At 34.9% G+C, this 57,671-nt stretch carries 40 protein-coding genes and 3 pseudogenes (2 of these 43 running past the window's edge); 24 read left to right on the forward strand and 19 right to left on the reverse strand.

Annotated features, from left to right (window positions below):
• The 8 genes from BGC7_RS15375 to BGC7_RS15410 form a co-directional block, all read right to left on the reverse strand.
• Positions 1 to 1,051: the 5' portion of a glycoside hydrolase family 76 protein gene (locus BGC7_RS15375; protein WP_242034397.1), read on the reverse strand. It extends 80 nt beyond the left edge of the window; 1,051 of the gene's 1,131 nt are visible here — the first part of the coding sequence; its start codon is at positions 1,049 to 1,051; its stop codon lies beyond the left edge, outside the window.
• 32 nt (positions 1,052 to 1,083) lie between these two features.
• Positions 1,084 to 4,653 carry a glycoside hydrolase family 2 TIM barrel-domain containing protein gene (locus BGC7_RS15380; RefSeq protein ID WP_050702488.1) on the reverse strand — a complete coding sequence of 1,190 codons (3,570 nt, stop codon included), beginning with the start codon at positions 4,651 to 4,653 and terminating at the stop codon, positions 1,084 to 1,086.
• 255 nt (positions 4,654 to 4,908) lie between these two features.
• A complete protein-coding gene (locus tag BGC7_RS15385; RefSeq protein ID WP_082206799.1) occupies positions 4,909 to 6,459 on the reverse strand; it encodes a glycoside hydrolase family 76 protein in 1,551 nt (516 codons plus the stop codon).
• 20 nt (positions 6,460 to 6,479) lie between these two features.
• Positions 6,480 to 7,817 (reverse strand): BT_3987 domain-containing protein, encoded by a 1,338-nt coding sequence (locus BGC7_RS15390; protein WP_082206800.1) that lies wholly within the window; start codon positions 7,815 to 7,817, stop codon positions 6,480 to 6,482.
• Between the two features lie 18 nt (positions 7,818 to 7,835).
• Positions 7,836 to 9,761: a RagB/SusD family nutrient uptake outer membrane protein gene (locus BGC7_RS15395; protein WP_050702491.1), complete on the reverse strand. Its 1,926-nt coding sequence runs from the start codon at positions 9,759 to 9,761 to the stop codon at positions 7,836 to 7,838.
• Between the two features lie 14 nt (positions 9,762 to 9,775).
• Positions 9,776 to 12,943, reverse strand: coding sequence for a SusC/RagA family TonB-linked outer membrane protein (locus tag BGC7_RS15400; RefSeq protein WP_050702492.1), 3,168 nt, complete (start codon positions 12,941 to 12,943; stop codon positions 9,776 to 9,778).
• A 368-nt stretch (positions 12,944 to 13,311) separates the two neighbouring features.
• Positions 13,312 to 17,364, reverse strand: coding sequence for a hybrid sensor histidine kinase/response regulator transcription factor (locus BGC7_RS15405; protein WP_050702493.1), 4,053 nt, complete (start codon positions 17,362 to 17,364; stop codon positions 13,312 to 13,314).
• A 1,254-nt stretch (positions 17,365 to 18,618) separates the two neighbouring features.
• On the reverse strand, positions 18,619 to 19,206 hold the full coding sequence (locus tag BGC7_RS15410; protein WP_185112991.1) for a Mu transposase domain-containing protein: 588 nt from the start codon (positions 19,204 to 19,206) through the stop codon (positions 18,619 to 18,621).
• Between the two features lie 291 nt (positions 19,207 to 19,497).
• Between BGC7_RS15410 and BGC7_RS15415 the strand changes: the two genes are divergently transcribed.
• The 14 genes and pseudogenes from BGC7_RS15415 to BGC7_RS15480 all read left to right on the forward strand — a co-directional run bounded on the left by BGC7_RS15415 (position 19,498) and on the right by BGC7_RS15480 (position 33,980).
• Positions 19,498 to 20,313 carry a helix-turn-helix domain-containing protein gene (locus BGC7_RS15415; protein WP_026625637.1) on the forward strand — a complete coding sequence of 272 codons (816 nt, stop codon included), beginning with the start codon at positions 19,498 to 19,500 and terminating at the stop codon, positions 20,311 to 20,313.
• A gap of 83 nt (positions 20,314 to 20,396) precedes the next feature.
• Positions 20,397 to 22,841: a TonB-dependent receptor gene (locus BGC7_RS15420; protein WP_050702494.1), complete on the forward strand. Its 2,445-nt coding sequence runs from the start codon at positions 20,397 to 20,399 to the stop codon at positions 22,839 to 22,841.
• Positions 22,842 to 22,896: 55 nt separating this feature from the next.
• Positions 22,897 to 23,676, forward strand: coding sequence for a class I SAM-dependent methyltransferase (locus tag BGC7_RS15425; RefSeq protein ID WP_050702495.1), 780 nt, complete (start codon positions 22,897 to 22,899; stop codon positions 23,674 to 23,676).
• 8 nt (positions 23,677 to 23,684) lie between these two features.
• The gene (locus BGC7_RS15430) at positions 23,685 to 24,257 is read left to right on the forward strand and encodes a hypothetical protein (protein ID WP_157258752.1); all 573 of its coding nucleotides are present in this window, start codon (positions 23,685 to 23,687) and stop codon (positions 24,255 to 24,257) included.
• An 18-nt stretch (positions 24,258 to 24,275) separates the two neighbouring features.
• Positions 24,276 to 24,872: a hypothetical protein gene (locus tag BGC7_RS15435; protein WP_050702497.1), complete on the forward strand. Its 597-nt coding sequence runs from the start codon at positions 24,276 to 24,278 to the stop codon at positions 24,870 to 24,872.
• 11 nt (positions 24,873 to 24,883) lie between these two features.
• Positions 24,884 to 27,319, forward strand: coding sequence for a TonB-dependent hemoglobin/transferrin/lactoferrin family receptor (locus tag BGC7_RS15440; RefSeq protein WP_050702498.1), 2,436 nt, complete (start codon positions 24,884 to 24,886; stop codon positions 27,317 to 27,319).
• Between the two features lie 23 nt (positions 27,320 to 27,342).
• Positions 27,343 to 28,335 carry a hypothetical protein gene (locus BGC7_RS15445; RefSeq protein WP_157258753.1) on the forward strand — a complete coding sequence of 331 codons (993 nt, stop codon included), beginning with the start codon at positions 27,343 to 27,345 and terminating at the stop codon, positions 28,333 to 28,335.
• Between the two features lie 25 nt (positions 28,336 to 28,360).
• Positions 28,361 to 29,506 (forward strand): hypothetical protein, encoded by a 1,146-nt coding sequence (locus BGC7_RS15450; RefSeq protein WP_050702500.1) that lies wholly within the window; start codon positions 28,361 to 28,363, stop codon positions 29,504 to 29,506.
• A gap of 16 nt (positions 29,507 to 29,522) precedes the next feature.
• A complete protein-coding gene (locus BGC7_RS15455; RefSeq protein WP_157258754.1) occupies positions 29,523 to 31,175 on the forward strand; it encodes a hypothetical protein in 1,653 nt (550 codons plus the stop codon).
• Positions 31,176 to 31,187: 12 nt separating this feature from the next.
• Positions 31,188 to 31,928 (forward strand): Ig-like domain-containing protein, encoded by a 741-nt coding sequence (locus BGC7_RS15460; protein ID WP_157258755.1) that lies wholly within the window; start codon positions 31,188 to 31,190, stop codon positions 31,926 to 31,928.
• Positions 31,929 to 31,930: 2 nt separating this feature from the next.
• Entirely contained in the window at positions 31,931 to 32,500 is a 570-nt protein-coding gene (locus BGC7_RS15465; RefSeq protein WP_050702503.1) for a hypothetical protein, read from the forward strand.
• 28 nt (positions 32,501 to 32,528) lie between these two features.
• On the forward strand, positions 32,529 to 32,864 hold the full coding sequence (locus BGC7_RS15470; protein WP_050702504.1) for a cupin domain-containing protein: 336 nt from the start codon (positions 32,529 to 32,531) through the stop codon (positions 32,862 to 32,864).
• Between the two features lie 643 nt (positions 32,865 to 33,507).
• Positions 33,508 to 33,675: pseudogene (locus BGC7_RS15475) on the forward strand (helix-turn-helix domain-containing protein); the annotation flags it as partial.
• 4 nt (positions 33,676 to 33,679) lie between these two features.
• Positions 33,680 to 33,980: pseudogene (locus BGC7_RS15480) on the forward strand (helix-turn-helix domain-containing protein).
• 342 nt (positions 33,981 to 34,322) lie between these two features.
• On the opposite strand, the gene BGC7_RS15485 reads toward BGC7_RS15480, so the two are convergent.
• Complete coding sequence (locus tag BGC7_RS15485) at positions 34,323 to 35,669, reverse strand: site-specific integrase (RefSeq protein ID WP_082206801.1); 1,347 nt, start codon at positions 35,667 to 35,669, stop codon at positions 34,323 to 34,325.
• Between the two features lie 242 nt (positions 35,670 to 35,911).
• Positions 35,912 to 36,928, reverse strand: a complete 1,017-nt coding sequence (locus BGC7_RS15490) for a site-specific integrase (RefSeq protein ID WP_050702506.1) — start codon at positions 36,926 to 36,928, stop codon at positions 35,912 to 35,914.
• A gap of 406 nt (positions 36,929 to 37,334) precedes the next feature.
• Between BGC7_RS15490 and BGC7_RS15495 the strand changes: the two are divergent.
• The 3 genes and pseudogenes from BGC7_RS15495 (at position 37,335) to BGC7_RS15505 (ending at position 40,628) form a co-directional block, all read left to right on the forward strand.
• A pseudogene (locus tag BGC7_RS15495) lies at positions 37,335 to 38,619 on the forward strand (tyrosine-type recombinase/integrase).
• Positions 38,620 to 38,663: 44 nt separating this feature from the next.
• Positions 38,664 to 39,794, forward strand: coding sequence for a PDDEXK nuclease domain-containing protein (locus BGC7_RS15500; RefSeq protein ID WP_050702508.1), 1,131 nt, complete (start codon positions 38,664 to 38,666; stop codon positions 39,792 to 39,794).
• Between the two features lie 69 nt (positions 39,795 to 39,863).
• Entirely contained in the window at positions 39,864 to 40,628 is a 765-nt protein-coding gene (locus tag BGC7_RS15505; protein WP_050702509.1) for a DUF2971 domain-containing protein, read from the forward strand.
• A gap of 59 nt (positions 40,629 to 40,687) precedes the next feature.
• Here the strand turns inward: BGC7_RS15505 and BGC7_RS15510 are convergent, their stop codons facing one another.
• The 9 genes from BGC7_RS15510 to BGC7_RS15550 form a co-directional block, all read right to left on the reverse strand.
• On the reverse strand, positions 40,688 to 41,449 hold the full coding sequence (locus BGC7_RS15510) for a hypothetical protein (RefSeq protein WP_050702510.1): 762 nt from the start codon (positions 41,447 to 41,449) through the stop codon (positions 40,688 to 40,690).
• Between the two features lies 1 nt (position 41,450).
• Complete coding sequence (locus BGC7_RS15515) at positions 41,451 to 42,794, reverse strand: hypothetical protein (protein WP_050702511.1); 1,344 nt, start codon at positions 42,792 to 42,794, stop codon at positions 41,451 to 41,453.
• A gap of 23 nt (positions 42,795 to 42,817) precedes the next feature.
• Positions 42,818 to 43,483, reverse strand: coding sequence for a hypothetical protein (locus tag BGC7_RS15520; protein WP_050702512.1), 666 nt, complete (start codon positions 43,481 to 43,483; stop codon positions 42,818 to 42,820).
• 15 nt (positions 43,484 to 43,498) lie between these two features.
• Positions 43,499 to 44,185 (reverse strand): hypothetical protein, encoded by a 687-nt coding sequence (locus tag BGC7_RS15525; RefSeq protein WP_050702513.1) that lies wholly within the window; start codon positions 44,183 to 44,185, stop codon positions 43,499 to 43,501.
• Positions 44,186 to 44,487: 302 nt separating this feature from the next.
• Positions 44,488 to 45,906, reverse strand: coding sequence for a MobV family relaxase (gene mobV, locus BGC7_RS15530; protein WP_050702514.1), 1,419 nt, complete (start codon positions 45,904 to 45,906; stop codon positions 44,488 to 44,490).
• A 258-nt stretch (positions 45,907 to 46,164) separates the two neighbouring features.
• The gene (locus tag BGC7_RS15535) at positions 46,165 to 47,130 is read right to left on the reverse strand and encodes a toprim domain-containing protein (protein WP_050702515.1); all 966 of its coding nucleotides are present in this window, start codon (positions 47,128 to 47,130) and stop codon (positions 46,165 to 46,167) included.
• Between the two features lie 246 nt (positions 47,131 to 47,376).
• Complete coding sequence (locus tag BGC7_RS15540; RefSeq protein ID WP_050702516.1) at positions 47,377 to 48,585, reverse strand: VapE domain-containing protein; 1,209 nt, start codon at positions 48,583 to 48,585, stop codon at positions 47,377 to 47,379.
• A gap of 4 nt (positions 48,586 to 48,589) precedes the next feature.
• Positions 48,590 to 48,874 carry a MerR family transcriptional regulator gene (locus tag BGC7_RS15545; protein WP_050702517.1) on the reverse strand — a complete coding sequence of 95 codons (285 nt, stop codon included), beginning with the start codon at positions 48,872 to 48,874 and terminating at the stop codon, positions 48,590 to 48,592.
• A 170-nt stretch (positions 48,875 to 49,044) separates the two neighbouring features.
• A complete protein-coding gene (locus BGC7_RS15550) occupies positions 49,045 to 49,761 on the reverse strand; it encodes a hypothetical protein (RefSeq protein ID WP_050702518.1) in 717 nt (238 codons plus the stop codon).
• A gap of 116 nt (positions 49,762 to 49,877) precedes the next feature.
• Here BGC7_RS15550 and BGC7_RS15555 point away from each other — a divergent pair, with 116 nt between their 5' ends.
• The 7 genes from BGC7_RS15555 to BGC7_RS15585 form a co-directional block, all read left to right on the forward strand.
• On the forward strand, positions 49,878 to 50,735 hold the full coding sequence (locus BGC7_RS15555) for a toll/interleukin-1 receptor domain-containing protein (RefSeq protein ID WP_050702519.1): 858 nt from the start codon (positions 49,878 to 49,880) through the stop codon (positions 50,733 to 50,735).
• Positions 50,736 to 50,741: 6 nt separating this feature from the next.
• Positions 50,742 to 51,755 (forward strand): hypothetical protein, encoded by a 1,014-nt coding sequence (locus BGC7_RS15560; RefSeq protein WP_050702520.1) that lies wholly within the window; start codon positions 50,742 to 50,744, stop codon positions 51,753 to 51,755.
• A gap of 1,055 nt (positions 51,756 to 52,810) precedes the next feature.
• Entirely contained in the window at positions 52,811 to 53,446 is a 636-nt protein-coding gene (locus tag BGC7_RS15565) for a hypothetical protein (protein WP_050702521.1), read from the forward strand.
• Positions 53,447 to 53,522: 76 nt separating this feature from the next.
• Positions 53,523 to 54,293 (forward strand): hypothetical protein, encoded by a 771-nt coding sequence (locus BGC7_RS15570; protein ID WP_157258756.1) that lies wholly within the window; start codon positions 53,523 to 53,525, stop codon positions 54,291 to 54,293.
• Positions 54,294 to 54,510: 217 nt separating this feature from the next.
• Positions 54,511 to 55,833, forward strand: a complete 1,323-nt coding sequence (locus BGC7_RS15575; RefSeq protein ID WP_050702523.1) for a hypothetical protein — start codon at positions 54,511 to 54,513, stop codon at positions 55,831 to 55,833.
• Complete coding sequence (locus BGC7_RS15580; protein WP_050702524.1) at positions 55,803 to 56,483, forward strand: condensin complex protein MksE; 681 nt, start codon at positions 55,803 to 55,805, stop codon at positions 56,481 to 56,483. Before BGC7_RS15575 ends, BGC7_RS15580 begins: the two co-directional genes overlap by 31 nt.
• Positions 56,473 to 57,671, forward strand: partial view of a hypothetical protein gene (locus BGC7_RS15585; protein WP_050702525.1) — the 5' portion only. 2,083 nt of this gene lie beyond the right edge of the window; the window shows 1,199 of its 3,282 coding nt (coding positions 1-1,199); it begins with the start codon at positions 56,473 to 56,475; its stop codon lies off the right edge, out of view. The genes BGC7_RS15580 and BGC7_RS15585 overlap by 11 nt, the downstream gene beginning before the upstream one ends.

Genomic DNA, 57,671 nt, shown 5'->3' on the forward strand with positions numbered 1-57,671 from the left:
TCCCGCTAAGATCAACATTGAACAATCCATTATTGTCTCTGGAGTGTAGCCAAGCATAATCTAAGCTTTTATCAAATGCATCAATGTAGGTTCTATTATTGTCTATCTTGTATAGTTCTATAAAGCCTCTCAACATAACAGCCGTAAACCACACGTTACCTTTTTTTATCATGTGAAATTTATCTCCCTGATCTGTAGTAAAATCAGTAAAAAAATGATCATAACAGGCCTTTGCTATATTCTGTGCTTCTGTCAAATAAATAGAATCTTGAGTTAATTTATACTGTAGAGCTGCAGATTGTAACATTTGCCCACTATTATAAGCATACTTTGCTTTGTTTACTTTGCCTTCTAAGTTAATATTATCAAAGTATAGAAAATCAGCATCTTGTAAGTTCAATTTTGTCCATTCGTATAATTCTTTGCCTTTGTAAAAATAAGTACTATCTTCAGTGGTCTGAAAAAGCTTAAAAGCAAGTACCGATCCGGGCGCATTTGAACATGTATTCTTTGATTCTTTTTTTTGTTCGCACCAATATATGCCGCCTCCCAGTTTGTCATCAGTTCCACTTACAATGAATTCCCAAATGAGTTTCGCTTTATCCAGATATTTCGGATTTTTAGTAATCTGATATATGTCTGCAAAGTCAATCCCAAGCCAAACATTATCATCGTAGAAACGATCGGACATTGCAGCAGTGTTGATATATGAAGCGTAGGCAGATGGAGGTCTGTTTGTATCGAAATATTTTTCTAAACCGACTAAGACACATCCATTCAATAATTGAGTAGATTTTTCATCATTCTTTGATTCTAGTATAGCATTTATAGCCGATAGAGTTCCTGAATATGGCCACAAATAAGCATATTGGCTATGATTCTCTGTGTTTTGTGCCAAATATCCTGCTTTATAATCGTTGTCGTAAGGAAATGTTTCATATAACAAGCAATTATTCTGATCTTGATAATGATTATATAAAGAATCGAGGGTAATATATGCTTTGTCTATCCTCGATAGTTTTATTATGGTTTCCTTGTTACAGGAAACCATAATAGGTATTAATATTAAAAATAAGAGTTTTTTCATTTTATAGATTCTATTCTGAAAGAATAACTTAGAGGTTGATTCTCAGGGATCATATACTTGTCTAAAGGTCGTGGTCCGCAACTAGCATTACCTAAACCTTGCTGGATACAATCGAGATTCAGGTATATCTCAGGTTTTCGGATCTCGCGAAGTTTGAAATCATGCTTTGCTTCCCAAGCTTGAGTATCTGTAAAATGAAGAGCACTAAAATTAAGATTATTTTTAGATGTAATCTTTAGTCCTGTATTATCATCATTGGTCATACTGATCCATCTTATGCCTTCTCTGTTTCCCATACTTTGGGCACGAACATAATGTTCTTCCTCCATATCTTTGACAGTAGTATTATAAAGCCCAATAAAGCTAGATGTTTTTCTATCCGAATAATTTTCGTGGGGGCCATGACCATAGTAATGAACATTTTCGTAACCTTGGGATAAAGCCATTTGCAACCCGAGACGATGAATAATATCTCCATTTTCAGGTAGTGTAAACGAAGCATCCACATCAATAGTTCCATTACTATATACTACATATTTTATCTGTAAAGGAACATTTAACATTCTGTCATTTTTTATTACTGCTGTTGCATTATATATCAGCGTTACAGATTTTTTATCTGCTTGAGCGTAATAATTGAAAAAAGAGTTTTCATAAGCTGTATCATAATAATTCTGATCGGTATACTTGTCATTATTGACCGACCTGTACCAATTGAACTGCAATCCTGACTGATTATGAATCATCTCTTTCCCTTCGTATTTGAGAGAAGTCATTACACCTGTATTCTTATCAAAAGAGGCATTAAAAGTATTTCCTGTAATAATAATATCTTTCTGCGATTCTTTAACTGATAGGTCTTGTAAATTCTGTCTATTTATCGTTTGTGGATGAACACGGTTGGTCAATGCCATCTGTTCGGACGCAATAACATAGCCTTTCTTCGCCCATGAAACATCCTCTTTCAATACGAGATATACATTTAAGAAATATTCATTTCCCGGCTCTAAATTTCGGTTAAATGGAATGATTAATGACATTTTCTCTGAGGGGGCTAAGCTTAACGAGTTTAACGTTCCTTCCTCATGTCTAATACCATTTTTTATTACTTCCCATTTCAAATCGAAATTAGATAGATTTGTAAAATTATATCTGTTATCAATTTCAATCTTACCACTGACAAGGGCCATGGGATTAAATTTTACATATTGATATACTTTCTTCACCTCCAGAAGCTTAGCTGTTATTCTTCTGTCAGGGGTTGTAAGCCCGTTGCATGCAAAATCACCATCGTTAGGTTTATCCCCAAAGTCTCCTCCATAATAATACCTATCGTCTGGTTCCCCGTATTTATTAAGTCCTTGGTCTACCCAATCCCATACACAACCCCCAATCGTACGTTGCGATTTGTTTTCAATAAAATCCCAATATTCGGCAAGATTACCCATTGCATTACCCATCGAATGGACATATTCGCAAATAAAGTATGGTTTGTCAGAATTCTCATTGTCTATTCGGGTCATGTCATCTATTGAAGAGTACATTGCAGAACGAATATCTGCAATACTGTTCTTCCCTTCGTAATGTATTGGACGAATTGGATCTAATTCTTTTGCTCGTTTGTACATAGCATCGAAGTTTTGTCCGCTTCCACCTTCATTGCCAAGCGACCAGAATATTACAGAAGCATGATTTCTGTCTCTTAACACTACACGTTCTATTCTATCTACAAAAGCAGGTATCCAGCTTGGGCGATCTGAAATACTATGATTGCCATGGTTTTCCAGATCAGCCTCATCCATTATGTACAGGCCATAATAGTCATATAAAGCATACATTTTAGGGTCGTTCGGATAGTGGCTTGTTCGTACTGTATTAATATTATGCTGCTTCATCAACAAGATATCTTGTTCCATTGATTCTACATTTACAGCTTTACCTAACCGTGGATGAATATCGTGTCTATTTACGCCTTTAAAAAAGGTAGGTTGATTGTTTATATATACCCGCTTATTTTTTATTTCAATTTTCCTAAATCCGAATTTAGATGCCATAGCTTCAGTTTCTCTCCCTTTTTCATCTTTCATCGAAACAATTACTGTATAAAGATTCGGGATTTCGGCTGACCAGAGTTGAGGATTGTTTACTTTCGTTTTCAAATCTACATCAATGCTAGACATTCCATTTACATCGATTGTTTTATAAATCCTAGTCACTTCTTTGCCGGCAGGATCGAGCAATGTTACTATTAAGCTTTGTTTCTTTGAAGTCTTTTTATTATAACTCCTAATATTTGCTTTTACCTTAAATATGCTTGAAGAGAAATCATTTCCATTAAACTCCGATTGTAAATGATAATCAAACGTATGAACTTTTGGTATAGCGTATAAATATACATCACGATGTATACCGCTCAAACGAAACATATCCTGATCTTCGATATAGCTTGCATCTGTCCACCTGTATACTTCGGCAGCAATTGTATTTTGACCTTTTTTTATGTAATTGGTAATATTAAATTCTGCGTCATTATTAGCTCCTTCGCTATATCCTACTTTTTGACCATTTATCCATACATAAATTCCACTATATACACCATTAAAATGAAGAATGACTTCTTTTCCATCCCAATCTTCTGGTATCGAAAACTTTCTTACGTATGATCCTACAGGATTGGGTTCTTTTTCGTTGGTATAGCCTTTCTGAGGCTGAATTAACGGTGGACGATTAAGAAAAGGGTAAGTAACGTTTGTATAGATAGGAGTGCCATAGCCCAGCATCTCCCAGTTAGATGGAACTTTAATTTCTTTCCAAGAGGAAATATCGTAATTGTCTTTATAAAAGTCCACCGGTCTTTCAGAAGGCTGTTTGACCCAATTAAATTTCCAGTTGCCATTCAACGATAGAAAGAAAGGAGATTGAGGTTGTAACCAAAGTTTTTCAAAATATTTATCCTTTTTCAAGCTTTCGGTCGAAGGATAAGGTATATAAGTTGTATGTCCTTTCTCTTTATTTACTTCAAACACTCTTTCATCTTCCCATTCATGATCTCCTCTCACAGCATAATCGGTAGGTATCCCTTGAGATGTTTCTACTAACCTCCAGACTTGGGATGATTTTGGAATTTGAAAAATGACAGATCCCACTCTTTCTTCTCCTGAATATGCTAAAGACATCCCTGTTACCTTTTGTGTGATTTGGTATGCACCCGTGCCTGTCACCTGGACTTTCCAATGTTGGTTATCATTAGAGATACTTTCTCCCCATTGTAATATAGGATTTCCGTTGCCTTCGTGCATATTGCCGTTATCAAGACTTTTCTCACTGTAAGGGTTTGTGATAACATAATAACCGTTGTCTAGTTTTCTAATTTTCCACAGTTGTCCTTTGTTATCCTTGACCTCTTTACTTAAGTATATTTTAGCATTGTCTTCGTAGCTGTCTCGATTATCAATTACCAGACCTGAGGGGCTTACTATTTTGTATAATACGCTTTGATTTATCTCTTGCGACATACATGGTATCGCTAAGAGGAGAAATAAAATTGTTTTTAATATCTTGTTCATTTCTTTTTTTGAAAAATTATAAGATTCTATATAGTGATTAATACTGTTCTAACTCTTAAAGTATAATTATTTTTACTTTCTCCTTATTTTTCCGGATTCTAAAGATTGGCCAAGCCAACTGCTAATGAAGTATTTCCACAATTATATACTTCGTATTTCTAGATAACAAAGAGAAAGTAAAAATAAAAAGTCTGGATGAATTCTTTTTTATTCAGTAATAGAGTTGTAACCTCGTAACTTCACAAATAACTTTCTCTATTCTCTGAACATCCAACGTTCATTGTCGCTATGCTCTTCTTTTATTAAAGTCAATATCGAATTTTGATATGCTAAGCATTTCAATGGGGCTTTTTTAGGTTTTAGCTTATGGCACTCTCTATTGTCAAAGATAAGTTTCCACAATTGGTTATCATTATCGGGTTCCGATTTCTTATATATTATATTCGTTCCATCTATAGTTAAGACCATTCCACTAGAAGTTGTCGATTCTAATTGGTAATATCCATAACCTTTCACTACTATTTTAAATCTCTCAACATTTCCTCCATTTTCTTTTACCAGAATTATCTTACTATCAGATTTACCGATAATTTGTGATGAATCAGCTTTCAGCTTGATTTGATATTCTTTCCCAGCCTCAAGCAGAGGATTCTTAAGAGGCATTATTTGTTGAACCACTACACCTCCTAGTGCTTCTAATGGTTTCATCTCGTTGTCATTAGGGTCTGTTGGATTTCGCCAGTCATTCCATGTGAGATTCAAATCTGTACGACGTTTGCTCCATGCTGCATCGGCATTCTTCCGCAACCAGCTATAATATACATCCCAAAGGTTGTTTTCTCTGATAAAATTACCAACCCCACGAAGATATTCCGACTGCCATGTTCCATTATACCGATGAGAGGCTATGATTCCATTAGTAGTTCTATAATCTTTTACAAAATCGGAGGCTTTTTGAGCAGCGTCATAATATTTGTTGTCGCCTGTTATTTTATGCATATAGGCCATGGCTTCCACAAAAGCTCCGTTTGTATACACATTGCCGTAATCAGATAGTACACCGGTTGCTTTTATATTTTCATACACACCGCCATCTTGATTTCTATACAACGTCTTTAATAACCACTCTGATATTTTTGTCGATTTTATCAAATAATCGTTATTTTCGGTGAATTCATACAAATAACAGCCTAATATAACAGCTGGACTATTGCTAAGAGCCGATTTAGATCTTTCATCTTCATTAATGGGAAGCTGCCTCCACCAAATTCCTCCTCCTAACTCAGTATCCCAGCCTCTGTCGTACATTAAGTTGAATGCATATTCTGCTTTTTGGCGAAATAATTCTTCGTTTGTAATCTGATAACCTCTTGCAAAAGCTAATCCTGCCCAGAGAATATCATCATTGAAATCGTTCCAGCCCCACTCTCCGGGAGGAGTTGTACCTACATTTTGTTTGATAAAAGTATTCAACAAATTTTTAATTAATATAGCTTGGCTAGGATTCTTTGTCCTCCAATATACATCTTCTGCCATTTGGATGTCTAAAGCCTGTCCCCAGAAATAATCCTTCTCATTGCTAATTAATGTTTCTCGATAATATTGTAACCCTTTCTCTGAGACCAGATAGGCTTTGTTGAAAGCATCAAAAGCCTCGTCTGCAATTTTATTGTCAGATTCTTGTTCCGGATCTTTGGGCTTTAAGTGGTACTCAGGTGCTTCAATATCGTCGTCACCCACACAAGAGTTAAAGCAAAAAACACCGACAAATAATAAGATAAATACGTATATAGTTTTTCTTTTCATATTATTTATTTTACTTGTTATTAATAGCCTCGGGCTGTAATTTCACCTATACTTGCCACCTGATTATTGAAATAACTTTCGGTAATAAGTACTTTCAAGTACCGTCCTTTAGCCTTTTTTACAGGATAAGACAACAAATTGTGTGTTTTAGGTGCCTCGAAATTAGCTAGTTTTTTCCAATTTATGTTGTCTTCACTAATCAGAAACTGGCCTGCTTTAGTTTGTACTTCAGCAATACTAGTCTGTCTTTGGTACATATCAATTTGTGTGATTGTCATACTTTTCTTCATGTCTATTGTGATATAGTGAGGAAGTGTTGCCATTGCTCCTTGCCACTGCGAATGCCAGAATGTGTTCTTGTTTCCGTCGATAAGGTAGATCGCTTTTCCATTCGCACCACCACTTTCGCCTGTTGCTTCTTCAGAACTGAAATCTGCTATAGTCCAATCTTTCTTTGACAATTCATCAGCTAACACATTTAATTTCACGACATAATATTCGTCTTTATTGACACCAAATTTCGAACTGCTTTTCAAACGTATTGGAAGCATATAGTTTCCAGTTAAATATTGTTGGAATATCTTTAGGTTAAAGGCTAATTCGGTCTTGCCTGCCTTTAATATTTTTTTAGTTTCCAATGTGTATTTATTGGCTTCAGGAACGGTATAATCTTCCTCATTATCGAGATTGTATTTTGTCACATAATCGCGATCTATCTCTATTTCCAGTTCAATATCAGAGTCATTTTCGTCAATATCAAGTTGTGTTACAATATCGAGTTCTGGTACACTTTGCTCTCCTTTAGTATAACTAATTGTATTAGTGCCAAGAGTAGTTAAAGAAAAGTTAGGTGTATGTGATTGAGGGTAGATAATACAAATAGATTTTTCTTTATTTATATCTACTGAGGCACTTACAATTTTCAATGGTAACACTTTATACGTATTGTCCGGAGCCAATTTAGACGGATCGAAATTGATAATTATAGTTTGATTTACATCCTTTCTGTCGCTGGAGAATGAAACCTCATTCTTTTCCAGACTGTATACATCTGGAGCTAATAATTCAAAATTTGTTCCATTAGTTGTATTGTATGCAACTAACTCATCGGCAGACATTATTCCTACACGAACCGAACTGCTGTTTTCTATGGCTCCTGATTTATACAAATCCAGACTATATGCGTAGATTGTATTATTCCCCTTGTCGTACATCTTTAAATTCTGGACTCCATCGTGCACAAAATAAACCATAGTAGCACTAAGGTTATCTTCCTTTGTGTCATCATTGCACGACAATAGAGATATTGATAAGCTTATCAATACGATGCAGCTATATATTAGTTTAATCTTATTCATAATTCTTATTTTTTTATTTTACCATCCCGGATTTTGAACCATTGATCTGTTCCTGTCCATTTCATTTTGCGAAATTGGGAATAAGTACATCTTTTTAGTAAATACTCTTGTTTCAAATGGCGTACGTGTATAAAAATCGGTAGAATTAAAATCGGCACCAGCCATAATATTCATACCATATATAGGTCCTGCATCACCATACATTCTTCTCGCCTCTGGACGTTTAGTATCAATCTTATCGGACAAGAGACGACGACGAGTAGTGAAGTAGCGATCACTTTCAAAACATAGTTCGACTTGTCGCTCTCTGACTATATACTCACGTTGCTTATCTTTGTCTCCTTTTATTGTTGGATAAGTAGAAAATATGCTTGGCAGACCTGCACGATTTCTGAGCATATTCCAATATTTTTCTATATCAGAGTTTCCCGGATCATATTCATTAAGAGATTCTATATAATTTAGGTATATTTCGGCCAAACGTATATATGTATGTTGTCGCCAGGCACTGAATTGATTTCGGTAAGGGTTACTGTTAGGATTTATAAACTTAAGCAATAGATAACCTGTATTTGTATGATCTGATGCCCCTGAACCTGATAATCCTGTGGCATATAATTCTGTACGCCCCCAGCCATTTTTGTTTTTACTGCTCGAATACATATCTCTATCTTCTTTCGATACTTGTGGCAAAGGGCGTCCGTTATATAGTATGCTTGCATAGAATCTTGCTTCTCTATTGGCATACATATTCCATTCTCCAATGCGATGTCCCCATGAATTTCCTGACTGAATTTCATCAATATTATCATTTTCCCATTTAGGGTGAGCCACACTCGCAAATCCCACTTCTTGATAACCGCTTGTAGGATCATCTATTGTTTTACCATTAGCCATATAAAATGCATCTACAATACGCTGAGTTGGTCCTACTCCATTCCAACCTCCTGGACGTGGAGTTACATGTTTCTCCAATCCATCAATATCTCCTTTTGTTGTGGCCCACAGAACTTCGCTATTCCATTTTACCAGATGGAGATCTCTTACCGATTTATATGGATTGAAAGTTGGATCACCATTCTCATTATTCATGTAAAGTTTTATACTATGCCCTTTTGGAGCCGATTCGGCTGCGGTTATTACTGCTTTGGCTGCATCAGCTGCATCTCTCCATTTATTTTCATCGTATGTTGTATTAGCTAATGGTGTTCCATCATGGTTCTTGAATGATATATAATCCTGATTTCCATTCCATTGAGGGCTAGCGGCCATAAGCAGTACTTGCGATTTGACAGCCAGACATGCCATTTGATCTGCCTTACCTAGCCATTTCTGATCGACTTTCCATGTTAATGGTAATGCTCCACTATCTTTAGCTTCATCCATCATACGGCATATATATGCGACGCATGTTTCGTAGGGTGTGCGAGGAAATTTGTTCCAATCTTCGTCAAATTTTGTTTCTTCTTCTATCAACACGAATGGACCATATTGCTGGAGTAGGCGCCAATAATAGTATCCCCGTAAAAATTTCACTTCTGCTTTATATTGTTTTTTTAATGCATCCGTCAATTCAAAGCATTTATCTACATTGTTTTCAAATACGAATGATGATCTTATTGCTTGATAATAATCACTCCAAGGATCGTAAAGAACGTTTGCCGGACTCCAGTTTCCTACATTTATACTTGCTGTCATATAACGCTCCCATACTATATCCATTTCATCGGATGCTCCAATCCATGGAACCGCATTCCATATTGCGTGCTCATTTGGGAGCTTTGCATATACATTATACAAATAAGCTTCTGTTTCCTTTCTGCTTTTCCAAACCATATCCATGGTCTTTTGATCATCAGGCATCTTATCTAAAAAATCGGAACACGAGGCCAATGGTAATAGGCAAAATGCGAAATATATATATATTGCTATTTTAGTTTTCATATTATTTTTTAGTTTTAAAAGTTAACTCTCAAACCTAGATTCATCTTTCGTTGTAACGGATAGGCATCTCCTCTTCCTTTACCAACCTCCGGATCCCACATTTTGAATTTGGAAAACAAGGCCATGTTGCTACCATGGAAGTAAATCCTTAGACCTTTCATCTGAATAGATGATAACAGCTTTCTAGGAAAATTGTATCCAACTTCTACATCGGCTAAACGGAGAAAGCTCCCATCACATAACCATTTTGTGGAGTTTCTGTAATTATTTTCGGAATTTCCAATACTAAGTCGAGGATAAAAAGCATCTTCTCGTGGGTTGTCTATTGTCCATCTGTTTAAAGCTTCTTTAAATAGATTTCCTCTGTCTCCTCCTTCTTTGAATGGAACGAAACCTTCACCTCCCAGCATATAAGATACACGGCTCTGGCCTCTGAAAAATAATGCCACATCAAAACCTTCATACTCTACCTGAAATCCGAATCCGTAAATTAATTCCGGAATATTAGAATGACCGATGGCAACTTCATCGTAAGAGTCTATTTTTCCGTCACCATTTACATCCAGATATTTAATATCTCCCGGACGTACAACCCCAAATGTTTGTTGAGGGCTAGCGTCTATTTCTGCTTGGTCTTTAAAATAACCAAGGCTTATTAAACCAAATTGTTGTCCATATTTTTTACCTGTTTCATTTTGATATAGATACTTCCGATTGGGTTCGTCTTTCTCCAAGACTTTATTTTTAGTGAAAGTTCCATTACCATATAACCGAACAGAAACCTTGTTGAAGGAATGATTCAACTCGATGGTTCCATCAATTCCCTGATTTCTCATCTTTCCTATGTTAGCAAATGGTCTGTCTATTAATCCCGCTATACCTGGTAATACGTTTCGCCGAACCAATATGTTAGAACGAGTTTCGTGAAAATAATCCAATTCGATGGCAAGCTTACCTCTAAAGAATTCGGATTGGATTCCGATATTTGATTTTAAGCCTTTTTCCCATGTAAGGTTAGTTACACCATACTGATTTTCACCCGTACCACCATAATTCGTTTTATCCCAGCCAAAAGAGTAGTCTCCTAGCCCATTGCCTACAATAGTAAGATAACCATATCTGCGATTGTCGGGAAGAGCTTCGGCTCCAACCAATCCTACTGATCCTTTAATTTTTAGGACATTGATGATGTCAGCTAAAGGACCTTTTGCCCAAAAGTTTTCGTTAGATATGAGATAACCAACTGCACCGGCAGGGAATACTCCGAAACGTTGACCTTTAGGAAAGTTTTCAGATCCGTTATACCCAAGATTGAATTCCGCAAAATACTTATCGTCATAAGAGTATGTAGTTCTGAAAGCCAAGCCTTGTTTTCGGTATGGAAGTGATTCTATCGCATTTCCTGCATCACCTCTTCTATAGTCGCGCTGATAATACATTGCCATAAGCCCTAGTTTGTGAATTTCAGCAAATGATCTATCATAAATAAGTTGTGCTTTTAGCTCCATGGCGCGGTTACTATTCAATGCTTTATCATAGCCTAAGTATTCATTTCCTTTATTGGTTTCTACTAGTTCTAATTCGTCTGTTATCGGGTCTCGTCCGTTAGCTTGATAATATGAACTTGTTTTGTGTCGTTTAGTTGTCGTACTATTGTAAGCATCGAAAGAGAAGGCAACATTACTTTTTAATCCTTTCAAAGCATCTACTAATGCTCCTATATCTTGGCTCAAACGAGCCTGTCCCATTATTTGACTGCGGTATTCGCTTGAAAATCCAGAACCCATTAATCGCTCCGCCGGATTTTGTACGGTCGCTGAACCTGAACCTGCCCAAACATAGTGGGTGCTCCCATTCTCATTTACACCATAAGGGTATCGTACCGGTATATTGATAGGGTTGGATACATAGGCTTTATCAAATAAGTCGCCGGTACTTATTCCCGGGTATTGAGCGTCAATAAGATATCCTCCTAATTCAATCTCCAGAATAGTCGATTTAGTGAGTGACACGTCCACGTTTGTTCTAAAATTATATCTGTTGAGTTTGATGTTCGATTTATAGTCATTTTGTGGATCGTTACGGAAATTTCCGGATTCGTTGAAAACTCCACCTGATACAAAGTAACGAGCTACCTGTCCTCCACCTCTTACGTTTAATGATATAATACCATTATCCGATTTATCTTTAAATATTTGGTCTAGCCAATCTACATTTGGGTAAAGATAAGGATCTGTTCCTAGAGCTGTCTGTTCAATACGATCACGTGAGTAAACATCTTTGCCGGCAGCTTCGTTGTATAACGTCATGTAGTCTACCCCTCCGAGGAGCTTTGGTACACGTGTAAGCTGGCTTATTCCATATTCCATTTTCAATTCAATAGATGGTTTTTCAGAAGCTCCGCCTTTGCGAGTAGTAACCAACACTACACCATTAGCTGCCCGTACTCCATAAACAGCTGTTGCTGAAGCATCTTTCAGGATAGATACACTTTCTATTTCTTCAGGGTCTAAATTGTCCATAGGTCGTTCTACACCATCTACTAATATTAGTGGCGTTTTATTTTCGCCGAAGGTAGAAATACCCCGAATCCAAAAGTTAGAATTGTCGTATCCCGGTTCTCCCGAACGTTGTACGGCTACAACTCCTGCCATACGGCCACCCAACGAATTGGTAAGTGATCTTGATGCTGTTTTCAGTTCTGAGACTTTGACAGTAGATATAGCTCCAATGACGCTCGCTTTACGCTGCGATCCCATCCCGACTACCACGACTTCATCGAGTTCTTTTAAATCTTCTTTCATTACAACATCTATAGTTAATGAAGAAGGAACTGTGACTTCGACTGTTTTATATCCTATATATTTAAAGACAATCGTTTCTCCGGCTTCTGCCTCAATGACATAATATCCATCAATATCAGACATTACCCCTCTTGTTGTTTCTTTAACACTGACAGTAACTCCAATAAGAGGTTGGCCTTGCTGATCCAGAATTTTTCCTTTTACAGGTTTGATATTTTGAGTTAAAGTCTCGTTTTGAAGTAGTTTATTGTTGTTAGGAAGAGCAATTACATTTGAAAAGGGGGACGATATAATTAGTCCCATTATGAATAATCTTACAACTCTACCGAGTTCCATTTTCTTCATTTTTTGATTAGGATGTAATTTGTTATTTCTCATAATTTTAGTTCATTTTCTAAGTTCATTTTATTATGATTTTATAAATAGATTTATTGGTTTATTGGTTTTTTCGTTGTCCCTGTTAGGATACAGTACTTCATTTAAGGAGATTTCTCAGTCTTGTATGTCATAGAATATTAAATTTAGGTTTAACATAGTTGTATTTGATTAATTATAATAATATGCCTCACAAAAAAAAATCGAAAGAGACACAAGGAGTCCTCGTCCAGTAAAGCTGTCGCTAAACTGAGAGGACAATTTTAAGCATTATATATTATTGGATAATAAAGAAAGAAAAACTAATTATAATGAATGGTAATATATGTTCTTCTTTATGTAAATTATGTCTCTAGCTTGACTATATCTTGTTATTTATCTGCATCACGAAATTGCTTTGGAGACATATTATACTTCTTTGAAAATTCGTTGTAAAAATAAGTTGTATTGGTAAAACCAACCTTGTAAATAATTTCTTTTATAGATAAATTAGTTGTAAGAAGAAGTCGTGCAGAGTAAGATAACCGGAAATCTTTTATATAATCACTAGTGGAAACAGATAGAATCTTTTTTAATTGACGATACAAATTTCTTGAAGATATATTCATTTTTTCGGCAATAAATTCCGGTCCTAATTGAGTATTGGTTATGTTGTTATTTATAATATTAGATAGAGAGTCGATAAATTCTTTGTCTTCGGTATGCATCAGTTTTCCTGATGAATATTTGAAAGCGCTATCAGTTGTATTGTAATATTTTTTAAGTTGCTCACTATTATCAAGTAGACGATGAATAATAGACAGTAGAATTTGGGAGGAAAAAGGTTTTGTTATATACGCATCAGTACCGGCTTCATATCCTTTAATAATATCTATATCTTCTATTTTAGCAGATAAAGCAATAATGGGTAAATGTTTGTTAAATTTATCTTTTCGGAGCGTTTGAATGAAGGATAAACCATCAATTTCGGGCATCATAATATCTGTAATGATAAGGGCCGGAGTTTCTGACTGAAGAGCCTTTAAGGCTTCTTTCGCATTGTATGCTTTCAATACAACGAACTGGTATGAAATAATATCTTCAATCAAGTCGACAATTTCTTTGTTGTCATCAACTATTAAAATGCGAGCTTTAGCCTTATCTGTTTCCAGTAGAGGAGAATTAAAGGATATTATTTTCTTCGTAGATTTATCATCCGATTTATCAACGATTGGATTAGTATATGTAATATTTTTATCTTCATCAACTAACCGGGGAAGGGTTACGAGAAAATTAGTAAACTTTCCGAGCTCACTTTCCACAGTTAATTCTCCCTTTAAATATTTCGTCATGCTGTAACAAATAGATAACCCCAATCCATTACGAGCTGTCATTTGATTGTTGATGTTTACATCAACGTCTTCTAATATCTGAAATCTGTTAAAAATCAATCCGATCCGATCTTTTTCTATTCCTGCACCTGTATTATAGATATTGATTTTAAGAAGGTTGGCTTCTTCTGATATTGTCACTTTTATTTCTCCTCCCTGCGGGGTATATTTAAAAGCATTAGATAATAGATTTGAAATAATTTTTTTAAAACTGTTTTTATTCGTATACCAGTATAAGTTTTCTGGTATAACTATATCTAAGTCTATGTTATTATCTATTTTTGCTGTAGAAAACGATTTTATAAAGTTTGATATAAAGCTTGTTACAGATATTCTTTCCAAATCAGCATATAATTCTTCATGCCCTTCTTCGATTCTCCTATAATCAATAATTTCTTGTAGTAGGTCATTCAGGCTGGATACATTACTTTGTAATACAGATATATATTTGTCGATATTTTGTTTATTATTGCTATAGGTTCCAATTCGTTCTACTGCTCCATTTATCAGAGTCAAAGGTGTGAAAAGTTCATGAGTGATGTTAGTGAAAAACCTCATCTTTGATTCATATAGTTTCTCCTGTTCTTGTCTCTTTATCTTTTTTGCTATTATTTCTTGTTTCCTCTTCAATTTCTTTCTCATATAAAAAATGATAGAAACAATTAATAATAAAGCTAAAACAGTATAGATAATGTATGCAATACTAGAAAGATACCAAGGAGGCAAAACTGTGATTTGCAAAGAGTAAATTTTGTGTTCCGGGTTGGTCACATCGTTTTTATATTTTACTTTAAGAGTGTATTCCCCAGATGGGAGCTGTGTAAAAATAATTTTATTATTCTTTTGTAAAGGAATCCATTCTGTATTATAATTTTCAAGTTTATAAAAATAATCATAACTATCTCCATTAATGTAATCTAATGTAGCAAAAGAAATCTGGAATGTTCTCTGATCTGCTTGGAGGATTAATTTTTTCGAATTGTTATTATTATACTCATATAGATTATAATCTTTTCCGTAAAGATTCAAATTAGTAAATAACAGGTCCGGCTCGAAATCTACATGCTCAGTATTTTTTGAAGGGTCTATCCATGTTAAGCCATCTACTCCTCCCCAAAAAAGCCTACCAGTTATAGGGCAATGCCAATATGCATTATCTGAAAATTCAACAACTTTAAGACTGGGAGATTTCACATTAAAAAATGAATCATTTTTAGGGTTGTATTTTACCAGCCCTTTACTTGTACTAAGCCAAATTATTCCATCAGAATCTTCTAATACACCATGTATCATGTCGTTTACAATACCATTTTTTCGACCGAATTGTTTTACGATATTCTCTTTTCCTTCGTGTATTTGTACCTGAGTCAGACCAGTACTAGCTCCCATATACAAAATCGAATCTCCTTTTGCATACATTGAAATAATATCTCCCAAACCTTTATTGTTTGCATTATTGATATTGATATAATGGTATTGTTTGTTTCTTATATTATATTGAATCGCTCCATATCCTTTGCGACTACCTAATATGAGAGTAGAATCTGAATTTTGAAGCATAGAATAAAACACATCGTTAGTATTATTTCCATCTCTTAGAAAAAACTGTTGTTCTTTCCTTTTTATTTTATAAGGGGTCGTTTTTTTATCTAGAACAATATGCCATAATCCTTGCGAAGATACCCATAAAGTTGTGTCACTTGTTTCACAAATGGCATGTATCTCCGAAAGATTATCAATCTCGTTATTGGCTGTGCCAATGTTATATATCCGATCGTCTTTATATGAATAGTATGAAAACTTATCTCCACCTATCCATAGATCATTCTTGTTATATTTACTTCTTCTAAAACAATATACAGGACAATTCAAATATTCTCTTTCCCAAATAATCTGCTTGCGGGTTTCAGCTAGATTGTTACTTATTTTATCATAATTTTTTATTTTAATAATACCATCACCTTTAGTTCCTATCCATAATGTATTATATTCATCTGTATAAATTGATCTGATAGGCCTTCTTGCCGTAAAAGGCAATTGTTTTAATAAAATATTAGTAAAGGTATTTTTCTCACTATAATATAATTCAACTCCCTGCCCATCTGTGGCTATCCATATCGAATTTTGGTAATGATCTCTCATTAAACTGAAAATTCCGACAGATGTATTTATCGGTTCCCATTTATCTCTATCATTCATATCTACACGAAGCAATCCCCCGTGTAGAAATCCAATGAAGATATTATTATTGAAAAAGCACAATGAAGATATTGAAGTGCCATATTTGTTTATAATATTAGAGATGTTGCACAAATTTATTTTTTGTTGTTCTTTTTTGTCATAAACAAATAAATTATGATTTTTATCGATAAAATAAATCTTCCCATTCTCGAAAAAAGCATTTTCTATCAATTGATTATGAAACGCCTTCTTCTTGACAGTTAGCGAGAATGGATTGGACTGAGAGTTGCCATTTTGCTGAAGATTAATAAATAATATCTCTCCTTCCTTTGAGATCAGGCATAGCTGGTCTTTTTCGTCAACAAACATTAACTTTATATCATTCGTATTAAACTCCTTAATAGGGATCTCATAGATTTTTTTCTGACGATTATTATAGTATGAAATAGAATTATCTTTATTAATTAACCATGTTTCATTGTTATGATTAACAGAAATCAACGCAATTTTTTCGTAAGCAGGATAAGTTTCTACAACTTTATGTGTTTTCATCGAAAACTTATCTAATCCCATATTTGTCGCAACCCATAAATGTTCTTCATCTGCTTGTATAATCCGATGTATTGAGTTGCCTGATAAAGAGTATGGATTACCTAGTTCGAATCGAAAAGAGGTAACGTCTTTCCCATCATATAAATTAAGCCCATCGTATGTACCTATCCACATAAAGCCATAATTATCCTGATACATGCAAAGAATAGAATTATTTGACAATTGATTATTTAGATTTTCAAGACTAAATAAGGTGAATATTGGAAATGCATTTCCAACAAAACAAAATTGAACAAATAAGAGGATAAGGAATTTCTTCATAAACAGATTAACATGTGTAACAACATTTTGCAAATGTACAATATTATCTAATTTGGGAGAGAACAAATTGATTGATTAAGGCAATTTTTGTCCGTTACTTATATTTATCCTCATCTGGAGTTCTTAACCTTTTTTAGACAAAAAGTTAGGAATTCCAGACGTGGATTTTTTTCTTGAGTGTTTTTTTTGTTCTGTGATTTCTACTTTTAGGCATACTTTTCTTGGTATATAGCATCAGTCAATATTTCAAACACACAAACTTTCCCCGACAACACTAATGGTATTGTTATATAGCACCTTACAGAAACAGCTATGATGATACAATTGGGAATGGCATCTTTATGCCCAATATCCATCAAACTCTCAACTGAGGATTTGCCACGATAAATCAAAGCTACAAAATTATTTGATATAATGATTTTGTAGAAAATTTTAATAATCCTTTTTACTAAGAAATTTCAGAACCAAAAGATTTTACTTCCACTAAATAATCTTTATATTTCTCAAAAAGAAAACTTAAAGTATCATAATGAATTTGATACTATATTGGAGCAAAAAGCGACCAGGAAAATACAATTAAGGAAAACATGAAGCTCACAAATCGACGAATAGTAGTTGTCTGAAACAAAACTTTTATATCTTTACATAAGATAAGTTGCTCTTTAATATAGTGAGGAAATTAAGCATGTCTAAGAATCAAGCTGGTTTCTAAATCGTTACCTATTGAAAAACGGATGACGTGTAATCTATTGATTAATAGATGATAATAGTTTTTTCTATGCCTTGCACAATGAATAGTAAAGTTACTAAGCAAAACATAGCAAATCACAGCAAAATCTACAAAAACAGGCTTATATTCTAAAAATCAACCAAGTAAAGATAAGAAAAACGCAGAAAAACAATAGTTACCTTTTTGTAGATATACTACAAGCAGTAAACCTACGAAAATAGTAGAATCTCAATCTCTACCCATTTATATAAAGGCTTGATAACAGAAAAGCCAGAAATACAGAAAAAGATGTAGTTGAAATATTGCTAAGTTAGTGGCAAAATCGTTATCTATTGAGGAATGAGTATTTTATAATCCACTGATTAATAGCCGATAGTCCTTTTTGTTGTGTCTTAAGCAATACAGAACGATGCAAATCTACGAAGAAGGTCAGTTATCAAATGAAGTTCAAATTCCTATAATGTAAATCACAGCAAATCCACGATCCTGATTTTTTTTTTTTAATAGGTTAATAATTCGCTGTTTTACTTCACTTTTCTATACTTGAGTGTAAACGCTAGATGATAGATGCGCTCATGCACGACTACTTTTTGATTATTATAGAGCATAACGACTTTTTCGGAGTAGATTTTTACATCTACCAGCTTACTGACCAAGGTGTCAGGAACTGAGTAATGAGAGACTTTCATACAGATAGTAGACCATTTATCTACCTTGTAAGTATCTAACTCAAAGCATCCCATCTCATTATGACATGCTCTAAGAGCAGCTAACTCTGCTTCCAATTTAGTCTGCTTACCTACGGTAGACAAGCTGCCTTCTTCGGTATTGATATGCTTGCAAGTAGTAGGGAGTTGGTTTTGAACTTCCTCTAAACTGTCGAAGCGCAGAAAGACGCTAAAAGCTTTGCGGCGAACATATTCCCCTTTTTTCCAACCTGCACGAGCATTACAAAAGCGATAATGACATTGGTAGAAGTTGCTCAGACGAATTAGAGCCTCTGTAGGCCTTTTCTCTGCTCCTACAAACTTCTTGATGGCTAGCATATTTTCGTAAACTGTCATGGAGAGAACACCTGTGACTTCACGGACGGAGTTATGATGCGACTCCATAAAAGCCAATGTGTTTTGGTGACGAAAGAGCCAAGCATAGCGGCCATTACTGTGAATGAAGGTAAAGACAGCTATATGGAAACGTTATGACTTTCTTAAAACCGTATCTTATGAGTATCTAACTACAGATCGATTAGTACCTATATATAGTTTGTTTTTTTGTCAAAATACCTATAAAAAGGGATTGTTGAGAAATTACTTTTTTGTGACCTTTGTTCACAAAAGTTAACGTGTATTACAAAAGTATCTGACTCTTTTCAAGTACCGTTATTCAATTCAATTCTCAAATACGTGAATAAAAAGATTATACATGATGATTTTATAGGGATAACTCCAATTGAAGAATGTCGAGAATATGATCGCCAGAGCATTCATCAACATGATTATTTTGAAATTATCTGGTTTACAGAGGTACAAGGAGAAGATACAATTCTAATCGACTTCGGAGAATTTCCTATTTCCGCAAATTGTTTCTATTTGGTTGCCGCTGGACATTTGCATCGTATCGACCGGACCAATAAAAAAGGATGGGTAATATCCTTATCCAAGAGTTTTTATTATGCTGTAACTCCTGTTGAAATACAAGCCAGGTCTACTTATGTTATAAATTCGATTATTAATCAACAGAAGTGTAATATGTGCCGGACACTTATTCAAATGATAATTGACGAATATGATATGTCGAGACGTTATGCTTTGTTAGAAGCTTATTTCAAAGCTCTCTTTATCCATTTTAGCCCTATCTTCGAAAAATGTCACTGTGCTAAAAATGAAAAAAATAGGGTTTCGGATTTGCTCAATATGATTGAGGAAAATTATACCGTCCATAAAGAATGCGGCTTTTACGCTCAACAACTTTCCCTCTCGGAGAAAGCGGCAAACGAGTTTTCAAAAAAGACAACAGGCAAAACTATAAAATCCCTGATACAGGAACGATTAATCTTAGAGATCAAAAGGGAGGTTGCCACCAACAATCTTTCATTCAAAGAAATCGCAAACAAATTAGGTTTTAGCGAACCCACCTACTTCAGTCGTTTCTTCAAAAAACAAACCGGATATACCCCCGAAGAGTATAAAATCCACTTCAACGAATTCTTAGAGGAATAAAAGTCCCATTCAAAGTCCGTTTTGTGTCAGTCCTATTCCATCAAGCAAGGGTAACTTTGCAATGTAAACGAACAGGACGTTGAATGACATCTTTATGTACCATATGTAAATATTTACTGCTTATAGCATTCTTATCAATACCCTTAGTCATCTATGGACAAAAGCAGCGTATCGAAGGAGTTGTTACAGACAATCTTGGACTGCCCGTATCCGAAGTAAAAGTTGGAATAAAAATACCCAACATAAATACTTTGACAGATAATCGCGGATATTTTCAATTTTCCGTACCCAATGGAACTCATTCAATACAGTTTGAACATATTTCCTTCGAAAAAAGAGTAATAATTTACGATACCAATAAGCCTGAACGATTACAAATAAGCCTCCAACCAAAAACTCTCTCACTTGCCGAGGTGGTAATATCAGCCAAAGAAAGTTCTACGTCCCCCTCTTTTCGAATATTAGAAAACACCCACAAACAAATAGCCGGAAGTACCTCTATCGCTGTCATGCAGCCTGAGATTCAACGATTGGAGACATTAAAAGATGCCTTGCAATTTAATCCCGGAGTGATGATTCAGGAATCCTTCGGAGCTAATGATCTGCCACGTCTGAGCATTCGTGGCAGTGGTATACAGAGTAATCCTCAACGACGTGGCGTCTATCTTTCGCAAGACGGAATCCCCACCAATTTTGCCGATGGTTCGTATTCCGCAGGTTCATTAGATCCCGCTACGGCTCAATATGTAGAAGTGCTCAAAGGAGCCAATTCTCTTCGCTATGGTGCAGCGACTTTGGGTGGAGCCATCGATTTTATATCTCATACCGGTATCAATTCTCCGGGCATATATGCAAAAACAGAATTTGGGTCACACGATTATTATGCAGGTATATTACGATATGGGGCAAGTAAAAATAAATGGGATTTCAGTTCAACTCTTTCCGCCGGAAAACAACACGGATTCCGCCAACATAATAAGAATGAAAAATTTAATCTGTTGGGAAATGTCGGATATAAGTTCAATGAAAAAGTAGAAAGCCGTTTATATTTGAGCTATTCTTACAACAAATTTGATATTCCCGGTCCGTTGACGCTTAAAGCGATAGCTGAAGACCCAAGTCAGGTAAATCCGGGTGTAAATCTGCCTTATACAATGGGGCCAAATATACTTCGGGATAAACCCAAACGGGAGTTATCCCTCTTCAGAATTGCCAACCGAACAGTTATTCAGATTTCTGATAATTCTAAGGTTACATTTTCTCCGTCGTATCAATATGCCGACGATCGTTTTGTGTTTCCTATCGTATTATCTACTCAACATTCCTTCTATCACGATTTCGGCTTAAAGGCAGAATGGAATTACCGCACAGGAAGCCATGATATTACATCGGGCATATTAGGCAGCTATGGATACACCGACCGCCGTGGACATATCAATAAGGACGGATTGGATTCGTATATGTTCTCGTGGGATCATCTCTACGCTTCCAATATCAGTTTTTATGCAGAGGATAATTGGAAACTATCCGACCGACTGCGACTTGTTACCAACCTGCAAATAGCCTACAACAGACGCGACAGCAAGGATGTGTTCCCATTTCCCGATCTTCGCCCTTGGTATAGCCATTCGTCTCATAAGTATCGTTACTTCTATTCTGAAAATATTTCTAAAGACCAGTCTTTCTTTGCCATCAATCCGAGAATAGGGGTTATTTACGACTGTGGTAAGAATAAAGATATTCAGGTCTATTTCAATTTGAGTCAAAGCTATGAGCCGCCTACATTCGACGAATTGGTTGGCACAGCAGTGACCGAGAATATCAATACCAGTCCGAAAGATTTGTTTGTGGTAGAACTTGACAAACAAACGGCAAGCACAATAGAACTTGGAACAAGGCATAAAGAAAAACGTTTTGCATGGGATTTAACCCTCTATCATTCTTGGGTAAAGGATGAACTACTGGAAGTGAAAGACTTTGTCCAAGGAGTGAAAAAGACCCGTAATTATCCCGACACGCAACACAGCGGTATCGAGTTGGGGATAAGTTATATTCCCTTTTCGGGCATATTTTCCGACAAAGACGAAGATAAAGTCAGCCTGAAGGGAGTGTATAATTACAGTCGTTTCCGTTTTACTTCGGGCGAATATAAGGGGAACAGGCTTGCTGGCATTCCCCGTCAGTTTCTGGCAGGAGAGTTGGAATACAGGTATCACGGGCTTCTGTCGGTAGCCATCAACGCCGAATGTCTGCCCGAATCTACTCCCGTAGATCATACCAACACACTCAATCAACCTTCTTATTCAATCTTCGGATTCAGAGTCGGGATAGAGAAAATAAAGAATTGTACGTTTTATTTGGAAGGGAAAAATATATTCAACAAGTATTATGCTTCAAGCTATGTAATCAGCGATCAGATTCATCAGCCGGCAATCCCTTTTCCCGATTTCACATCTCATAATATGGCTTTTTTTATGCCGGGCCCTACCAGAGCTTTCTATGTAGGGTTCAGTTATAAACTTAATTGAACTAATGATCTAAATAACAATAATTTAATAATAATAACTAAAAAGAAAATAAGATATGAAAACAGAAGCACATCGCAACCCCGAACAAGGACATTGGGTATTGGCAAAGGCAGGTAAACGTATTTTACGTCCCGGAGGGATAGAATTGACATACACCATGATAGATAATCTGAAAATATCATCAGATGATGACGTGGTCGAATTTGCTCCCGGACTGGGAATCACGGCAGCATTGACCTGTGCCAAGAAACCAAACAGCTATACCGGGGTCGACATTAATGCCGAAGCTGCCGACATTGTGAAAAAGCGCCTGAAATATGACAAAGCAAAGGTGGTGATCGCAAGTGCCTCCGAAACAACGTTGCCCGATGCTTATGCAACAAAGGTTTATGGAGAAGCCATGCTCAGCATGCAGAACGATAAGCACAAGATAGAAATTATCAAAGAAGCTGCCCGTATCCTTAAACCCGGAGGACTTTATGGTATACACGAATTGGGATTATATCCCGATAATGTCAGTGATGAAATCAAAAAAGAGACTTTCGGCGACATTAGCCGGGCCATACAGGTTCAGGCTCGTCCGTTGACTGTTAAAGAGTGGTCGGAGATGTTGGAAACCGAAGGCTTCAAGGTACTTACAGTCGCATCCAATCCGATGCACTTGGTAAGACCTAAACGTATATTGCAAGACGAAGGATTTTTCCGCACACTGAAGATCATGTTTAATGTATTGACACACTCCGATCTACGTTCGAGAGTAAAGCAAATGAGAAAGGTGTTTGACAAGCACGAAAATCACCTGAATGCCATTTCGATAGTTGCTCAAAAATTGTAGACTTTTCCATGCTAAAGTATTTATCGATCGTACTTAGTTTGTTTTTGCTGTTTTCGGCATGCGAAAGAGATGATTATATGTCACCCGATCAGGCAAATCCCGATTTGCTCCCTGATACGGGTGACTATCTGGACGAGGATTACAAGACACAGGCTCTCGCCCTCGAAATGGCAGGAGAATATAAAAGCAATATAGGTCTTATATATTACGACGAAGAAACAAGAACAATTCCGCAACTATATCTTACACAGGGGGATAAAACAATTCATCTGCAAGAGCTGAAAAGCGGAGCTGCAGAATTGACTTTCGACCGTTTCAATACAGCATTCATGCCTCTTGAATTATCCGTCAGATTTAAAGTTCTGCTCCAAGAAAAAGGCGATACAATATTAATGAAAGGCACAGACGGAATAATCCGGACAAATAATCCAACAGGAGAGATAGGAACACCTCTGCCCGAAAGCGATGACGGTGAGCTAAGCGGTTATTATCTGAGAGGAGAAAAAAAAATGGTTTTACAAATAGACCTGATGTTGCCCATACCCATAAAGGCAAGCATAAAGGGGATTCAAAATAATTAATAAAATATTCATAATGAAATGAAACATCCAATATATCGTCCATTCATTATTATACTATCTGTCGCATTACTCTTTGGTGCTTGCAGCAGAGAGTTTGATGATAATGAGGATTATCAATACGATCGGGTTGAGCCGGTTCTCGGTGACAATACCTTGCTGTATTCAAAAATATTCCGAAATAAATCTACCGGAACTTACTTGTGGTTCGACCTCCGTAATGAGATTGCCAATTTCTCGAAACCGACTGTTTCCCTTTCGTTCCTTCAGAATTCGATAGACAGATATACCCAGATTGATATGCGGGGCAGAATATACGAATACAATAAAGAGACGGAAGAAGTTACCTTCTTAAATATGCCTCTCAATCTTTTTGGTAAAGGAGAGCAGTCTGCCGACCTCATCTGCACACTGGCAAGGAAACAAAAGGACGGTTGCGATGACCTGACAGACGAGGCTAAAAAGGAGGAATGTAAACGCACTTATATATTGGTAATCAAACGGATCGAAATCAGCGAAATTGATGCAATTCTTACCGTTGGAGTACCTTATACTTATCAAGGTTCCTCTGTGGTTCTGACCACACAAACTGAACAAGAGCTTTATTTAACCAATTAACCGATAGAAACATGTTCAGATTTATATACATATATAGTTTTGTCTTGCTATTACTGCTACCCTTGGGGCTAAAAGCACAAGATGCAGAAAAAAAAGACAGTATAGGTACTCAGAATCTTCAGGAAGTAACAATCACTGCAAGGAAGAAACAGGATATAGGGCACGAGAAAATAGGACAGGTTCAGTTGGCAACCGAAATGACTTCGGATATACGCGACTTGGTACGTTATATACCCGGAGTAGGAATTTCCTATTCGGGAACACGAGGAGGATCGAGAGGTTTTGCCATTCGGGGAGTGGAAGCAAATCGGGTAGCGATAACCGTAGACGGCGTACCGCAACCCGAAATACACGAAAATATGGTGTTCAGTGCCTATGGGCTGTCCAATGCCTCACGAGTAGAATTTGATCCTTATTTTGTATCGGCAATTGATATACAGAAAGGCGCAGCATCATTTAACTCGGGAACAGGAGCATTGGGTGGAGCCGTTAATTATACAACCAAGAGAATTAATGACTTGATTAGACCTGGCAATAGCGTAGGAGCTACCATTCAAACGTCGTATAACAGCAAAGACAACCTAAAAATGGTTCTCGGTGGAGCTGCAGTTAAATTGGGTAAGTTCGAAGGGCTAGCTATGTTTGCAACCCGTTATGGCGATCAGATCAAAAATTTCGAATATGGTGAACTAACCCGAAATGTGACCTCTACCCGTATTGATCCGATGGATTACGAGCAACAGACATTTCTAGGTAAAGTTGCTTATATCCCCAATACTTTTCATCGAATTGAGTTTTCTTATTATATGCTCAATAAAAAGATAAACAGCGAAATATGGTCGCAAGAACCTTTGGATATCTTTACCTCTGATGGCAAGCCTTATTACTATTCACACGATCAGGCTCTAAATCATTCATACACGTTAAATTATAACTACATACCTAATTCGGAGTGGATGGAAAGATTTAATGTGAGAGTAAATCTTCAGAATACTTACATGGATGCCCGTACATGGTCGGAATATTACAACCCCAATTTCTTTGGAAACGGACAATACGAATTAATTTATGAAGGCCGTAGAGATAAATACAGAGGCTTAGAGATTAAAGACAAATTGGCAAAAGCCACGCTCGATTTCAAACCTTTGAGTAGCGAAATATTTGGAACGCATACCTTTTCGATAAATGGCTTCTATGCGAATAAATTTAATGATAGTCGTAACGTGGATGTCGAAAATCCGTATGCTTCGAACAAAATAGATGGCTATACCATCCGGATGGGTGTCCGTTACGAATTTGGAGAAAGCATGGGTAAATATACTAATGCCTATTCTTACCAGCGTCCTGTTTCGCGAGACAATTATTCGGTTAGCTTTATGGATAAAATCAAGATGACCAACTATCTTAATATGGTTCTGGGTATCCGCCAAGATTTTTTTCAGACCAAAGACAAGAATTGGAATTATAGAAATGACCAATACTATATGGATAATCTGATGCAGAATATCCAAGGCGTGTCTATGAATTCTGAACGCATATCCGATAACGATCACGGTACATCATTTATAGGGACGGCTACTTACGAATTTGACAAATATCTCCAGTTGAGCTACAAGTTTTCGACTGGTTTTAGAATGCCTACTACCGAAGAACGACATTTTCAATATTACAGTTCGTGGCCTTCGTTTTTGGTATTATCCAATCGCAACCTGAAACCCGAAACATCCATCAATCATGAGATAGAAATTGCTGGTAGCGGAAAGTTGATTACCTATATGTTCAATCTGTATTTCACCAATTATAAAAACTTTATTGATATCGAACAAGGTACGATAGACGTTGCCAATAGCCTGGACAACAGCACAAAAAAAATATCTTATTCTCAAAATATGAACAGAAACTCTGCCGACTTATGGGGAATAGATGCTAAGATGTACCTCTACCTGCAAGAACTGTGTAGCTCGTTGAGAGGATTCTCGTTCAACGCAGCAGTCAGTTATGCCAAAGGTAGCACCTCATATGGTACAAGTATGTTGGGAGTGCAACCATTGACTGGATTTTTAGGATTAGAATATCTATCGCCTAACGAAAAATGGAATGTGAACGCAAAAATAAATGCCTTTTTTGCCAAAGACAGAAAAGATACTCGTTTCATCGAAAAAACAGCAACGAAAGAAATTCAGCGTACTTTTCCCACACTATTCCTTAATGATTCCTATACATTCGATCTGTATGCATCGTACTCTCCCTTACCAATGCTTACAATTCGAGCAGGAGTCTATAACCTATTCAATACAAAATATTGGAGATGGGATGATTTGCGACAACTAACCAACCCTGCATTATTACCCCATATAGAGAGTTTCTTTCGTGAGGGAAAAAATACAATTACCCGATTCTCACAACCCAAAAGGTATTTTAGCACAAGTGTAGAATTAAGATTTTAACTATTCAATTATATATGTTTGTTATGAAATATAAATTATTAATATTCTCAATATTTACTTTTACGGTATTCTCATCCTGCTCTAAAGAACTGGATTTAGATGAGGAAACCCAGATTGCAATTGAAAAACAAGAAATATTGAAAAAGCTGGATCTTTTATTTGATTTAGCTTTTGAAGATCCCTCTAAAGCGGAAGAAGATTACAATACCTTTTTTACGGAAGAATTACTCCGCGACGGACAAAACTTTATTGTGGATAATGATATTCGTATGAGAACTACTTTTACGGACTTGGCTATTCGATTGAATGTTCATTTCGACGAAATAAAATCGCAAAAACTTCCCGAATCGTTATTCGATATCTATTATTCTAAATTTGAGAGTATTCTATTCAATCGTTCATTGTTGGGTGAAATACCACAACAAATACGGAAAGGCGATAAATTGGCTACGTTTGAAGCTAAAGTCGATGAAGTTTCTAATTTTTTTGACGAAAAGATCAAGGAAATAGAAAGCAATGCACAGCCAAATCAAAATTTGTTGGGAAAGCAATGGAAGGCTACGAAATGGGCAATAAAACCGGATTATTCAGCTTTCTATATTATGGATTATAATTTTAGTTTTTTGGCTGATGGAGGCTTAGAAATAAACAATTTTTATCTATATCCTCTATTGAATATCAGGATGGGAAATCAGCCGATCAAAGCTGAGGAATCCAGCAATTTCCCAGACGATATAGCGAACACACAGTTATCTCCGGCAAAATTCATGCTTTACAATAACAAAATACTCTTTTACTTTCATTTAGAAGCCAATCCTAATGCAGCTGATATTAAGTTTAACAGAGAATGGATATATGAATTTGATTATAAGTTAGAAAACAATTCTTTAACTTTTTCGAATCCAAGAGTTATGCGATTTATGCATCCCTTTCTTTATGTTGGAGGCTATGGAACTGAGACTTACGAAGAACTATACTTTGAAGATCTAAGATCCGTAACGCTCACTGCTGAATAATTGATGAGAAATAAAAAATGAAGAAATGAAACAATATATAATAATAACTTTAGTCATGGCAACTCTGTGTTCTATAGCTGGTTGCACGAAAGATGAGATTGAAATCTACAATACCCGAAACACTCCCGACTTAAGCAATCCAATCATCCAGAAGCTAAGTAATACTGTTTGGTACAATAAGATCGGCATCAGTGAGACAACCGCAAAAGAAATATGGACAAGCAAGAATAATATTTATAAGCCATCCGATTACGCTTCATCGCTATTGTATCAGGCAGCTTGGACAAGTATAGCATTGTATCGTGACGGCACTTCCAATATGGTATTTGTTCCACCATTCTTAGCCAATACGGCTATTCATGCGCAAGGAAACTGGTCAGTATCTACTGAAGAAGAGAACACCATCATTTTAAGTACCAAAACACCAGTATCGAGTGTTACGGGAAAGATAAAAATACTAAATCTGGAAATAAAAGATAATGTAAGCAGTCTCAAATTATCATTGGATTTTGGAGATCGATTACTGACTACAACTCTATCTAATGAAAATCCTTACGAATATATTAATCCGCCTTTATTTAGATCTTTAGACTATAACTGGTTCTCAAAGCACTCAGCTCTGACGGAAGCACTAGATGCTAATGACTTCATAGGAGTTTGGACTAACCATGACTCCAACGAAGTAACAGATGAAAGTATAATAAGATATACACATATAGAAGACCTACTTATGGATACTCCTGCTTTCGCACTTGGGTATACACTCAACTTGAAGAAAGATGGTAGCGCTCAGATAGCCTATACCGGCTATACCTATAAAAGTGTATTTGAAACGCAGAATAATTTGGGAAATACGGTTTTTTCAAATGCTAAATGGTGGATAAAAGGAAATAAACTATGGCTTGAAACTGACGAAGAATACTTTGGCTGTATAGGGGAACAGTTAATGGCTTTTATTCCATACTCTGATAATCAAACCTTACTGGGATATCAGTGGGGAGTTCCGATTCGCATACGATCTAATAAGAAATACTGTATCGAGATCGTAGAAAAGACAACAGACGGATTTTGGATACGAGTAACGACGAAGGAAGAGACCTGCTATGCTTTCTTAAAGAAATCTACTTTTGACAATGCAAACCTTATCAATATTAAAGACATATTTAAATAGTAAATATATTATTACAATGAAAAAAATATTCACCATTTGCATAACAAGTCTTCTTATACTGTTTTTATTCCAAGCATGTACACAAGAAGAACTTGTAACAGTCAATGATCCACTTGAACTAGATGAGAATTCATTGCAATATCAGCAATACATGGAAGAACGTGCTATTGAGCTGATCAAAAGCTATAGATTCGACCAACTCGGCAATACTATTGACCGTATTAAAGACCCTGTAGTAAAAGAAAAGATATTGGCTTTGCTAACCGAATATAGGACGATTGCATTTAATGAAGCTTTATACATAGCAAAACCTACTAATGATACACTTTTCTTTTTCCCTCCCAATGTAGAAGATAGAAAAGAGGCAAAAGGAATTACTCTTAATTATACAATGAATTCGATGGTTACACTCAATGAAATAGGGGTGTTACATGGGTTTAAAAATTTTCCAAAACTAGAACTCTTGATATTCTACAACTCATTGGTTACAAGCATAAAAGATTTAAATACATTACCGGAATTGAAAAGATTTGATTGGCGAGTAGATGCATACGATTTCAGTCAACGATATCCTGACATCGAATTGACTCCTTCGGCTGTAAATTTTGATTTCTCTCAAAATAACAAGCTAGAAGACTTACTCTTAGAATATGTAGAAATGGGTAAAATGAAGTATCCTGTCGGCAAAATAAAAACCGGAACTATCAGAGATGCTATCGTCAATAAAGGTGAAGATATAGATGCTATCGCAGCAAATAACTTAGCTATTTACGGTGCGTCTAAATCCACTGAATTAACTTTGAAATCAAGAAATATTGATTCATTAACTCTTTATCTCGATGGTTTAAGTTCTCTGGATATTAGTGGAGCAAGTATGTTAAAACTTGATCTGTCGTATAAAGAAAATCTTGAGAAAATTAAACTGAATGAAGGATTAAAGAAGCTGGTATCATTCAGAGCCGGAAAACTGACCGAAAAGCCAAATTTCCCGAAGAGCTTGCAAGAACTCTATATTGAGAATTACTCATTATCGGATAAAAATTTCTCTATACTTACCAATCTGAATAAAATGACGTTGGGTAGCGAAGGCTTTGATGGACTAACCTTGCCTACAAATATAGAAGAAATATTATTTACTATTCCTTGGCCTTATACGGCTAAATTTGGTTCTGGCTTCAATCGGGATTATAGCAACCTGACAAAATTGAAAAAAGTGATAATAAATAATATTCCGATCAATCAAACGGGATTAATATTCCCAGCTAATTTGGAATATCTCGAATTTAAGGATTACACTTCAGGAAATAAAATAAGTGGTACTGGGGACTACAGTAACATTAGTAATCTGAAAACATTTAGAGCAAATCATACTGTCGAATTCGAATTTGCACCAAAACTACCACCATATTTATCAACTCTTTATCTTTACAGATTAATTTTACCGACAGGTGCCACATTCGATATAAGCAATCTGACAAATCTTCAATTTCTGAATATTAGTATGTCCAGTCCCAATCCTATCACGCTTATACTACCAACTAATCTGGCTGAGGATGCCGTAAAAGCAGGATCTGCACTTGTGGGAGGTGTAGCATCACTTTTATTACCCAAAGGTAGTACAATAGTCAATGAACCCGAATGGTTGTCTAAATATGTTCAATTATATTAAAATAGAAATAATATGAAACTAAAACAATTATTATTATCAAGCATATTGCTATTATCATTGTACAGTTGTTCCAGTGATGACGATTCTAATATAGTGGACGATCAGGTAAACCCTCCGTCATTCATACAAATAATCACTGCTGATAATAAAGCCATTATTAGTGGAAAAGCCGATATCGGTAGCGAAGTGACTCTGAAGTACAATGCAGAAACAGGGCAAATATTAAGACAGGTGAAAGCAGATGCTTCAGGAAGCTTTACCACTAATATCGATCTATTGGTCGATTATAAACAAGAGTTGGTTGCATTTGCTACGAAAAACAATCAAGTATCAGAAACGGTGATCTTGGATAAAATTCCGGCGAAGTTAGCATATAACGAAGGTTGGGATAAAGCCAAAGAAATTATACTGTCTCACCGCTGGAAATCTGACCAAACTATATCTCGGATTATCATCAAGCAGACTTCTGCCACACCACCCTATGATTTGTTTGCAACTACTGCTCAGAAGTATTTCGATTTTAAATCAAACGGGAACTTTCATTTTGAAGTTACATCTCCATTACAATTCACACATACAACAGGATCATGGAGTCTGGATGATAAAGGGATCATAAAAATAAATACAATGATTCCCTTAGGAGCGATGGAAATAACTGATGCAAAGATACAACACTTGGATTCTGAGCGTCTGAGCCTCTTAGCTAAAATATCAGATGGATTATTTTTATTGAGTTTCACCCCCAATAAATAACAATGAAGAATTTCAGAACAAAATGGATTGTCTTGTTTATATTTCTCGGTACGTTCTGGGGATGTAGCAATTCGGATGATGAAAATGGTCAGGATCTGATAATATCATATCAGCTGGCAGGAACCTATCGTGCACAGATAACTCCCACATTTATGGGTTCTTCGCCCATAACAACAGGTGAACATACTATCAGTATTGAGGATTTGGGAAATGGTAGCATTCGTCTCTTTTTCGACAAATTTCAAAAAAATCCGATGCCATTCCAGATGACAGTCGATATTAATATGAAAGTCAGTAAGGGGTCAGGCAATACACTTCTCCTTTCAGGAGAAAATGGAACTTTTAAGGCAGAGCCTCCTAGTGGAGGAGCTATTGATCCTAATGATATCCCTCCTGGTATACAGCTACCCGAAGGAGCGGAAAGCGGTATGAAATCATCTAAAGCCTCAATAAAAGGAAATTTTGGAGAGAGAGATAAAGATGGAAACACAGCTATGAGATTCGATCTTGACCTGACTCCAGGTATTGCACTCCCGATACAGATACTTATTTATACCCATGAGAAGAAGTAATAATCACTAGTTTTTAAACAAAAACATTATGTCAGAAAAAAAAGTAGTAGAGCATAGCTCTATTTTCAACCCTTGCGAGTTGAGTAAATACAGTAAAGGAGGTATTGTAAGCCAACAGCTTATCAATAATTCCGGAGGTAATATTTCTTTATTTGCTTTCGATGAAGGACAAAATCTAAGTGAGCATTCTGCCCCTTTTGATGCTATGGTACAGGTACTAGAAGGAACTGGAGAATATATCATCGGAGGAAAAAGTCATCAACTCCACGCAGGGGAGATGATCATCATGCCGGCTAATGTACCACATGCCGTTAAGGCAGTCACTCCGTTCAAAATGCTATTGGTAATGATTAAAGGGAGCTAAACTCCCCGATCGGATTTAAATAAGAGACTGTCCCAAATTATATGTAAGTGTCATTCCAAACTTACGAAGGAGCTCCTTATTTAAAAATTCCTCGGGATGCCCATAAATGAAAGACTACAGGTAGAAATACCTGCAGTCTTTCATTTACATAATATTATGGATAGCGTCATCAACTTCAATTCTAAAGGTTAAAATCAGAGGGGCTAATTCAATTCATAAGATTACGAATGAAATTTTGCAAGTTTTGTTGTATATAAATGCGTAGATATTTATCTTAAATTTTCTGAGAAGAAAAAAGAAAAAAAGCTTTTCTATCATAAGAAGAGTGCACTATATCATTATGTTTATTCTTTTCCATATTTTCAAAGAGGATAAAAAAACTAATAATTTTAGTTGTTTGAAATAAAACTTTTTTATCTTTAGAAAAGATAAGTCGCTCTTTAAAATAGTGAGTAAGTTAAGCATATCGAAGAACCAAGTTGGTTTCTAAATCGTTACCTATTGAAAAATAGGTGCGATATAATTGACTGATTAACAAATTATAAGATATTCTCCTGTGTCGCTTAAAAGGCAGATTGGCAGGCTTACATTGGAAACTGCTGCCTTGAAAGAACTATACTGCACCAATCCCCGAGATGGCTGAATGGATTCGGCTGATGTCTGCCGTGCTTTGGGAATTTCAAAACGTACTTTGCAAACATGGAGGGGCAATGGGAAAATTCCATTTTCTATGTTGGGAGGAAAAGTATATTACAAAGAGTCAAATGTTAGAGACTTGCTTTTGTCAGGAATGAAACCGATAAAGAAATAGCTTTATGGATAAGTATATCAATTATGAGTCCGAGGAGGTCAAAGAACTCGAAGGACAAATAGAGCAAGCCTTTGATAACATTGCCGATGTAAGGGACAAACATCGTCCGACTTTAGCCGATGAACATTACCTAAGCGGGGAGGAAGTCATGAAATACCTACATAATTTCGCCCCGAACGCTCCAAACTTTGAGAGACAAGCGGATAATTTGTTATACGACCATTGGAGGAAAGATACTTTATCCCGAAAAAGAACTTCAAGAGGTATTGCATAATAACTACCAATCACCCGAACTGCCTTTCTAATGGAAAATAAAACAATAGATATGCAGATTCTAAGGAGAGGGAGTTGAAGTTGCCTCAAGCATAAAATGAAAACAAGCATTCTTGATGTTAATCAGGGATGCTTGTTTTAGTTTGAAGATATGCGTCATCGTCGGGTCGGTCGTTTTCGTTGCAGGATACTTTTTTACACTTCGAGCAGGCAAACAGGCAAGCCTCGGAGCGAAAATACGATCCGAAAGGATGGAGATTTTCGTTCCCGACCCATAGGGCTTCGGGCTTGACTGATTTGCTCTGCAAGAAGTAACCTTCTCCTGCAACAAAAGGACTGAGCTGACCATTATTATTATTTTATTCCACTTTAGCTCATTTGGGAATGATGTATTTTGTCGGGTTGACAGGATTATTCTCTCTCTTTTTCTGAGGTAGCATACCTTTTTGTTTCTTGGTGACTCGCTTGATATTTCTGAAATCGGATTGAGGACGATCTGTCTCAAGTTTATACTTATCTCCGATTTTATCTGTCAATGCCGCCATATCTTTACTTATCTTGTCATTCGTGATTTTAGCATAAATTTGAGTCGTAGTAATGCAGCTGTGTCCGAGCATCTGAGAGACCGTTTCAATGGGTACACCTTGTGAGAGGCACACTGTCGTTGCCATCGTATGGCGCCCCATGTGCGACGAGATCCACTTCGTAATGCCACATTGTTTAGCGATTCGCCTTAAAGATCGGTTCATATTTTCGACATTGCTTGGAACTGGAAAAATGAATTGACTTTTTGCGACTAAACGATATTGCTCAATTAGTTGCTTCGCCACAGGCAATAATTTTACATAAAATGTAGCATTGGTTTTCTTACGCTTGGCTATCAGCCACAATTCTCCATCGAAAGAGGTTTGTATATCATCGAAAGTGAGCTTTCGGACATCGGCAAATGCCAAACCCGTGAAAGACTGAAAAACGAATATATCCCGAATCTGACGTTGCTTGTATCTTCTGAGTTCCACTGTCATAAATCTTCGAAGTTCGTCTTCAGTTAGATAGCCTCTATCTCGGGTCTGTGCTTTGAAACGGAAAGCAGCAAAAGGATTAATGTGTATATATCCTTTACGTTGGGCAATAAGCATGATTTGCTTAAGTTTGGTGATTGCGATAAGTAAAGTACTACCTGCCAGCTTTCGGACTTCGAGTAAATAGGTATAATAGTCCTCAATAAATTGAGGCTCTATTTCTTTAATTGGGATATCGGATAGGTTGTATCTGTCCCGAAGGAACATTTCAACTCTCCTGCGATTGATGATTAGTTGCTCGTATGAACCTTCGGTACGGTCTTTACCCACACGTTTGGCATAACTCCCATAAAATTCATCAGCAATGGAAAAGAAAGTTCGGAACTCATCTCCAAAACCCAGATAAGCGTTTTTAACTTTTTCAGCAGAAACAAAGTTATCCTTGTCACAGATACTTTGGTATTGCTTGCCGATTTGAGTTTTGATGTTGTCTAACTTCTGATTGATCTTTTGTGCTTCTACTCCTTTGCCTTTAGCCCGATTACCCTTGGTATCCCAAAGCTCAGGCTTGATGTTTAGCTTACAGCTAAACTGTGCGATGGTGCTGTTGACTGTAATTCTTCCCATCACTGGGGCTTTACCTTCTTTCAGATTGTTCTTTTTGAGGTAGAACAGAACCTTAAATGTACTTCTTGCCATAACTCTAATTTTTTGTTACAAATTTAGTTTACTTAGAGTTATCCGGTGCTATGCAAAATTACGCAAACTATTGAATAAGTGACGAATAAACTCCAATTCGACAAAGTTACTCAGGTAATGATTTGGTAACTGAACTCGTCGTCATCTTTGCTTTTTTGTGCATTTATTCTCTTTTGGTCAAAAGAACCGTTTTGCTTAATCCGTTGATTCAGTTACTGTTACCTTCGTTTGCTTTCCCTTTTCTAAATGGCTGCTGTTTCCTTCAAATAAGAGTTCATCTTCTGATTGCACATTGTCGGAAGAACTTTGTTGTTCTTTTGTTTCCCTCTATATTTCTCTATTATAGAAAGTGGTATATCCATTAAAGGAACAGTTATATCAGTATTTGTTTTAACACGCTTCTTCATAATCCATAAATTATCATCAAAATGAGACTTTATATCGTCATACGTTAATTCATATATATCTGCATATGAAAGTCCAGTGAAACAGGAAAATATAAATATATCCCTTACCTTTTCGATCCGACCAATAGAGAAGTCTTTCTCAATAATCGCTTTTATCTCTTCTTCGGTCAGATATCCTCTATCAACCTTCTCAAAATGTATTTTATAATTCGCATAAGGGTCTGCTATGATCCAACCATTGTTTTTTGCAATATTGATAATCTTCTTCAGAAGCCTCATGTTGCGCCCGATTGTATTGGTCTGGCAATTCCCTTCAATTCTGAGATAAGTTTCAAAGTCCGTTAAGAAACTGTGTTTAATATCTTTCAGTTTAATATCAGACAGATTGTATTTGAATTTTAAGAATGTCTGAATCTTTTTATAAACACATTTGTATTTTTGCAGGATAGCTGGAGAGAATTTTTTGCCGACCAGTTTTTCCATATCTTCATTATGCTGACGATAGACTTCCAAAAGATAGATTGGAATATCATTAGGAGAGGAGGAGATACCCAGAATGCTGTTTTTCAAGCCTTCTGCAGACACAATCCCGTCACGATCGAATATCTCGCTGTATTTTTCATTGATAAGGCTGGTATAAGAATCTATAATCTTATTGATACTTAAAGCTTCTCTGCTTTTACCGATTGCTCTGCCTGTACTTGATTCCCATATACTTGTGTTTATTGCAGCTTTTATATTAAAACTGACTTTTTCCTGAGAGATGGTAATCCGGCAAAAGATAGGTGCTGTTCCGTCCTTTTTAAGTTTGTCTCGACGGATGTAATAAATGACATTGAATGTACTTTTCATAACGACTCATTTTAAATTACAAATAAAACATTATTGTTTTTCGAATGAGTAAATCTTGCACTTCCAAAAAAGTCTGATACAGTGCCAATTATGGACAATTTAGGGTGAACACTTTTTTCGGTTAGGGTGAACACTTTGGGGAACGAATTAAGGCGTTCGATGCCCGTTTTATGTCTTTTTCTGGCTATATGGACAAAAAGAAAAATCCTACAATATATTGATATTGTAGGATTTAACTAACTTCTTTCGCCTTCTGGCTTTAACTTTGGCGGTATGGACGGGACTCTTATTTATTTATGATAGTTTTCTGTAATTTACAATAGTTGCTATATATCAATATTTTATCTTTTTATAATTCCCTGTTTTGTTTGCATTATTCAATAGTTTTTGTAGATTTGCACGACATATGCACGACACTTTTAAATATGAAAAGTATGGCAAATTATGTTCCTTATATACTAGCGAAACGTATTTCTCAAGATGGGACTACTCCTTTGTATGTATGCTATAACTATTCTCGTTCTCGAAGGACTCTTATCGCAACAGGTTACGACATAAAGCCTGACCATTGGGACAATAAGAAAAAATGGATAAAGCGAGCTTGTCCACAATATGAAGAGATTGATCTTGTACTTACCAAAATAACATCCAAACTTGGCGAAATACTGAGTTATGCAGTAGATAATGCAATTGACCCGACTGTGGATTATATTCTACTCGAATTGGAGAAGAATAGAGAGTATGAGCAACGTTCGAATAGAGTGGATATGTTCAAAACATTGGAACTGTATATTGAAGAGAAAGCTCCTCATGTATCTAAAGACCAAGTAAAAGACTATAAGACATTACGAAAGCACCTCACTAATTTCAAAGAATATTCTTCTCAGCCTGTTACGTTTAGAAATTTGAATCTAAAATTCTACAATGAATTTATGGATTATCTTTTCTACAAAGCCGTTAAGCCAGATGGGACAGTTGGTTTAGTTACCAACTCAGCCGGAAAAGTTATACGATTGCTAAAAGGATTTGTCAACTATCAAATCACAAAGGGAGTGATTCCCAATATTGACTTAAAATCATTCAAGGTTGTAGAAGAAGAAACTGATGCAATTTATCTCAACGAGAAAGAATTAGAGGCTATTTATAGGCTTGATTTATCTGAGGATAAGGAGTTGGAAGAAATCAGAGATATTTTCATTGTGGGCTGTTATACAGGACTTCGTTACAGTGATTTATCTACTCTAAATTCGGAACATATTGACCATATTAATGGAAATATCAACATAAAACAACGGAAAGTACACAAAGCAGTCGTTATCCCCATGATTGACTATGTACCTGATATTCTGAGAAAATATCATTATAATCTACCGAAAGTACATAGTTATAAGTTCAACGAACGAGTCAAAGAATTAGGACAGGAAATAAAGCTTACCCACAAAGTGGAAGTTGTGAGAAAAAAAGGGAACAATAGGATTGCAGAAGTAAATAAGAAATGGGAAATGATTTCGTCACATACCTGTAGACGCTCTTTTTGTACAAATATGTATCTATCAGGGTTCCCTGCCGAGGAACTAATGAAGATATCTGGGCACAAAAGTCCTGCTGCATTTATGCGGTACATTAAAGTCGATAATTTTCAAGCTGCTGATAGATTGAAAGCATTGAGAAATAACTTAAAAAAACGATAAGAAGGTGAATAGATTCACTATTTTTGCATAAATACATTTTCGTCATGGCAATAGAACAACAGAACTTCAACCAACTAATTGATAATGTTTATCAAACCCATTGTCAACTCCAACTGAATGCAAAAAAAGTAGTAAATATCAATTTAACTATCCGAAATTGGCTCGTTGGTTGTTACATTGTTGAGTTTGAACAAAACGGAGAAGATCGGGCAAAGTATGGTACGAATTTGATTGGAGAACTGGCTTCAAAATTGAGAGCAAAAGGCTTGAAGGGTTTTTCTGTTAGCGCATTAAAGAATCATAGAACCTTCTATTTATTGTATCCTCAAATAGGCCAATCAGTGATTAGCTTTTTGAAAGATGGGAAAAGCCAGTCAACGACTGGCGAATTACAAAAACGTTTACCTCTCTCAATTCGGAGGTCAGCAACCCCCGAATTGCAAGAAGAGTATCCTATTTTATCTGAAACCCTTTTGTCTCAATTAAGTTTCACCCATTTTATAGAATTGATAAAATTTGATGACCCACTCGAACGCCTATTCTACGAAGTAGAAACAATAAAGAATAACTGGAGTGTTCGAGAACTTGAACGTGCTATCAATACGGCTTTATATGTCCGAACTGGTTTGTCTAAGAATAAAGAAGCTATCATCAGAAAATTCAAGAATCAGAAACCAGCTCAAAGCATAGATGTTATCCGTGACCCTTACTTTTTGGAGTTTCTCGGGTTGGAAGAACGGTCAGAATATAGTGAATCGGAATTAGAACAAGCTATTTTAGATCATTTGCAGAAATTTTTGATAGAACTTGGCACTGGCTTTTGCTTTGAAGCTCGCCAAAAACGGATTACATTTGACAATACACATTATCGCATTGACCTGGTTTTCTACCATCGTATTTTGAAGAGCCATATTCTGATTGATTTGAAAATCGGAAAATTCGATCATGCCGATGCTGGACAGATGAATGTCTATCTTAATTATTACAAAGACATTGAAATGTCGGATGGAGATAATCCGCCTATCGGAATTATTCTTTGTGGCAGCAAAGGTGAAGCTTTGGCAAAATATGCTACGTCTGGCATAGATAACCAACTATTTGTTTCTAAATATTTAGTTCAGTTACCAGACAAGAAAGTCTTGGAAAATTTTATCAAAGAAGAGTTGAATAAATAAGTTGGTATTCCATGTCCCCAATAATTACGTTAGGAAGAAAATACAGAAGAAATAATATAAACCGTTAATATGGAGAAGACATATCCAGTTTTGTATAAATACCTTGATGTAAATGGAGCAAAAGCAATGTTGTATAACAGCAATATTCAATTCACCAATGCGACAAAACTCAATGACCCTTTCGATTGCCATCCGGGGTTGATAGATTTTTCCCAAATAACACCTCACCAGTGCAAGGGATGGCCTAAAGATATTGCGATTGATTTGGAATCCCATCGTTTTGAACGAGACAGAGACAGAGCGTGGTTATGTTGTCTCTCAAAAAATTTCCAGTCAATTCTGATGTGGAGCTACTATAACAATCACAGGGGCGTTTGCATTGGATTGGACATAGAAAAAGTAAAAAAGGATATCCACTATATGCTCGGGGCATCGGTCGACAACAATTGCCATGAAGTAGTATATCGAGACATTATAGAAAAACCCAATTACTTTGCCGATAAGGAGAATTTTTTCTACTATCAAATGTTAACTAAAGCAAAGGAATGGGCACACGAAGAAGAGGCTCGAATGCTTATTTTTGAGCCAGTGCCTTGGATTATGGCTTTGACTCGTAACCCGAAAAAAGATGAGATAACAGACTGGAAAGAAGTTCGTGCATATCCTCAAATCGATGGAGAATGTTTTTCTGCAATTTATTTGGGAGTGAATATCAGCAAAGAAGATGAAAAGGAAATTATAAAAATGAGTAGGAAATTGAATCCCAATATCCATATTTATCAGATGAAAGTCAATCCTGGCGCTTTCAAATTAGATTTTAGTGAAGTGGTTTAGATAACCAACTCTTTTCTAAGATGATTCTCTTCCATTATAGTATCAATACGACCCATTGTTTAGTTCTTTAATGAATATTTATTTATTATAATACTGTATTTGTTAGAAATGGAAAACGGATTAGTATTCTTTTCTGAATCGAATTTTTGGATTAAATTCTTCACAGACAAACCATCTATATTAACTAATTCTTCAACCAATAGGCATTCTCTTATGAAATCACGAATTAAATTATAATTATATCTTAACTCATATACATCATAAAAACTTGAATCATCCTTTTTATACAATATGAATTGTTTATAAATAATTGCCCCGCTTGTAGTTCTAAATCCACAAGAATGGAAAATTCGAAACCCATGAAAATCTGACTCTCTGATTCTTTTTAACAATTCTTGTACTTTTGGCACAAAATCTTCATAAAAGACATAATCACACACATCTTGTTCATCTTTAGACATATATGAATTAACTACATTTAAGCTAACATTCCGCTTGGCCGTCTCTACATTTGGAAAAAAAGACGAACTCCCATATAAAGAATTGCTTATAGATGGTAATTGCCATAACATTCGATTTGCCTTTGCTGTTCTTCTTTGGTCAGCCATTCTATATAATTGCTCTTGTTCTCTATATATGTCAGCTAGCCAATATAAACTGTCTACATGTTCTATAATTGTTGAGCATTCAAAATAATCATAACAATCATATTGAGTCAAGACATAGTGCTCCATATATTGTTTAACTTTTTCTTCTTCTGTTTGGTTCTCATCACAAGACAGAAGAAAAAAAGAAATAAAAATAATATTTATATATTTCATACTATAATTCTCGTTTAATGCGTTCAACTAAGCCTTCAAGTAAATCAACATTATCTTTGTTTTCTATTGCAGCAGAATATATTTCATTTGCTATTGAAAGTTTATCTGGGTTATAGGGATTTATGTATTGTTTTGGATTTGCTTTTTCAAGAATGAAGGTGTATAATTTATTTGTATCAAACATAATATTCAATTTTGTATGCGCTTCGTTCCGAATAGATAATAATAGGTTGTTATCATCAGGATGACTTGTTAATATTCTTTGATACAATATGTTTGATTTCTGCACCATGTCTTGATTGTAAGGGTTCATAAAATTTTCAGGATTGCATTTTTCAAGTAACTCCTCATATAATGAAGAATAAGATTTTATTTGTAGAAGAGTTTTTATTTTACTTTTCTTTTTTATTAAATATGCAAGCCAAAAGAATAGAGGGAGTAAAAGAAGAACATATATAATTGAAGAAATCGTTATCCACTTATTGTAGATCGCATTTTTATCTATATCATAATTATATTTATTAAAACCTACGGCAAAAGTAGCTAATGGATAAACGTCATAATACAATCGATAATAATTATTATAAATCCAACTTATTCGGTGTCCATAAACATTCTGTTCTGAACTGTCTTCTGCTTGAAAAGATTCAAAATTGAACGATGTTCCAGTATATTTATCATCTGATTGCTGATTTTGTAGATAATAATATCTATTGCATAATGATAATACATCTTTAATAATAGGGCCACAGTTTGGGTCAAAGCATGACTTAAAATCTTTGTCTTCTTTTGTTATATATTCTAAAGCACTTTCTGAACATTCATCCAAAGAAGGTCTAAACTCTCGCAAATAGAAATCGCCTTTTAAATAAGCTATTGCAACAGGTTTAAATACGACATAATAGATTTTATCTTTTTCGGTTCTATTAACCATTACTATTTGCCACGGTTGTTTATTGATAGCATATATTTCATCAATACCTTTAAAATTTCCGGGTTTCAAACATTTAAACATCGTAGATACCAGATGTTGGTATCTTCCATAAGGAAAGCATTCTTCAACTGTACTCCAATAATAAAGATTATCGGAATCCCTCTTGTCAATTAGATTTACAGCATCAATATCCATAGGAGTATAAGATGCATTTCCATATTCTTCAGCTATCATAAGACGATTATTCTTTTTAAAAGAATTGTCTAATTTTTCATAAAAATCAGCCTCTAACATGGTACTTTTTTCTCGAACTGTTTCTATTGAATAGTTTTCTATATAAGAAAAACCATATAAGAATAAACCTGTAAGGACTATTACGAGGAATACTATTATTATGATTAAATTTTTCATTTGCTATATTTCATTAATTTAGACTATCGTATATTGCTAATCCTGAAACTATTTAAAATAGTAGCAAAATCACTCTTCCAAACATTGGCTTCTGATAAACGGTAGGAAAGAGTAAATGTGTGCATTCTATCATTATTATGGAAAATATACATATTTACTAATACAAAAGGGTTATCATTCAGTTGCCGTTTATAACTAATACGAATACATGACATACCGTTTACCTTCTCTATTTTTATGGGATACCATTCTGTAAGTCTCAAACCAGTACCTGAAAAACCTTGTCGTATTTGTTGTTTGAACATATTATTCATTTCCAAAATGTCAGCCTTTGTAAATTTGCAAATATTAAAACTCAATTTTTCATAATCTCCTACTGCTCCAATATCTGTTTTAATCATTACACGAGCATATTTTTCAAAGCCTTTTTCCTCCAGTTCATTTAATCCTTTCTGCTGTGCAGTTATTTGAGTAGCATCAAATCCGTATATTTTTTTAGCATTATCGTTAAATTCTTTATACTTGCCTTTTTGAACTTCCATCGTTGGTGGTAAGTCATAACTACCCACATCTTTAATGTAAATTCTACTCCATCCTGTTTTTAATAGAGGCAAAGATTTGGATAATGTTTGTGAATAACTCCCTAAAATAAGCAAAAGAGAAGACAATAATAAAAGCGCTTTTTTCATGACTATATTTTAAAATTACTTTCTTTCAGAAGATGCTTTTATTACTTTGTGATATTTAACGTTCTCATCATCTTTAAACTGAATCATTCTATATAATCCTCCTCCAACATAATATTTTCCACCTGTGCCGTAATAATCATAGGTAAAATCAACTTCAATATTATGATATATATAGTTTCGATAATCATTTGGAGGTAATGTGTTTTTGATGAACATCATTTTACACCCTTTCAGCTGATACTCATAAAAATATGTATCTTTACAATTAATATCTAGTAAATTAATTTTCCATCCAAATTTTCTAAACATAGGATCAAGAATACCCATTTGATCTTGAGATAATCCTGCCGAGTTGTAACCTTTAAAAGACCTTAACAACTCCTCAAAAATATCTGCATATATTTGTATTTCGTCAATCATTCTATAGTATTGTTGGACTTTTGGATTTGATAATATAGACGTGGACATTTGATACTTAGATGATTGTTGATCTTTGCATAATTTTTTTATTGTTACTACTCTATCGTATATGTTAATTGTATTAGAATGTGTTTCAGGAAACTCCATAAATGAAGCCATACAATCAATTAAAATATCATTAACTTTATTAATTTCTTCTACGCTTTGCTCAAATACATCTTTCTGGGCAAAGCTAAACAAAGGCATAAGCAAAAATAATAAACTAAATACGATTCTTCTCATAAATTTTCTATATGCTAATCTCTCTCAGTCCCATAGAAAGACTATATGCTACAAAAAAAGCGTAGGAACTGAGTACTGCTCTGCTAATGAGGCTCTGGTAAACCCAAGATACAAAACAGACAACAGCCCCACGCCATATTGCGTGAGAACCATCGACCTATTCTTGTATCTTTTAAAAATTTACCAGATTTTCATTAGCAAGAATTAAGCACAACGCTCTTCAAAAATGTTATTAAAACATACGTTTATGTTCTTTCTGCAAAAATAATAAAAATATTTGGATATAATTATCATTCAGACTATCATCTTTTTACACCTCTATTTTTCTCTTCTTTTGACTTAATATTTACTCCAATACTTTGCTGAAACTCCCTGTACTTTCTCCTACACCAATTTGTATCATCTACTCCGTCAATAGTCAGTTCATATTTGTCTGGCTTTTCGGGATGTTGCTTGATCTCCGCAACAGATCTTTCTGTTTTGAAATACCGTTTGTATTCGGGAGAATATACGTCCCCTTTGAATACAATAGGCTTTATTTCTAATATATTTTTGATAAGACTTTCTGTAAACTTCATAGTCTGTAACAACCTTTCAATCCATAGCAACTCTTTGATCTTGGGAAACAAGTCATGGATTTTCTTTAGTTCCTGTTTTAGTTTATCATATGTCGTCTCATGTTCCTTTTGCTTGGTCTGCATATCCTGTTTCAGAGTCTTCACTTCTTGAACTAGATTTTTCTTTTCTTCTTTAAGATTCTCTATTTCCTGTTGTTGCCGTTTCACTTTGGAAGAACCTATCATAGCGCTAATCCCATCCATAATAGTAGAACCTACATCGGCCGCCGTATTTTTGAGTTTTTCGGTTTTCAATTCGCCCTTAGTTTTACTAAGAACTTGTTCCGTTTGTTGCAATTCAGCTTCTTTTTGTTGTTTCTGCTTCTCGGCTTGTTCGTAATCTTGCTTTGCTTCTTGTTCCTTCCGGTTGAATTGCTCAATGCTCTTGCGTTTAGATTCTTCCTGCATCAGTAACAGACCTATATTAATTTGTAGATTATTGGATTCTTCCTTTTGATTACGAAAGTGTTCCGATGTTGAAATATGTCGAGCTTCCGATCCTTTGATGCCACGATCCAATCCATAGTTAGCCATAGCCTCCGCATAGCTATCCTGATATTTTGTTAGCTTATCTCTTGTCATTACATCGTCTGCACATAAGCGAGGCCTATTTGTGTTTTTCTTCTTGTACTGATTTTTAGGGGTTTCCGGTTCTTTGTTTGACTTCTTTTTTCTGCGTTCTCCTTGAACAATTGGAACTACCGAAGCATGTATATGTGGGGCATCTTCATCCAGATGTAATGTTGCTGCCACAATGTTTTTCTCTCCATATTCTTTTTTGAGCCAATCCATACTATCCTTACACCAATAGTCGAGCTTTCCTTCTGCCTGTATTCTTAACATATCTTCGGTACTGCCGGAGAGTATAAGCCGAATAACCTGTACCTGATTCTTTCCGACCTTACGGCTTAATCCTGCATTTTCGATCCTATACTTTATCGCTTCCGTCCTGTTGGTTACCCCTTCGGGGAATGGAACTAACTCTTTATTCAGATGTGTCCGTTTCGGGTCTACATTCGGAGCTATTACTTTCCGTTCTATATGGTCTGTCATCGCCGCTTCGTTTCGCGGTGATTTATCTAAATGGAGAACAACATATCCCATGATTATTTTTATATTAAAAGTTCGTAATTTTGATAATTGGAAACCATGCCTGCCGACTATACTTTGTCGGTGGACAATGATTTATCATTGTAAATAGTCGCTTATAGCGACTGTGGTCATCAGACCACTCAGGGGGATTCAAAAGGGGGAACACCCTTTGCCTATTGGGATTTTTTAGTGGTAGTGAAACGAGAGCGTAAAGAAAAATCCCTAATAGGCTATGGCTTTTTCAAAAGCCCCTGGGGTACGCACCAAAGCTTAGGGTCTGAAACCTTTGAACGGTTTCCGTTTGACTTCCGTTTTAGGCTTCTCTTTTTGCTGTATCCGTCTGATCGAAATAAGATACTCATTCAGGTCTTTATAGCCTGCATATTTTGCCGACTGATCGATTACTGCCGGATGAGTTTGTTTAATGGTTAGAGTAGCTTTCTTTCCCGGATTATCATTATCGAGATAAGTATGGACTTCTTTGTATTCTTTTAGCTTGTCGATAGCTTTGGGAAGGTTGGATAGTGAATTAAGCACTATTACATCCTCTTGAGGTACAAGTATATTCTTTAGTGACAGGTAGGAAAGGAAATCGGTAAAACCTTCAAAGACCGAGCACGATTCTTTTTTACTGTTGGTATTATTTGCTCCGCCATATGTTGTTACCTCCATAGAGGTACAGCCCTTAAATGGCTCGCTCCGTAATATCCAACCTTTACTGTCATTTGGAAACCCGATAGCAAAAAAAGGTTTTCCGTTTACGGAATAATGAATTTCAGAGCAATATTGCTTAGCGATATCAAGACTTATCTTTCTTTCCGATAGATAATCAATCAGGGCTTGATGTGTTATTGGCTGTACCTTTTGTATTGTTATAGCAGGAATATTTTTATTTGAATTATTGCCGTGAAAAGAAAAAGACTGTGATTGCTGTTGTGCTGTCGTATTGTTGTACAGATTTACTGACGTACTGTTGTATCGATTCAGCTCTTGCATTGCCTCGTTCAATGAACAATTATTGATTCGCATAACCAAATCTATTATTGTTCCCCCGTCATTGCTCCCGAAATCGATCCATAAGTTTTTATTATAATCGACTTTCAGACTTGCATTAATATCATCCCTGAATGGGGAATGGTACATGCCATAATAACCATGATCTTTAACCGGGTAAATACCTTTGCTTGCTAGATAGGCTTTGATACTTATTTTATTTGCTTCATTATATGTTGTCATAATCTTGTTTTTAATTTTGTAGAACTTTTTCTTACTACATACTACAAATGATTTAAGTGTCTTATTTTTAAGTTATAATATGTAGTGTCTATATTGAATTGTAGTAACTATGTACCTTACAACTGTAGTAAGGTAATAACAGGAGAGTAAGATGATATTTTTGCACCTACTACAGCTAATCTTTTTTCTTTCATGGGATTATCTGTTATGTAGTAGGGTCGTAAGCAAAAAAATGAATCATCTTTATTACAGTTCTTGATCGACAAAGGGATTTGGCTTAATCTTCTTTATCCGGTAACCATATACAGGAGAGGGATTACGGTTTATTCGTTTCTGAGTTCGTATAAATCCAGCTTTGCGGATGGCTTCGCCCATCCGCTTCTCGGACAGGGGCAAAGAGCTGAACATCCTAAGATAGTTCAGTACCTGAGCCGTTGTCATAAACGAATCGTCCGTATCATCCGGCTTTTCAAAACCCTGCATCAGCATTTCATATTCTACTGTCTGCACATGAAAGCCCGAACTTAACCGATGTAATTCTTCTATTTCCACATCTTCAAACCAATAGCGGACACCTTGTTTGTATAAATAGATGATTTCAGAGAAAACATGATCCATATTGATGGATAAAGCCTTGTCGATATCAATACGGATAACCTCGAAAGGAAGAAAACGTCTGCTGCCTGTCGGATCAGTCAGAAAGTCGTTGCCGTTGACCGATGCCATAAAGCTCGCCAGATGTGAATATTCTTCAATATAGGTATCGTATGGTCTGCGGTACTTGACAGCTGGAGTCGTGATCAGGTTTTTGAGTTCGTTCTCATCCCGTTTGTTTAAAGCGCGTAATTGGTCATCAATATTGATAAACAGGTATTCGGCTATCAGGGTTAATACATCTTTTCCTTGCGGATCTATCTTCCCTGTAAACAGGTAGCTTTTTAACGGATCGGGACAAAGGTGGTCGAGCCATGTTGTTTTGAACTTGCCCTGTTCGCCAGTCAGCACTAAACAGGTATGATTCTGACAACCGACATCATTCATTGCATTAGCAACAACACCTATCAGCCACTTTACCAGATACTCGTTCCATTTATCAGGATTGGAGACTTCGACGGTTTGCAAGAGTTGCTCCGTATAACCAAAGTCCAACGGATTCAGCAAAGGCAATCGAGAAAGATATTCCCGGATGGGATGTACTTTTTCCGCAAAATTGCTTTCGAGGATAGCCCGGATATTATCGGCTGAAGTGGTAATACCAATGCGGACATCAATCTCCCTGCGGAGGGAATTCAGGAAGTATTTGGTTACAGGCTTGGATTCCCCTTGTGCATGGATATCCCGGTACTCCGTCCGGCTCTTTACGGTATTGAACCGAAAGTTGTACAGCGTTCGGAGTTGTTGTTCTATCCGTTCATTTTTCGACTGGCGGACAGAGGCTGATGCTTTTTCTTTCATGGCATCAAGAATCTCCTGTGGTATCGAATTGGTTTAGGATAAAGTTTAAGATTTCCTCCTTGTTGTTAAAGACAAGTTTTTGGCCGAACCGATATTCTTTATAATAACCAAGTCGGGCATATTTACGGACTGTGGGAGCAGAGGCTTTGAGAAGTTTAACTGCCTCTTTCATCTTGATTAGGTTACTTATCGCCTTGTCAACCGGCGATGCTTGTTCTTGAGGAATACTATTTTCAACAGCTTCCTCATTTTCTGATTTTAACCAGAATTTCTTGAATGTCTTTCTCATTTTACTAATAGTTTTAAAAAATTCGAAAGACAAATATATATAACAATTTATCTGATAATAAGCAACATATCCTCACGGGACAGGTTGGGACAACAACTCACTAAACAGGACAAATCCGTGTGTCATACTAAGAATAAATAAGGGTAAATGCAAGAAATAAGGAGAGAGTATCAGGCGCCTTTATGCGATAAGATCTTCATATCCTTTTCGATAATGGAAACTGCTTTTATTAGTCCGATTCCGGAATAAAATTCTCGAATCGTATCCAAATGCTTTAGAAGTGTTTTAGTATCTACGTTACTACGGTTTAAGGACGGGTTGGCGTGTAGTTTTGTATCGGACGGAGCAATTTTTTCGCCTATAAGCATTTGCCATGCTTGTAATCGCTCTTCAGGTGTATAGGCGGAAATAAGTTCCGAAGCCAATAAATAGCCGAAGATACGGTCGCCTAATTGCTTCCGGCCTTTTATAGAATAACATTTGAAAATTTTATCCTTTACTACCTGTATCATATCTTCTTTTGTCAAGCTACCAGCTTGTGTAAAAGGTGATATGCCATACAATATAGATTTTATGGCTTCATCCGAAATATCATCCTGTATGAATAGCGTCTCTACTTCTTCACGTTTAGTTCTTATTATTTCAGCTATATGTTTTTGTTCTCTACCTGTTCCAAAAAGCAAATTAAAGAACGGTATTACGCTGGAAACCTTTAGCATAAGGTTACTCTCTTCAGATATTTTCGCACAATCATCTAAAAAGACATTTACATCAGGAGCTTTACCTTTTGCTTGTTGTATCTTAAAGCTGGCATAATAGAATTTAAGGATGGAAACACCTGATGTTCCCAAGAAGTTATCGTTGTATATTTTTCGATACTTTTCCATACTTCACTAAATTTCTCTACAAAATTACGAAGATTTTTTATTTTTACGATACTTGTTGATTTTCAGTATGATTAGGATTAACTATCTTTACTATTTATAACAAAATTATCATTCTCATGAGCATACAAAGCATAAACAGTTCTATTTCTAGCGTTGACAGGGAAATACATAGTCTTGAAAATCAAATTCAAACAATAAATAATAATATTACTCGTAAAGAGAGAGAAGCTAACAGTATCTTAGATAAGATGAATAGAGAAAAAGACTTGAAACGTATAATAACACATCAGAAAGATCTAACAAAAAAAAATGAGGATATAAATAAACTAACCAAAGATAAAGCAGGAAAGGTAAAAACATTATCAGACAAACAAATTAAACGGACTAAATTGACCCAAGAGCTTAGTAAGGAAGAGCAAAAAGAGCGAGATAAAACAAAGAAAGAACAAAAAGAGATGCTCTCTTTACAACAAAGTATTACTCGTGAAATGGAAAGACAAAGAACAATTTCAGCAGATAGCTTCCAAACAACACATTTTCAGACAGAATCCATATTGCCAGATAAAAAATATGATGTGTTTGTTTCTCACGCATCTGAAGATAAAGAAAATTTTGTTCGACCTTTTGTTGAGGCATTGCAAGCTCAAAATATTGCTGTTTGGTATGATGAGTTTGAACTTCGATTGGGAGATAGTCTAAGGCGTTCTATCGATAATGGCCTGAGAAATTCCACTTATGGAATAGTCGTGCTTTCTGAATCATTCTTTAATAAAGAATGGCCTCAAAGAGAATTGGATGGACTTTTTGCCAGAGAGGTAAATGGGGCTAAAGTTATATTACCGTTGTGGCATAAAATATCGAAAAATGAGGTAATGAATTATAGCCCTTTAATAGCAGATATGCTGGCTATTAATACGACAGATTATACTATTGAAGAAATTGCTGATAAAATTGCTCAAAGAATTAAAATCTAAAAAGATATGATAAAAAAAGAGGATAAGAAAATTTGTTTTGTGATATCTCCCATTGGGGAGGAAGGATCTGAAACCAGAACACGCTCAGATCAAATACTAAAACATATCATTACACAACCGGTATTACAATTAGGGTATGAAGTAATCAGAGCGGATAAAATCTCCGAACCGGGAATCATCACAACTCAAATTATAGAGTATATAGTAGATGCCGAACTTGTGATTGCTGATTTGACAGACCATAATCCAAACGTGTTTTATGAACTGGCAATTAGACATGCAATGAGAAAACCTCTCGTTCAAATGATAAGAAAAGGTGATGTTATTCCTTTTGATGTCGCTGCAACAAGGGTAATACAGTTTGACCTTCACAACTTAGATAGTGTAGCAGCTGCGAAAGAGGAAATATCGTCGCAAGTGAAATCGATTGAAATCGGAGGTAGTGAAGTTCAAAACCCTATATCTGTATCCTTAGACTTAAAGGTTTTAAAAGAAAGTGGAGACGCAGAAGAACGGTCTTTGGCTGATATTGTTGAAGCAATTTCCGATTTGCGACTGACTGTTGCTGGTATAGATAAAGGATTACAATCCTCTAAATCAATGGAAGAATTGAAAGCGAAAATAGAAACATTACCGTCTCTAATTGAAAATAGATTATATGACCCTGAAAGAAGAAGACGAAGGAAATTTCATCCAATGATGTTGGATGAAATAATGCATATGGAATTGAAAGAAAAAAATCCAACCTTGAGTTTCTTGATGATGATTAGTTTATTTAAGGATGATTTTCCTTGGATATATGAAGTCGGACTTGAAACTTATAATATTCTTAAATCGTCAAAATCTAAAGAAGAAAAAGAAAAGTCCCTTGAAACTTTTGAGCAATCGTTAGACATACTTGGACAACCAATATATCGGGAAATGTTCGGTAAATCAGAAGAGTTATATATGTTTAGTAAAGATATGAGGCATTTTACTCGCCGATATTTAGAACGATATTATCAAGAAGAACTGAAATAACTTCGTGAAATTATCTTGTTCTGCTAATATTATCTTGTATTGCATAATGTCAGGAAAAGAATAGGACAAATATGAATTTGCACGACAGATGCACGACAATAAAATAAAAAGCCTTGATAATCAACAGACTATCAAGGCTTTTGGCGGTATGGACGGGATAGATAGCCTCTCCCCAATGCGCTTATTATCAGTCTGTTATGAATCCCTAAAAACCATCTCCACCTCCTGCTCCAATCATCTGATCTTTAACATGTTGTAGCACTGCATAAGAGCGTTTATTTACAAAGATAGTATTTGTTTTTCAATTTATCGGATTAATGGGATGATGAATTACTTAACATTGTAAGTGAGTGAAGTTTGTATTGAAAACTAAGATCTTAAAACAATCGTTTATTTGTTATAATAGTTATACCTAAATGAGGAATAGCTTTTCTCAGATTCATATTTTATTGGGTGGTGTGTATATTCCTAAGGCTTCGTTTCACTCATCCTTAGGCATGGGGTAGGAAAGTTTTGAGCTGTTTCTTTCATACCAGTCATTTAAATGCTTAAATTTAGTCTTTATTCGTCTGTTCCTGTTTATCTTAGCCTTTAGTAAATAAATACTGCAAATCGAAAATAAAAATGGAATCCAAAGTAATATGCAATGAAGAAATCTTAAATATAAGAAAAAGTAAAAATTTTAAAGAGCTTCTATTTTGTGATAATAATGAAAAGGAGAATATTATGACCAAACTATACTCTGTTTTGGAAAGAAAACAGCAACAGTTTTATTTGCTTTAAGGGAGCAATTTTTATTACTCTAGGGACTTAGAGATAAAGTGGAATATATAAAGCATTTGAAGCTGAATTTGGTTTGATAAATATTGCATCGGGAGTAAATCGTTATGTAATTTACAAGTGATGACGAAATAAAACCGAATTGTATAGTTAGAACCGAAATAGAGGATGTCATTAATATCTTGAATAATTAACAATAGATAAATGACTTAATCAAAAGTCAATTATCTGTACATTTTGCATGTTAAACCTAAACCCTTTTTTAATTAGTATTTATGACTACAAAGAAATCAAACAAACCAATTTTTTCAAGAAACGATGAAATTGATAAAATGGCATTTATGAGTTGGAGGATGGGACTCGGTCAAATTAACAATACAATTAATTTAGCGGAAGGCTATTTTGAATCTGCTATTGTTCAGACTGAAAGTTGTTTACAAGATAACGAATGGAAAAGAGCTGATATTCTTATTTTCCCAATGTTAATGTGTTTAAATCATGGAATAGAACTATACTTAAAGGCTAGTATTTCTATTTACAACGAATTACTAAATAATAACTTAAAAGTCGATGGAACACATAACTTGAGTCAATTATATACAACTCTTAAGGCTCGAATCAAAGATTTAGATGGTCAAAAAGCATCAAATGAATTTGAGAAAAACTTTAAAGTACTATCTGATTATATTGATGAGTTAATTTCAAAAATACAAACTTCACCAAACAATGATAAGATGGATTTTTCAAGGTATTCATTTGGCAAGAAAGGGGAAAGTCATTTTTATGTAGATAGACTATCTACTAATGAGATAGATTTAGAAAATTTATTATCAATTATGAATATCATGTTTGAGAAGTTTGATGCATATACCGAATATTTGTATTATGATAAGCTTCAACAAGGTGAATGAAAATTATACATGTAAATGTTTTTTATATTTGTAATAGTTAAAAATGATATCTCATAATTATTAAAATAAAATATTAATGAATAAAGAGTTAGAATCTATTGAATATAAAAAAGCTTGGTTACAATTTCAGACGATGAAGAATTGTTTACTTCACTGTACATTATTCTCATATTATGATACAATTAGAGATGGCATTAGTAATAAAAGCAATTTCTTTTTAAGAATGATTGATGATATCACTCAATCAACTATCAGTATTGAAATTTTAGCAAAAGAGGGAATTATCAATACATGCAAAAGAGAATTGAGATATTTATTAGAGTTAGCGATAAAAGCAACCTTCATATCAATGAATAATACCCAATCTGATATAAACGATCAGATAGAAGAGTATAAAAACTTGCTTAATTCATCAAATATTAATCCAATAAACGCCCTTCAACTTAATTTCTTTAACAAACAGGATGCTACCGATTTTATAACAGATGTAAAGAGAACTTATGGACTCCTTTCTAAATTTACACATGCTAGTTCGGAACAGATTACAGAAAGAATAAATAGATCGATGGAAGGAAGAACCATTGGATTTGAGGGAATTATTGAGCAGATAAGTTTAAATAAATTGGTCGACAAAGTGTTTTCTCAAGTAATTGTTTTTACTTTCAATGTAGTACCTAAGTATGTAGTTGGAGATTATCTTGTTGAAAATGATGGTGCTATAAATAATTGGTATTTTAGAAAGTCAAAATATATTTCTTTAATTGATGAATACTTTGATTATAAGCAGGAAAGACAACATGTGATAGAACAAATTAAACACGAAAGGCTGAAAAATATAGAGAATTAAATCATCCAAAGTATAAATCCTACTCATAAAGAGTAAAATATAAAACTCTAAAATTTTAGTCCTGACTATTTATTTTATTATTATCTTACTTCGTTTTGATATAAAATTTTTACATGGAAGAAAATAAAGGTACATATCAACCTAAGGTGCTCTACAGATAATGATAGATCTGAAAAATACATGAATTGGGTTGATTTAAATAAAGATATAGAAATTAATGGAGAGTTTTAATTTATATAGAGAGGCGAAGAATCAATATGAGAAATTAATTCCAGGAAAAAATGATGGATTAATTCTCCTATCTCTCTATGCCAAATATAAGGACAGAGACTTTTCCGAAGAAAATATTAATACGATTATCAACAAAGTTTTCAAAGATCAAGGAGTTGAAAATTCAAGAACAGAATATAATAGAAATAATACAATAATATTAAGACTACAAGAATCATTTTTATGGCGTAATGAAACAAAAAGGACCTATCAATTTAAAAAATATGGATTAGAACTTTGCCAGCATATTGAAAAGCGACTTATAAAAAAATATAGCCCAGCCAAGATAAAGCGTTTTTTTGACGAATTACATAAAAGCTTGACTGAAAATATTGAAAAGGAAAATGATTTTAATGAGTGGGTAGAAGACCATTTCGATCTGAGAATACCAGAACTTATTTCTCAAATTGAAATACTTGATCAACAAGTCAACGAATCAGTAAATGATTTCAAAATCAGTATTAAGTCTGAAAATAAAAATGTTATTTATGTTTTGAAAGGAATTGAAATTCATTTAGAAATAATTAAAAAACAGGCTTCTGAGCTCAAGAATGCATTTCAGGTTTCATATGAAATTGACGAAATCCTAACAGGAATTCTCCAAAAGCCAGACAACCACGACTATATTAGAAATATTCAAAAGGTTCAAAAATTTCATGACAATTCGCGAAATCAGTTAGAACAGATAAGTAAAAGAATTGAAAAAATAAAACCTCGTCTCCGAGAGTTTATTTATGATTTTAACAAACAGGATTTTGATCGAAAAACAAATAAATTCATTGATTATTTGTTAGAAAACTCTTTTGTAAAAAAAGAAGGAAGTAGAAAAAAAATTAAATTTCCAAATAATCTTTTAACCCTAAGGGTGAAATTAACAGAACACCTTCCTATATTTAATATAGTTCCGACCAGAGAGATAAGCTATAAATTACCTATGGAAATTTCGAAAAGGCAAATAGATTTCTCTAAAAGGAAAGAGTTACTAGATAAAACCAATAAATGGAAACAAGATAAAGAAAAAATATTGTATTGGACAAATATTGCCTTTAAAGAATTAGACGAAAATGGTACATTAGCTTTTACTCCATTATTTTTTAAGATTATAGATACCAATGAATTATCTATAGCAGTTAAAACTGCTCATAACATTTTAAGGAGAAGTACCAAATTTAAACATAAATATAAAATTGAAATTAATCGAGAAGCTGTTAATCATACAGTGAATAAAAGTATTTCATTATGGCAGATGACTATTCAGAAAATGGAGTAAAATATAGTTTTCTATATGAAAAGAAAGTAATGAGTGTTTTTGCTAAGCTGGACTATGCGCTTAGAAGTGGTACTCATATCCAGAGAGAATATCCTTTTGACGTGAATTTATATCGTTTCTTGAATGATAATGACAATTTTGAATCATTAAAAAAGTATTATAAAGACTTTTTTAATCTCAACCTTAAAATTGAAGGAAATGAGTTTAATCAATACTACTATCTGGAACTGAACGAAGATGGTAAAAGCAATGTGTCTTCTGATTACAGAGATTATTTAAAAAGTGAGTTTATAATTATCGGAATGCTCTTTCTTAAGATGTACAAACTAGATGGTAATATTGAGTTAGATAGTATTTCTGACTTTATAAACCTCCTTTATGAAGAATATGAAGAAGAGAAAAACGCCTTGAGAAAATTAATAAATGACAACTCTTCAGACAAGGGAACAGATACTACTGATCAAAGATTTGAAGACATTGTAAAAAAAGCCTTTATCAAATTTGGCGAATTAGGATGGTTAATGTGGGAGGATGAAAGTGAGAAAAACAAATTTAAGATTTTACCATCTTTCGAACGACTAAGAATAGCATATCAGCCCCAGATAGAAACAATAGACGACTTAATTAAAGATGTGAAAAATGCAGAATAATTTTCCACGTATATATAGTTTATCTACGATAGGTATTAAGCAGCACTTTAATGCAGACTATTTATTTCACCCATACAGAACAGATTTTAGTGGTGAAAGTGGTAGCGGAAAAAGTATGATCGCAGATATGATTCAATTGATTTTAGTAGGATCTAGCGAATTTCAATCTGCTACAGACGGCAATAAAGATAGAGATGTCAAAGGGATGCTTTTGGGGAGCAAAGGCAAAACTTCTTCCAGAGGTTACATTTTTATGAATATCGAAGTCAAGCCAAAGCAATATATTGCAATGGGCGCCTACCTTGAAAGTTCCAGTAATGTGGCTGAGATGTTTATTATCCAAAATGGATATGATTGGGAAATGTTAACGACTCTCAATCGTCCAATTTTTACAAAAGATTTAATTATAGATGATAAGGTTGAGGCGCTAAATAATCTTTGTGATAAGATTGCGTTTGTAAGGATTAAATCATTTAGGAGGAAAAATTATCATCAAATTCTTTATGATAATGAAATACTCTCTTTAGACTTGACTAAAGAAACAACATTAAAAGCTTACGCAAGTATTTTAAGGTCGTTCTCTAGAGGAAAAGGTTTTAAAAAAGAATCCGAGAATCTTAAAAGATTTCTTTTCGGAGATGACGATAAAAATATCATTAAGGCTAAATATGATGAAGAGGTGAAAAATATTACAAATGACTTTCACGAACATAAAAGATATTTGGATGAAATCAGATTAATTAATGAAAAACAAACTTTATTAAAAAATGTGCTGGAGAAAAGTAAAGTCTATAAATCGACTTATTCTGAATATTTAATTAAACGATACAATTTTTGGAATACACAAAAGAAGAAATCATCCCAAGAGCAACAAGAACTTAATGATGAATTGGAAAAACAGATTGAAGAATTAAAATTCATAAAAAATCAAATAATAAAGATACAAATTAAAGAATTGAAAGAACTTCAAAATTTAAAAGAAACAGTGGTTAGACTTGAAAACAAAGAAGAGTCTAATACTGATATTGAAAATAAATTTTTGAAGATAAGCCAGTCCAAAGCTTCTATCGAAACGGTTGAATATTGGTTGAGATTAAATAACAATCAATTAGAAAGAGTTAAAGAATGGTTTTCTTTTCAAAAGAAAGAACATAAAAGTAAAAAAAACTTGCAAAGTTTTACTGATTA

This window comes from Dysgonomonas sp. BGC7 (assembly GCF_001261735.1).
Lineage (GTDB): Bacteria > Bacteroidota > Bacteroidia > Bacteroidales > Dysgonomonadaceae > Dysgonomonas.

Bases quoted from the DNA above. Each gene is read 5' to 3' on its own strand.
- BGC7_RS15470 (WP_050702504.1), top strand. From the start codon at position 32,529: ATGTCAGAAAAAAAAGTAGTAGAGCATAGCTCTATTTTCAACCCTTGC.
- BGC7_RS15515 (WP_050702511.1), bottom strand. From the start codon at position 42,794: ATGAAAAATTTAATCATAATAATAGTATTCCTCGTAATAGTCCTTACA.
- BGC7_RS15505 (WP_050702509.1), top strand. From the start codon at position 39,864: ATGGAGAAGACATATCCAGTTTTGTATAAATACCTTGATGTAAATGGA.
- BGC7_RS15435 (WP_050702497.1), top strand. From the start codon at position 24,276: ATGAAACATCCAATATATCGTCCATTCATTATTATACTATCTGTCGCA.
- BGC7_RS15430 (WP_157258752.1), top strand. From the start codon at position 23,685: ATGCTAAAGTATTTATCGATCGTACTTAGTTTGTTTTTGCTGTTTTCG.
- BGC7_RS15490 (WP_050702506.1), bottom strand. From the start codon at position 36,928: ATGAAAAGTACATTCAATGTCATTTATTACATCCGTCGAGACAAACTT.
- BGC7_RS15465 (WP_050702503.1), top strand. From the start codon at position 31,931: ATGAAGAATTTCAGAACAAAATGGATTGTCTTGTTTATATTTCTCGGT.
- BGC7_RS15525 (WP_050702513.1), bottom strand. From the start codon at position 44,185: ATGAGAAGAATCGTATTTAGTTTATTATTTTTGCTTATGCCTTTGTTT.
- BGC7_RS15395 (WP_050702491.1), bottom strand. From the start codon at position 9,761: ATGAAAACTAAAATAGCAATATATATATATTTCGCATTTTGCCTATTA.
- BGC7_RS15440 (WP_050702498.1), top strand. From the start codon at position 24,884: ATGTTCAGATTTATATACATATATAGTTTTGTCTTGCTATTACTGCTA.
- BGC7_RS15380 (WP_050702488.1), bottom strand. From the start codon at position 4,653: ATGAACAAGATATTAAAAACAATTTTATTTCTCCTCTTAGCGATACCA.
- BGC7_RS15575 (WP_050702523.1), top strand. From the start codon at position 54,511: ATGGAGAGTTTTAATTTATATAGAGAGGCGAAGAATCAATATGAGAAA.
- BGC7_RS15540 (WP_050702516.1), bottom strand. From the start codon at position 48,585: ATGAAAGAAAAAGCATCAGCCTCTGTCCGCCAGTCGAAAAATGAACGG.
- BGC7_RS15500 (WP_050702508.1), top strand. From the start codon at position 38,664: ATGGCAATAGAACAACAGAACTTCAACCAACTAATTGATAATGTTTAT.
- BGC7_RS15445 (WP_157258753.1), top strand. From the start codon at position 27,343: ATGAAATATAAATTATTAATATTCTCAATATTTACTTTTACGGTATTC.
- BGC7_RS15460 (WP_157258755.1), top strand. From the start codon at position 31,188: ATGAAACTAAAACAATTATTATTATCAAGCATATTGCTATTATCATTG.
- BGC7_RS15550 (WP_050702518.1), bottom strand. From the start codon at position 49,761: ATGGAAAAGTATCGAAAAATATACAACGATAACTTCTTGGGAACATCA.
- BGC7_RS15565 (WP_050702521.1), top strand. From the start codon at position 52,811: ATGACTACAAAGAAATCAAACAAACCAATTTTTTCAAGAAACGATGAA.
- BGC7_RS15555 (WP_050702519.1), top strand. From the start codon at position 49,878: ATGAGCATACAAAGCATAAACAGTTCTATTTCTAGCGTTGACAGGGAA.
- BGC7_RS15405 (WP_050702493.1), bottom strand. From the start codon at position 17,364: ATGAAGAAATTCCTTATCCTCTTATTTGTTCAATTTTGTTTTGTTGGA.
- BGC7_RS15570 (WP_157258756.1), top strand. From the start codon at position 53,523: ATGAATAAAGAGTTAGAATCTATTGAATATAAAAAAGCTTGGTTACAA.
- BGC7_RS15385 (WP_082206799.1), bottom strand. From the start codon at position 6,459: ATGAAAAGAAAAACTATATACGTATTTATCTTATTATTTGTCGGTGTT.
- BGC7_RS15420 (WP_050702494.1), top strand. From the start codon at position 20,397: ATGACATCTTTATGTACCATATGTAAATATTTACTGCTTATAGCATTC.
- BGC7_RS15545 (WP_050702517.1), bottom strand. From the start codon at position 48,874: ATGAGAAAGACATTCAAGAAATTCTGGTTAAAATCAGAAAATGAGGAA.
- BGC7_RS15580 (WP_050702524.1), top strand. From the start codon at position 55,803: ATGGCAGATGACTATTCAGAAAATGGAGTAAAATATAGTTTTCTATAT.
- BGC7_RS15520 (WP_050702512.1), bottom strand. From the start codon at position 43,483: ATGAAAAAAGCGCTTTTATTATTGTCTTCTCTTTTGCTTATTTTAGGG.
- BGC7_RS15390 (WP_082206800.1), bottom strand. From the start codon at position 7,817: ATGAATAAGATTAAACTAATATATAGCTGCATCGTATTGATAAGCTTA.
- BGC7_RS15535 (WP_050702515.1), bottom strand. From the start codon at position 47,130: ATGACAACATATAATGAAGCAAATAAAATAAGTATCAAAGCCTATCTA.
- BGC7_RS15450 (WP_050702500.1), top strand. From the start codon at position 28,361: ATGAAACAATATATAATAATAACTTTAGTCATGGCAACTCTGTGTTCT.
- BGC7_RS15410 (WP_185112991.1), bottom strand. From the start codon at position 19,206: ATGGAGTCGCATCATAACTCCGTCCGTGAAGTCACAGGTGTTCTCTCC.
- BGC7_RS15560 (WP_050702520.1), top strand. From the start codon at position 50,742: ATGATAAAAAAAGAGGATAAGAAAATTTGTTTTGTGATATCTCCCATT.
- mobV (WP_050702514.1), bottom strand. From the start codon at position 45,906: ATGGGATATGTTGTTCTCCATTTAGATAAATCACCGCGAAACGAAGCG.
- BGC7_RS15485 (WP_082206801.1), bottom strand. From the start codon at position 35,669: ATGGCAAGAAGTACATTTAAGGTTCTGTTCTACCTCAAAAAGAACAAT.
- BGC7_RS15425 (WP_050702495.1), top strand. From the start codon at position 22,897: ATGAAAACAGAAGCACATCGCAACCCCGAACAAGGACATTGGGTATTG.
- BGC7_RS15400 (WP_050702492.1), bottom strand. From the start codon at position 12,943: ATGAGAAATAACAAATTACATCCTAATCAAAAAATGAAGAAAATGGAA.
- BGC7_RS15455 (WP_157258754.1), top strand. From the start codon at position 29,523: ATGAAAAAAATATTCACCATTTGCATAACAAGTCTTCTTATACTGTTT.
- BGC7_RS15510 (WP_050702510.1), bottom strand. From the start codon at position 41,449: ATGAAATATATAAATATTATTTTTATTTCTTTTTTTCTTCTGTCTTGT.